This window comes from Burkholderia sp. 4M9327F10 (genome assembly GCF_005503145.1).
In the GTDB taxonomy this organism is placed as follows: Bacteria; Pseudomonadota; Gammaproteobacteria; order Burkholderiales; family Burkholderiaceae; genus Paraburkholderia.
In genome coordinates, this window is the sequence record NZ_SCNV01000016.1 from 1 (window position 1) to 55,038 (window position 55,038).

Sequence of the window (55,038 nt, forward strand, 5' to 3'; positions counted from 1 at the left end):
AAGGAAATGGTGATGCCGGGCGACAACGTGTCGATCACGGTGAAGCTGATCAACCCGATCGCGATGGAAGAAGGTCTGCGCTTCGCTATCCGTGAAGGTGGCCGTACCGTCGGTGCTGGTGTCGTCGCAAAGATTCTCGAGTAAAATCGAGGGTTCGCGGTTGCAGTAATTTGCAGTAAAGGTGCCCGGGGTCGGGCGCCCACCCTCAGTGGGTGTCCGGCCCTACGTTCTTTTTATATTTGGCGATGCAATATCGCCTCGCTCTTTCCAAGGAATTGTCATGCAGAACCAGAAAATCCGCATTCGCCTGAAGGCTTTCGACTATCGCCTGATCGATCAATCGGCAGCTGAAATCGTCGACACGGCAAAGCGGACTGGCGCAATCGTTCGTGGTCCGGTGCCCCTGCCGACCCGTATTCAACGTTTCGACATCCTGCGTTCGCCGCACGTCAACAAGACGTCGCGCGACCAGCTCGAAATCCGCACCCACCAACGCCTGATGGACATCGTTGATCCGACGGACAAGACCGTCGACGCACTGATGAAGCTCGATCTGCCGGCTGGTGTGGACGTGGAAATCAAGCTGCAATAAGGCTCTCAGGCGGTGTCTGGTCTACCGGGCATCGCTAAGTCATTGATTGCTTGCGGAAAACGAAAAGCCTCGCTATAATAGTGGGCTTTTCGCGCATTTGCGCAAAAAAGTCGGTGTGTTTCGGCCTGGTTTCATGCCTGAAGCTACTTGAAGCGGCGCCGGCATTTTGTAAATTAGCCCCGACCAATCGCAGTCGGGAATGGAGAAAACGATGAGCCTTGGACTCGTAGGTCGCAAGGTTGGCATGACCCGTATCTTTACGGCTGAAGGGGATTCGATTCCCGTCACCGTTCTGGACGTGTCCGACAACCGTGTGACGCAGATCAAGACTGTGGAAACCGATGGCTACACGGCCGTTCAGGTTGCATTCGGTACGCGCCGTGCATCGCGCGTGACGAAGCCGCTGGCAGGTCATCTCGCCAAAGCCGGTGTTGAAGCCGGTGAAATCCTCAAAGAATTCAAGATCGATGCCGCTAAGGCTGCCGAGCTGTCGAACGGCACCGTGGTTGGTCCCGACCTCTTCGAAGTAGGCCAGAAGGTCGACGTGCAAGGCGTGTCGATCGGTAAGGGCTACGCCGGTACCATCAAGCGTTACAACTTCGCATCCGGCCGTGCATCGCACGGTAACTCGCGCTCGCACAACGTGCCGGGTTCGATCGGTATGGCGCAGGATCCGGGTCGTGTTTTCCCGGGTAAGCGCATGACCGGTCACATGGGTGACGATACGGTAACCGTGCAAAACCTCGAAATCGCTCGTATCGACGCCGACCGCAAGCTGTTGCTGGTCAAGGGTGCCGTTCCGGGTGCTAAGGGCGGCAAGGTTTTCGTGACGCCGGCCGTGAAGACGCGCGCCGTGAAAGGAGCGAAATAATGGAACTTAAGCTCCTGAATGCCAATGGTCAGGAAGGCGCAGCTGTTAGCGCGTCGGACGTCGTGTTCGGCCGTGACTACAACGAAGCCCTGATTCACCAGGTTGTGGTGGCCTACCAGGCTAACGCACGCAGCGGTAATCGCGCGCAGAAGGACCGTGAGCAAGTCAAGCACACGACCAAGAAGCCGTGGCGTCAAAAGGGTACGGGTCGCGCCCGTGCCGGTATGTCGTCGAGCCCGTTGTGGCGCGGCGGTGGCCGTATCTTCCCGAATTCGCCGGAAGAAAACTTTTCGCACAAGGTTAACAAGAAGATGCATCGCGCAGGTCTCTGCTCGATCTTCTCGCAGCTGGCTCGCGAAGGCCGCATCTCGGTGGTTGACGAGCTGACGCTCGAAGCGCCGAAGACGAAGCTGCTGGCCGAAAAATTCAAGGCGATGGGTCTCGAATCCGTGCTGGTGATTACCGACACGGTTGATGAAAACCTGTACCTCGCGTCGCGCAACCTCGCCCATGTGGCAGTTGTCGAGCCGCGTTACGCCGACCCGCTGTCGCTGATCTACTTCAAGAAGATCCTGATCACGAAGGCTGCGGTCGCCCAGATCGAGGAGTTGCTGTCATGAGCGAGATTCGCAAGAACGATCATCGTTTGATGCAGGTCCTGCTCGCGCCGGTGATCTCCGAAAAGGCGACGCTGGTGGCCGACAAGAACGAACAGGTTGTGTTCGAAGTCGCGCCCGATGCTACGAAGCAGGAAGTGAAGGCCGCTGTTGAACTGATGTTCAAGGTGGAAGTCGATTCCGTCAACGTGCTGGTCCAGAAGGGTAAAGCCAAGCGCTTTGGCCGTTTCATGGGCAAGCGCAAGGACGTGAAGAAGGCATACGTCTGCCTGAAGCCCGGTCAGGAAATCAACTTTGAAGCGGAGGCCAAGTAATCATGGCAATCGTTAAAGTTAAGCCGACTTCGCCGGGTCGCCGCGCGATGGTCAAGGTGGTCAACAAGGAACTGCACAAGGGCAAGCCGTTCGCAGCGCTGCTCGACACGCAATCCTCGACCGCCGGCCGTAACAACAACGGCCACATCACCACGCGCCATAAGGGCGGTGGTCACAAGCATCACTATCGTGTCGTCGATTTCCGTCGCACGAAGGATGGCATTCCGGCCAAGGTCGAACGTCTTGAGTACGATCCGAACCGTAGCGCGAACATCGCGCTGGTTCTGTACGCAGACGGCGAACGCCGTTACATCATTGCACCGAAGGGCATTACCGTCGGCCAGCAACTGATGTCCGGTTCGGAAGCGCCGATCCGCGCAGGCAACACGCTGCCGATCCGCAACATTCCGGTCGGTACGACGATTCACTGCATCGAAATGCTGCCGGGCAAGGGCGCGCAAATGGCGCGTTCGGCTGGTACGTCGGCGATGCTGCTGGCTCGTGAAGGTACCTACGCACAGGTCCGCCTGCGCTCGGGTGAAATCCGCCGCGTTCACGTTGAATGCCGCGCGACGATTGGTGAAGTTGGCAACGAAGAGCATAGCCTCCGTCAAATCGGTAAGGCTGGTGCGAACCGCTGGCGCGGCATCCGCCCGACGGTGCGTGGCGTTGCAATGAACCCGGTCGATCACCCGCACGGCGGTGGTGAAGGCAAGACGGCTGCAGGTCGCGACCCGGTGAGCCCGTGGGGCACGCCGACGAAGGGTTACCGTACCCGCAGCAACAAGCGCACGACGAGCATGATCGTCCAGCGCCGTCACAAGCGTTAAGGAGTAGGCAATGGCACGTTCTGTAAAAAAAGGTCCGTTCTGCGACGCCCATTTGCTGAAGAAAGTTGAGGCGGCTGCAGCTTCGCGTGACAAGAAGCCGATCAAAACCTGGTCGCGTCGTTCGACGATTCTGCCGGATTTCATCGGTCTGACGATTGCCGTGCACAACGGCCGTCAACACGTTCCGGTGTACATCTCGGAAAACATGGTCGGCCACAAGCTTGGCGAGTTTGCATTGACCCGTACGTTCAAGGGTCACGCAGCCGACAAGAAGGCCAAGAAATAAGGGGCTCATGATGGAAGTGAAAGCAATTCATCGCGGTGCCCGCATCTCGGCGCAGAAAACGCGCCTTGTGGCTGACCAGATCCGCGGTTTGCCGGTCGACAAGGCGCTGAACGTTCTGACGTTCTCGCCGAAGAAGGCTGCGGGAATCGTGAAAAAGGTCGTGCTGTCGGCGATCGCGAATGCGGAGCACAACGAAGGCGCCGATATCGACGAGCTCAAGATCACGAGCATCTACGTCGACAAGGCTGCCTCTCTCAAGCGTTTTACTGCGCGCGCCAAGGGCCGCGGTAACCGCATCGAGAAGCAATCCTGTCACATCACTGTGACGGTCGGTAACTAAGGGGTCATACGATGGGACAGAAAATTCATCCGACTGGCTTCCGTTTGGCCGTCAGCCGCAACTGGGCTTCGCGTTGGTACGCGAACAACAGCAATTTTGCGGCGATGTTGCAGGAAGACATCGGTGTACGTGAGTACCTGAAGAAGAAGCTGAAGAACGCGTCCGTCGGCCGCGTTGTGATCGAGCGTCCTGCAAAGAACGCACGCATCACGATTTTCAGCTCGCGCCCGGGTGTTGTTATCGGTAAGAAGGGTGAAGACATTGAACTGCTGAAGTCCGAGCTGCAAAAGCGCATGGGCGTTCCGGTTCACGTCAACATCGAAGAAATCCGCAAGCCGGAAACCGATGCGCAGCTGATCGCCGATTCGATCACGCAACAGCTCGAGCGCCGGATCATGTTCCGCCGCGCGATGAAGCGTGCAATGCAAAACGCCATGCGTCTGGGTGCTCAAGGCATCAAGATCATGAGCGCAGGCCGTCTGAACGGCATCGAAATCGCCCGTACGGAATGGTATCGCGAAGGTCGCGTGCCCCTTCATACGCTGCGTGCTGACATCGACTACGCAACTTCGGAAGCGAAGACGACGTACGGCATCATCGGCGTGAAGGTGTGGGTCTACAAGGGCGATACGCTCGGCCGCAATGACGCACCGGTGGTTGAAGAAGTCGCCGAAGAAAAGCGTCCGCGCCGTAACGCACGTCCGGGTGGCGATCGCCGTCCGCGTCGCGATGGCGAAGGTGCTGCTCCGGCAGGTGCACGCCGTGGCGCCCCGCGTCGTACGGGTGGTGCTGGCGGCGCCGGCGGTGACGGCAAGACTGGAGAATAACGATGCTGCAACCGAAACGCAGAAAGTATCGCAAAGAGCAGAAAGGTCGTAACACCGGTATCGCTACCCGCGGCAACGCGGTGTCGTTCGGTGAATACGGTCTGAAGGCTATCGGTCGTGGTCGTCTGACCGCGCGCCAGATTGAAGCGGCGCGTCGTGCAATGACCCGTCACATCAAGCGTGGTGGCCGTATCTGGATCCGCATCTTCCCGGACAAGCCGATCTCGCACAAGCCGGCTGAAGTACGTATGGGTAACGGTAAAGGTAACCCTGAGTACTACGTCGCAGAGATTCAACCGGGCAAGATGCTGTACGAAATGGACGGCGTAACCGAAGAGTTGGCACGCGAAGCGTTCCGTCTGGCTGCAGCGAAGCTGCCGCTGAAGACGACCGTTATCGTTCGTCAGCTCGGCGCCTAAGGAGCAAATGATGAAGGCTTCCGAACTTCACCAGAAAGATCAGGCCGCGCTCAACAAGGAGCTGTCGGACCTGCTGAAGGCGCAATTCGGCCTGCGCATGCAACTCGCGACCCAGCAGCTCACGAACACGAGCCAGCTGAAGAAGGTCCGTCGCGACATCGCACGTGTGCGGACCGTCCTGACTGAGAAGGCGAACCAGAAATGAACGATAGCGTAAAAACCTCGCTCAAGCGGACGCTGGTCGGCAAGGTCGTCAGCAACAAGATGGACAAGACGGTCACCGTGCTGGTCGAGCACCGCGTGAAGCACCCGATCTACGGCAAGTACGTTGTGCGTTCGAAGAAGTACCACGCGCACGACGACGCGAACACGTACAACGAGGGCGACCTCGTTGAAATCCAGGAAACGCGTCCGATTTCTAAGACGAAAGCTTGGGTTGTGGCTCGCCTGGTTGAGGCTGCTCGCGTCATCTGACGCTACAAGTTGTAGAAGTAGTTGAAATCGCAGTAAGTTTCGCTTGCAAGACCGGGATTATTTGTTATAATCTCGGTCTTCCCTCTTTGTGGGAGCCCCGTCGCGGGCGAAGTTGGTGGGGGAAGCGGTTCAGGCGCCAGTCTGTTCCGAAGGATTCACCGGATTGCGATGGCGGGTTTCGTTTGCCGTCGCTGCTGTTCATACCCAAGCAGCCGATTGGCTGACGGGACCAAGACTGACCGGGTACGCCATGGTGGTGTGACCGGATTAAGTTGGGAAAGATAAACCATGATCCAGACCGAAACTCGGCTTGAAGTGGCCGACAACACGGGTGCGCGTGAAGTCATGTGCATCAAGGTGCTCGGCGGCTCGAAGCGTCGTTATGCCAGCATTGGCGACATCATCAAGGTGACCGTCAAAGAAGCAACGCCGCGCGGGCGCGTGAAGAAAGGCGAAATTTATAACGCCGTGGTGGTTCGCACCGCCAAGGGTGTTCGTCGTCAGGACGGCTCGCTGATCAAGTTCGATGGCAACGCCGCTGTGTTGTTGAATGCCAAGCTCGAACCTATTGGCACCCGTATTTTCGGGCCTGTCACGCGCGAGTTGCGTAGCGAACGATTCATGAAGATCGTTTCGCTGGCACCGGAAGTGCTGTAAGGAGTCGCGATGAACAAGATTCGCAAAGGTGACGAAGTTATCGTCATCACCGGCAAGGACAAGGGCAAGCGCGGCATCGTGCTGTCCGTTGGCGAAAACCATGTGACGGTCGAGGGTATCAACCTCGTCAAGAAGCATGTCAAGCCGAACCCGATGAAGGGTACGACGGGCGGCGTGGAAGCCAAGACGATGCCGCTGCAAATTTCGAACGTCGCATTGGTCGACGCGAATGGCAAGGCATCGCGTGTAGGCATCAAGGTCGAGGGAGACAAGAAAGTCCGTTTCCTCAAGACGACCGGTGCCGAGCTGAGCGCCTGACGCTGCGGAGTAAAAAAATGGCTCGTTTGCAAGAGTTTTACAAAGAAAAGGTTGTACCCGGCCTCATCGAGAAGTTCGGTTACAAGTCCGTGATGGAAGTGCCGCGCATCACCAAGATCACCCTGAACATGGGCCTTGGCGAAGCCGTTGCTGACAAGAAGATCATCGAAAACGCCGTTGGCGACCTGACGAAGATCGCAGGCCAGAAGCCGGTGATCACGAAGGCGCGCAAGGCAATCGCTGGCTTCAAGATCCGTCAGGGCTACCCGATCGGTGCCATGGTCACGTTGCGTGGTCAAGCAATGTACGAATTTCTGGACCGTTTCGTGACGGTTGCGCTCCCCCGCGTGCGCGACTTCCGTGGCGTGTCGGGTCGTGCGTTCGATGGTCGCGGCAACTACAACATCGGTGTGAAAGAGCAGATCATTTTCCCCGAAATCGACTACGACAAGATCGACGCACTGCGTGGGCTGAACATCAGCATCACGACGACTGCGAAGACCGACGACGAAGCAAAGGCTCTGCTCGCCAGCTTCAAGTTCCCGTTCAGAAACTGAGGTTACCGTGGCTAAACTGGCACTGATCGAACGTGAAAAGAAGCGTGCTCGCCTCGCTGCTAAGTACGCTCCCAAGCGTGCAGAGTTGAAGGCGATCATTAGCGATATGAGCAAGTCGGACGAAGAGCATTACGCAGCCCGTCTCGAACTGCAACAACTGCCTCGCAACTCTAACCCGACCCGTAAGCGCAATCGTTGCGCTATCACCGGTCGTCCGCGTGGCACGTTCCGTAAATTCGGGCTGGCGCGTAACAAGATTCGCGAAATCGCGTTCCGCGGCGAGATCCCTGGCCTGACCAAGGCGAGCTGGTAATAGGAGAAACATAAATGAGCATGAGTGATCCTATCGCCGATATGCTGACTCGCATCCGCAACGCGCAGATGGTCGAGAAAGTTTCGGTGCAGATGCCCTCGTCGAAAGTGAAGGTTGCGATTGCGCAAGTCCTCAAGGACGAAGGCTATATCGACGATTTCGCAGTGAAGTCTGAAGGTGCGAAGTCGGAATTGAACATCGTGTTGAAGTACTACGCTGGCCGTCCGGTCATCGAACGCATTGAGCGCGTTTCGAAGCCTGGTCTGCGTGTGTACCGCGGCCGTAACGACATCCCCGTGGTCATGAATGGCCTCGGCGTGGCAATCGTGTCGACGCCGAAGGGCGTGATGACGGACCGCAAGGCGCGCGCTACGGGCGTTGGCGGCGAAGTCATCTGCTACGTCGCTTAAGGCCGAAAGGAGAGAAACATGTCTCGAGTAGGTAAAAGCCCGATCGCGCTGCAAGGCGCAGAAGTGGCCCTGAGCGACGATCGCATTACCGTCAAGGGTCCGCTGGGTACGATTACGCAGGCTGCAAACCGCCTCGTGAAAGTGGTGAACGACAACGGCACGCTGAAGTTCGAGCCGGTGGACGAAAGCCGCGAAGCGAATGCGATGTCGGGCACGATGCGCGCACTGGTTGCGAACATGGTGAACGGCGTGACGAAGGGTTTCGAGCGCAAGCTGACGCTGGTTGGCGTCGGTTACCGCGCACAGGCGCAAGGCGACAAGCTGAACCTGTCGCTGGGTTTCTCGCACCCCGTGGTGCACCAGATGCCGGAAGGCGTCAAGGCTGAAACCCCGACGCAAACCGAAATCGTGATCAAGGGGATCAATAAGCAACAAGTTGGCCAGGTCGCTGCAGAAGTGCGCGGCTATCGCCCGCCGGAGCCCTACAAGGGCAAGGGTGTGCGTTACGCCAATGAGGTTGTGATCCTCAAAGAAACGAAGAAGAAGTAAGGGTGCGCAATCATGGATAAGACTCAATCTCGCCTGCGCCGCGCTCGTCAGACGCGTATCAAGATCGCTGAGCTGCAGGTCGCGCGTCTCGCCGTGCATCGCACGAACACGCACATCTATGCGCAAGTGTTCTCGCCGTGCGGCACCAAGGTGCTCGCCAGCGCGTCGACGCTCGAAGCCGAAGTGCGTGCGCAACTGGCTGATCAGACCGGCAAGGGTGGCAACGTCGCTGCTGCTACGCTGATCGGCAAGCGCATTGCAGAAAAGGCTAAGGCTGCCGGCATCGAATCCGTCGCCTTCGACCGTTCGGGTTTCCGTTACCACGGCCGCGTGAAAGCGCTGGCTGATGCGGCGCGCGAAGCCGGACTCAAGTTCTAAGGGAAGAATTCGTCATGGCAAAGATGCAAGCGAAAGTTCAGGCTGACGAACGCGACGACGGCCTGCGCGAAAAGATGATTTCGGTCAACCGCGTGACCAAGGTTGTGAAGGGCGGCCGGATTCTCGGTTTTGCCGCACTGACCGTGGTTGGCGACGGTGATGGCCGCGTCGGTATGGGCAAGGGCAAGGCGAAGGAAGTGCCGGTCGCTGTTCAGAAGGCGATGGAGCAAGCCCGCCGCAACATGTTCAAGGTGCCGCTGAAGAACGGTACCCTGCAACACGAAGTGCACGGCAAGCACGGCGCATCGATGGTCCTCCTCGCTCCGGCGAAGGACGGTACCGGTGTGATCGCCGGCGGTCCGATGCGCGCAGTGTTCGACGTGATGGGCGTGCAGAATGTGGTGGCCAAGAGCCACGGTTCGACGAACCCGTACAACCTCGTTCGTGCAACGCTCGACGGCCTGCGCAAGCAGTCCACGCCGAGCGATATCGCGGCGAAGCGTGGCAAGTCCGTCGAAGAAATTCTGGGCTAAAGGTGGACACCATGTCTGATAAAACTGTCAAGGTTCAGCTCGTCAAGAGCCTGATCGGGACCCGCGAAACGCACCGCGCTACGGTGCGTGGCTTGGGCCTGCGTCGACTCAACTCGGTTAGCGAGTTGCAAGACACGCCGGCTGTGCGCGGCATGATCAACAAGGTTTCGTACCTCGTTAAGGTCATCAGCTAAGCGGCTGACCCGGACTCAAGGAGTTGATAATGGAATTGAATAACCTGAAGCCGGCCGAAGGCTCGAAGCACGCAAAGCGTCGCGTGGGTCGTGGTATCGGTTCGGGCCTCGGCAAGACGGCTGGCCGTGGTCACAAGGGTCAGAAGTCGCGTTCGGGCGGCTTCCACAAGGTTGGCTTCGAAGGCGGTCAAATGCCGCTGCAACGTCGCCTGCCGAAGCGGGGCTTCACCTCGCTGACGAAGGAATTCGTTGGTGAAGTGCGTCTGTCGGATCTGGAAAAGCTGCCGGTCGACGAAATCGATCTGCTGGCTCTGAAGCAAGCCGGCCTGGTCGGTGAGCTGATCAAGAGCGCCAAGATCATCGCGACGGGCGAGCTGAAGCGCAAGATCGTTGTGAAGGGTCTGGGTGCGACGAAGGGTGCGCGTGCTGCGATTGAAGCAGCGGGCGGCTCCTTTGCCGAGTAACGTGCAAGTCGTTTGCCGTCACTAGCATTTGCATCGGAGAAGCTACTTGGCTAACAGCCCGAGTCTCGCAAAACCCGGTCGAAGCGCGGCGAAGTTTGGCGATCTGCGCAAGCGTGCAGTATTCCTGCTGCTGGCGCTGATCGTCTACCGTATCGGCGCGCATATTCCGGTTCCGGGTATTGATCCGGACCAACTGGCAAAGCTGTTCCAAAGCCAGTCGGGTGGCATCCTTGGCATGTTCAACATGTTCTCGGGTGGCGCACTTTCGCGGTTCACGATTTTCGCGCTTGGGATCATGCCGTACATTTCGGCGTCGATCATCATGCAGTTGCTGGCGATCGTCTCGCCGCAAATGGAAGCGTTGAAGAAAGAGGGGCAGGCGGGTCAACGGAAGATTACGCAGTACACGCGTGTCTTTACGGTCCTGCTGGCGACGTTCCAGGCGTTCGGCATTGCCGTCGCGCTTGAGAATCAGCAAGGCCTTGTGATCGATCCGGGTATGGTGTTCCGGCTGACAACGGTCGTCACGCTGGTGACCGGCACGATGTTCCTGATGTGGCTGGGTGAGCAGATCACGGAACGCGGGCTTGGCAACGGTATCTCGATCATTATTTTCGGCGGGATTGCAGCGGGTTTCCCCAATGCGATCGGCGGTCTGTTCGAACTGGTGCGAACCGGCTCGATGGGCCCGGTCTCGGCGATCATCGTGGTTGCACTGATTGCTGCTGTGACGTATCTGGTGGTGTTCATCGAACGCGGCCAGCGCAAGATCCTCGTGAACTATGCGAAGCGGCAGGTCGGTAACAAGATTTACGGCGGGCAGTCGTCACATCTGCCGCTGAAGCTGAACATGTCGGGCGTGATTCCGCCGATCTTCGCATCGTCGATCATTCTCTTCCCGGCAACTATCCTGAACTGGTTCAGTTCGGGGTCGCGTAACAGCTGGTTCGCAGACACGCTGCACAATGTGGCTGAGGCGCTTAAGCCTGGTCAACCGGTGTATGTGTTGTTGTACGCGTTGGCGATCGTTTTCTTCTGCTTCTTCTACACCGCTTTGGTGTTCAACAGCAGGGAGACGGCCGACAACCTGAAGAAGAGCGGCGCTTTCGTTCCGGGTATCCGCCCGGGCGACCAGACGGCTCGATATATCGACCGCATCCTCACGCGTCTGACGCTGGCCGGTGCGATCTACATCGTGTTCGTGTGTCTGCTGCCCGAATTTCTGGTGCTGCGCTGGAACGTGCCGTTTTATTTTGGTGGAACGTCGCTGCTGATCATTGTCGTCGTCACAATGGATTTCATGGCGCAGGTGCAGTCGTACGTTATGTCGCAACAGTATGAATCGCTGCTGAAGAAAGCCAATTTCAAAGGCGGCGGCGTCCCGATGCGTTGAAAGGACTTATGGCCAAAGACGATGTGATCCAGATGCAGGGCGAAGTTATCGAAAACCTGCCTAATGCTACCTTCAGGGTGAAGCTGGAAAACGGCCATGTCGTATTGGGACACATATCCGGCAAGATGCGGATGCATTACATCCGAATCCTGCCGGGCGACAAGGTGACGGTTGAATTGACGCCTTACGATCTGTCGCGTGCGCGGATCGTGTTCCGGGCGAAGTGATTTGAAAAAAGGGTAATATCATGAAAGTGATGGCATCGGTTAAGCGCATTTGCCGCAATTGCAAGATCATCAAGCGCAAAGGCGTTGTGCGCGTGATTTGCAGCTCTGATCCGCGCCACAAACAGCGTCAAGGCTGAACGCCGCGCTTTTGCTTGCGCTTTTTGTTTGAGGAAAAACAATGGCTCGTATCGCAGGGGTTAACATCCCGAATCACCAGCATACCGAAATCGGCCTGACGGCGATTTACGGTATTGGCCGCACGCGCTCGCGCGACATTTGCGTCGCTGCTGGTGTGGCATTTTCGAAGAAGGTCAAGGACCTGAACGACGCAGACCTCGAAAAGCTGCGTGAAGAAGTCGGCAAGTTCATCGTTGAAGGCGATCTTCGCCGTGAAACGACGATGAACATCAAGCGCCTGATGGATCTCGGCTGCTATCGTGGCGTGCGTCACCGTAAGGGCTTGCCCCTGCGTGGCCAACGCACGCGTACGAATGCCCGTACGCGCAAGGGTCCGCGTCGTGCAGCGCAATCGCTGAAGAAGTAAGCGGGACTGACAGTTACAGGAAAACGTAATGGCTAAGGCTCAGAACAACTCCGCGGCGCAACGCGTTCGCAAGAAGGTCAAGAAGAACGTCGCCGAGGGCGTGGTTCACGTTCACGCGTCGTTCAATAACACCATCATCACGATCACCGATCGTCAGGGTAATGCACTTGCCTGGGCAACGTCGGGTGGTCAGGGCTTCAAGGGTTCGCGTAAATCGACTCCGTTTGCAGCTCAGGTGGCAGCCGAATCGGCTGGCCGCGTGGCGATGGAATACGGCGTGAAGAACCTCGAAGTGCGGATCAAGGGCCCCGGCCCTGGCCGTGAGTCCGCGGTGCGCGCGTTGCATGGTCTTGGCATCAAGATCACCGCGATCTCCGACGTGACGCCGGTACCGCACAACGGCTGCCGTCCGCCGAAGCGTCGTCGTATCTAAGACGCTGGTTTCGCGAGCGCCTGTTGCCGCCGGGTTGAGTGCCGGCGACGACGGGCTGCTTGCGTTATTGAATTGACTAAGCCCACCGTTCGACCCAAAGGGTTCGAACTAGCGCGAGCGCGAGTTCGCGTGATTAATCATAGAAGGAATCAACGTGGCACGTTATATCGGCCCTAAGGCCAAGCTGTCCCGCCGTGAAGGCACTGACCTCTTCCTGAAGAGCGCCCGTCGTTCGCTGGCTGACAAGTGCAAGCTTGACAGCAAGCCTGGCCAACATGGCCGCACCTCGGGTGCCCGTACGTCCGACTACGGCACGCAGCTGCGCGAAAAGCAAAAAGTGAAGCGCATCTACGGTGTGCTCGAGCGCCAGTTCCGCCGTTACTTCGCTGAAGCCGACCGCCTCAAGGGCAACACGGGTGAAAACCTGCTGCAATTGCTCGAGTCGCGCCTCGACAACGTCGTGTATCGCATGGGCTTCGGCTCGACGCGCGCTGAAGCGCGTCAGCTCGTCGGCCACAAGGCGATCACGGTGAACGGCGTCGTCACCAACATCCCGTCGCTGCAAGTCAAGGCAGGTGACGTGGTTGCGGTGCGTGAACAGGCGAAGAAGCAAGCGCGTATTCTCGAAGCGCTGTCGCTGGCTGAGCAAGGCGGTCTGCCGAGCTGGGTCGCTGTCGATTCGAAGAAGTTCGAAGGCACGTTCAAGAGCAAGCCGGAACGCAGCGATATCGCTGGCGATATCAACGAAAGCCTGATCGTCGAATTGTATTCGCGGTAATCGGATTGACGGCCGGGGCACCCTGATTGCGATGCGCAAGGGGGCGCCTCGGCTGTTTATTTTCAGGTTGTTACCGGTCAGCCTTATCGGTGTAACGAGCCGAGGGTATTGAAAAGGAAAACCTATGCAAACCAGTTTGTTGAAGCCCAAGATCATCGCGGTTGAATCGCTTGGTGAGAGCCATGCGAAAGTGGTCATGGAACCGTTTGAACGCGGTTACGGCCACACCTTGGGTAACGCGCTTCGGCGTGTGCTGCTGTCGTCGATGATCGGCTACGCGCCGACCGAAGTGACGATCGCAGGCGTGGTTCACGAGTATTCGACGCTCGACGGTGTGCAAGAGGACGTAGTCAACCTGTTGCTGAACCTGAAGGGCGTGGTGTTCAAGCTGCATAACCGTGACGAAGTGACGGTTACGCTGCGCAAGGAAGGCGAAGGCGTTGTCACCGCTGGCGACATCGAACTCGCGCACGATTGCGAAGTGATCAATCCGGATCACGTGATTGCGCACCTGTCGAAGGGCGGCAAGCTCGACGTGCAGATCAAGGTCGAAAAGGGCCGCGGTTACGTGCCGGGTAACGTCCGTCGTTACGGCGAAGAGTCGGCCAAGATCATCGGCCGTATCGTGCTGGACGCGTCGTTCTCGCCGGTTCGCCGTGTGAGCTACGCCGTGGAAAGCGCGCGTGTCGAACAGCGTACCGACCTCGACAAGCTCGTGATGAACATCGAAACCAACGGTGTGATTTCGCCGGAAGAAGCGATCCGTCAATCGGCGCGCATTCTGGTCGATCAACTGTCGGTGTTCGCTGCTCTGGAAGGCACGGAAGCTACGGCTGAAGCACCGTCGCGTGCGCCGCAGATCGATCCGATCCTGCTGCGTCCGGTGGATGATCTCGAACTCACGGTTCGTTCCGCGAACTGCCTGAAGGCCGAGAACATTTACTACATCGGCGACCTGATCCAGCGCACGGAAAACGAGTTGCTGAAGACGCCGAATCTGGGCCGCAAGTCGCTGAACGAAATCAAGGAAGTACTGGCGTCGCGTGGTTTGACGCTCGGCATGAAGCTCGAAAACTGGCCGCCGGCTGGGCTGGACAAGTAAGCGCGAGCTTATAGAGCACTCATCCGGGACGAAAGTCACCGCTGCACTACTGGCATGGACGCGGATTTTCCTTTAAAATCCGCGTCTTGCCTTTTTTCACTACCGGCCCGTGCACTCGCAGCCCCATGGGTTTGCCGAGCGCGATAGAAGAGCTGGACCAAAACTTTGAATCAAAGGAATTAACATGCGTCACCGTCATGGTCTGCGGAAACTGAACCGCACGAGCAGCCACCGTCTGGCAATGCTCCGTAACATGTCCAACTCGTTGATCGAGCACGAAGTCATCAAGACGACGCTGCCGAAGGCGAAGGAACTCCGTAAAGTCGTCGAGCCGCTGATCACGCTCGGCAAGAAGCCGTCGCTGGCAAATCGTCGTCTGGCGTTCAACCGCCTGCGCGATCGTGACTCCGTCACGAAGCTGTTCGACGTGCTGGGCCCGCGTTTCGCAAACCGTCCGGGTGGCTACCTGCGCATCCTGAAGTTCGGTTTCCGCGTCGGCGACAACGCACCGATGGCTCTGGTCGAATTGATGGACCGTCCGGAAGTCGAAGAAGTTGAAGTGCAAGAAGCTGAGTAAGCTTCCTGCATAGGCGAAAAGGCCAGGCGAATGCCTGGCCTTTTTGTTTGTGGCGGCGCAAACACCGGGACGCTGCCAACCGCGCAGACCCTCAGGCGGGCTTCCGGCAGCCGTCTGCGGTTGATCGAGTCCGGTGATAGGATAGCGTCACGCCTGTTAGACCCTGCCGGAGCTGTCTGTGAGTTCGAATGTGACGTTGATCCTGACGACCGTACCTGACGCGGATACGGCGCAGAAACTGGCAGCGCAGGTGCTACACGCGCGGCTCGCTGCATGCGTCAGCCAGCAGGGAACTGTCCATTCGACTTACCACTGGCAAGGCAAAATCGAGTCTGCCGAAGAGATTCAATTGCTCTTCAAGACGAGCGCGGCGCGAGCTCTCGAGCTCGAACTGTTCATCCAGAAACACCACCCGTACGACACACCCGAAATCCTCTGCTGGCAAGCCACAGCTTCCGTCGCCTATGGCCAGTGGGTCATTGCTGAAACTCAACGCCCTGTTCATGTTTAACGCTCTCCACCAACGGGGGCGCGAGTCGCTGCGCGCGGCCGTCCTGTTTATCTCCTGCTTGCTGGTTGTCTTGATGTCCGCCGGTGCGGCGCGTGCGGCGGATGATTTCCTCGATCCGTCGGACGCTTTCAAGTTCAGCGCGACGGAGCAACCCGGCGAAGTGCTCGTTCACTACAAGATCGCCGACGGTTATTACATGTATCGGGAGCGTTTCTCGTTCGCCACCCGCAACGGCACCGTGACGATCGGCGATCCTCAGTTGCCGGCTGGCCACGTGAAGTACGACGAGACCTTCGCGAAGAACGTCGAGACGTATCGCAATGAGTTGACGATTCGCATCCCGGTGAAACAGGCCGCAGGACCGTTCGATCTGGCCGTGACATCGCAAGGGTGCGCGGACGCCGGCATCTGTTATCCGCCCATGGAGCGCGTGTACCACGTCGACGGCGCCGCCCTGCAGGCCGCCACCTCCAGCACGCCGCCCGCAGCTGGCGTCGCACAGGCAACGCCGGCCAACCGTGCGCCGGCAGGGGACGCTTCTTCCTGGTACGAACGCACAACCAGCGCCGACTACGCTCAGTCACTCCTGCAAGGCGGCAGCTTCTTTGCGATCGTCGGCCTGTTCTTTGTGGCCGGCGCCGTGCTCAGCCTGCTGCCGTGTTCATACCCGATGATCCCGATCCTGTCGGCGATCATCATCGGTGAAGGGGCGCGCGTCACCCGCGGGCGCGGCTTTGCGCTTTCGCTTGCCTATGTGATCGGCATGGCGCTGGTGTATACGGTGCTTGGCATTGCCGCGGCGCTGGTTGGCCAGAGCCTCGGCGCGTGGCTGCAGAATCCTTGGGTGCTGGGTGCATTCGGCGTGCTGCTGACAGTGTTCGCCGTGACGCTGATAGCGGGCTATGACATCGCCCTGCCGCAACGTTGGCAGGATGGCGCCTCGCGTGCGTCGCAGGGGCGCTCGGGCGGCAAATTCGCGGCGGTGGCGGCGATGGGCGCACTGTCGGCGCTGGTGGTCGGCGCCTGCATGACCGCGCCGTTGTTCGCGATCCTGGCGTTTGTCGCGCATACCGGCAACGCGGTGCTCGGCGGGGCCGCGCTGTTCTCGATGGGCATCGGCCTCGGCGTTCCGCTCCTGATCATCGGTCTTGGCGCCGGTACGTTCCTGCCGCGCGCGGGAGCATGGATGGACGGCGTGAAGGTGTTTTTCGGCGTGGTCCTGCTCGCGGCCGCGTTATGGATCGTGTGGCCGGTGTTGGGCGCCGCTGCTCAAATGCTATTGAGCGCAGCGTGGCTGCTGGTGGCGGCGGCTGCATTGGGATTGTTTTCCCCGGTGGCCGGCGGCAGTTCGGTATGGCGCCGACTCGGCCGCGGCCTGGGTGTCGCGCTGACCATCTGGGCTGCCGTACTGCTGGTGGGACTGGCAGCCGGCTCGTCGGATCCGCTCAAGCCGCTCGCGGTACTGGCCGCGCGCGGCGGCGTGGGTGATGTGGGTGGGGGCGCAGGCGCACCCTCGGGCGCGCTGAACGCGGCACCCGCCGACAGCCTCACTTTTGCCCCGGTCCGTTCAACGACTCAACTCGACGAGGCCGTCAAGACCGCTGCGCAGCCGGCGATGCTCGATTTCTATGCCGACTGGTGCGTGAGCTGCAAGGAGATGGAGAAATTCACCTTTAGCGATCCGCGGGTGCATGCCCGTCTGCAGCAACTCAACCTGCTGCGCGCGGATGTGACCGCAAACACGCCCGATGACCAGGCCTTGCTGAAGCGCTTCAAGCTGTTTGGGCCGCCGGGCATCATCTTCTTCGATCAAAGCGGCGCCGAGGTGCTGCGCGTGGTCGGCTACGAGTCGGCTGATACCTTCCTGCATAGCCTCGACCGGCTTGCCACGCCGCCTCAGTCGTAACGCCGGTATCAGGCGCGGCTCATGCCGCGCGCTGTCCAGCGCCCCCGCTCGCACTCATCCATCGCGAGGCGCAGCGCCCCCGCTTGTACGCATGTAGCACGAGGCGCAGAGACCCGCACCTCGGAACCTCGTTACTTCTGCTCACGCAAGATGCGCGCTGCATCGAGCGCAAAGTACGTCAGCACGCCATCCGCACCGGCTCGCTTGAACGCCAGCAGCGACTCCATCATCGCCTTGTCGTGATCGAGCCAGCCGTTCTGCGCGGCCGCCTTGAGCATTGCGTACTCGCCGCTCACCTGATAGACATAAGTCGGGAAGCGGAACTCGTCCTTTACCCGGCGCACGATATCGAGGTACGGCATGCCGGGCTTCACCATCACCATGTCCGCGCCTTCTTCGATGTCCGCGCGCACTTCGCGTAGCGCTTCGTCTGAATTCGACGGGTCCATCTGATAGGTCATCTTGTTGCTCTTGCCGAGGTTCGTCGCGGAACCCACAGCATCGCGGAACGGGCCGTAGAAGGCCGACGCGAACTTGGCCGAATAAGCCATGATCCGCGTATGGATGTGATCCTCGCTCTCAAGCATTTCGCGGATCGCCCCAATGCGCCCGTCCATCATGTCCGACGGCGCGACGATATCGACACCGGCCTCAGCTTGCGCGCGCGCCTGCTCGACGAGAATATCGACGGTCTCGTCGTTGATCACATAACCGGCCTCATCGATCACGCCGTCCTGACCGTGGCTCGTGTAAGGATCGAGCGCGACGTCGGTCAGAACGCCCAGTTCCGGGAAACGCTTCTTCAGTTCGCGGACGGCGCGCGGAATCAGACCGGCTTCGTTGGTGGCTTCGCGGCCATCCGGGGTCTTCAGCGACGGCTCGATCGCCGGAAACAGCGACAACACGGGCACGCCGAGTTCGACGCATTGTTCGGCCACGCGCATCAGCAGATCGACCGACACGCGCTCGACGCCCGGCATCGACGGCACGGCTTGCCGCACGTTGGTGCCTTCGACGACGAACACGGGGTAGATCAGGTCGTTGGTGGTGAGGATGTTTTCGCGCATGAGGCGGCGCGAGAAGTCGTCACGGCGCATGCGGCGCGGACGATGATGCGGATAGAAGCTCATATCGAATGTCGTGGGTATCGTGGAGAGAGCAAAAACACTTGCCTCCGCCTGCTGGAAACTCTTTTCGAGACAATGGTATATCATACCGATCGAGCAAGGCGCGATGCGCTGACCTCCCCGCTTCTCCTCCCTGAGCGGGTGCCTGTCGTTTTTCGATTAGGCTGTTTGGCCCGCCGTCAGTAGCGGCGGGTTTTTTTATGGGCGAACGAAATAGGGCCCTGATAGAGCCCCCGCCTTCTCCATGTGGATCTCACGCGTTTATTCTGCAGCCGCTGTATTTACTCGGCAGCGTCCGTGCCGCCCTTCTCTTCAGGGATCAGCCAGCCTTCGATCAGCTCGTGAGCCTCGTCCAGACCGACCCGTTTGAGAGCCGAGAACAACTGGGCGGTCAATTCGCCCTGATAGCCCGCCGCGCGATACTCGGCCAGCCCCTTCTGGGTGGCCCGCAGGGCGTTGACACTCTCTTGCCGCGTCAATTTGTCGCACTTCGTCAGCAAGGTGTGGATCGGCTTGCCGGTCGGGGCGAACCACTCGATCATCCGGCGGTCCAGATCCGTCAGCGGGCGCCGCGAATCCATCATCAGGATCATGCCGCACAGTTGCGAGCGCGACTGCAGGTAGGTGGACAGCAGCGCCTCCCAGTGGGCCTTGGCGGCTCCCGGTACTTCCGCATAGCCGTAACCGGGCAGATCCACCAGATGCGCCACCGGCTCGGCAGCCGGCCCGACCGAGAAATAGTTGATGTGCTGGGTACGGCCCGGCGTCTTACTGGCGAACGCGAGGCGTTTCTGGTTGCACAACAGGTTGATTGCCGTCGACTTGCCCGCATTCGAGCGCCCGGCAAACGCTATTTCGGGCTGCGGGGTAGGCGGCAGATCACGCAGGTGATTGACGGTCGTAAAGAAGCGGGATTGGTGGAGCAGGAAGGACATGGGGGAACCAGGATATGAGACGCCGGGGAACCCGGAGTGGGGACGGGTCAAGCCCGACTGGCGTCTAAGCGATTAGCGAGTTATTGTACAATACGATGGTTTACTGAAAACCTGAGGGGTCAGCGCGCGTGCCTCTGCGGTAAATCAGTCACCGTCGTTTTGCAGAACCTCTAATTCCCACAAGACGAAACAGGGTGTGCGAATGAATCGACTGTGCAAAGCTCTGATGGTGTTTCAAGTAGCGGCAAGTCTTTCAGGTTTAGCAGTTCAGGCGCGAGCAGCAGATCCGGCAAAGCCGGACATCAACCGGGGGCAGGCAATTGCGGCGCAGGTTTGCGCGTCGTGTCACGGCGCCGACGGCAATAGCACCGGCGGGGCCTATCCCAAGCTGGCCGGCCAGCATCCCGAATATCTCGTCAAGCAGTTGATGGATTTCAAAACCCAGCCCGGCGCCAAGCAGCCTGCGCGTAATAATGCGATTATGGCCGGCATGGCCGCAGCGCTGTCCAACCAGGATATGGTTAACGTCGCGGCGTATTTTGCGGCGCAGACGCCGAAGCCCGGTTACGCACACGACAAGAACACGGTAGCGCTGGGGCAGAAGATTTATCGCGCGGGTATCGCCGAACGGGCTGTGCCGGCGTGCGCAAGCTGCCATGGACCTACCGGTCAGGGTATTCCGGTGCAGTATCCGCGTCTGTCGGGGCAGTGGGCCGAGTACACAGTGGCACAGTTGAACGCGTTCACGCAGGGTGCGGGCGCGCGCAACAACAGCGACCCGATGCATACCATTGCGTCGCGGTTGTCGGATAGCGATATCAAGGCTGTGGCCGATTACATCGCGGGCTTGCATTAGGAAGCCCGCAGCAAATGCAGCCGGCCCATCGAGGCCGGTGAAAAACAAGAAAAGGGTGATGGCGTCGTGCGCTTTGTGCGCGAGCGGCGGCCGTTCACCCTTTTTTGCTGTTCTGTCGGAGTGTGAATGAGCGTCACCACGTCGGGTGTTGAATTGAAGTCGGGCCAGCGGCCTATGCGTCGCGTCGTCGAGTTGTTGAGTTCGATGCGATTTGCCATCGCGCTGCTGGTGATCCTCTCGATTGCCAGCATCATCGGCACCGTCCTTACCCAGGACGATCCGTATCCCAATTACGTCAATCAGTTCGGCCCGTTCTGGGCGGATATCTTCCGTTCGCTGAGCCTGTACACCGTGTACAGCGCATGGTGGTTCATGCTGATCCTCGGCTTCCTGATGGTCTCGGTGTCGCTGTGCGTGATCCGCAACGCACCGAAGATGATCGCCGACATGAAGAGCTGGAAGGACAAGGTCCGCGAATCAAGCCTGCGGGCGTTTCACCACAAGGGTGAGTTCGCGGTGAGTGGCACGCGCGAAGAGACCACGGCCACGCTGGCGAAACTGTCGGGTCGGCTTGGCTACAGGTTCGTTAGGCGCGAATCGAATGGCTCGACGCTGATTGCCGCCAAGCGCGGTGCGCTCACCAAGCTCGGTTACATTTCCGCCCACCTTGCGATCGTGATCATCTGCCTGGGCGGTCTGCTCGACAGCAACCTGCCCATCAAGCTGCAGATGTGGATGTTCAACAAGACGCCCATCAACAGTAACTCGGTGATCAGCGATATTCCGCCCGAGCACCGCCTGTCGGAGTCCAATCCGACTTTCCGCGGTTACGCGTGGGTGCCGGAAGGTGAGCATGTCTCGACGGCGATCCTGAACCAGCCGAATGGATCGCTGATCCAGGATCTGCCGTTCTCGATCCAGTTGAACAAGTTCATCGTCGATTACTACTCAACCGGCATGCCGAAGCTGTTCGCGAGCGACATCGTCGTGATCGATCACAAGACCGGCGCGAAGATCCCGGCGCGGGTCGAAGTGAACAAGCCGTTCGAGTACGACGGCGTGTCGATCTATCAGTCGAGCTTCCAGGACGGCGGCTCGCAGATGCAGATGACCGCGTATCCGATGACCGGTGACAGTGCGAAAACCGCCCCCTTCGGCGGCACGATCGGCAACTCGGCGCCCTTGGGCAATGCCGTGCCGGGCGCGGACGGCCAGACTATCGAATTTGCCGATTTCCGCGCCATCAACGTCGAAAACGTCTCGAACGGCAGCGGCGCCAATGATGCTCGCGGCGTCGCGCATCAGTCGTTGAAGGAGGCCTTCGACGAGCGCCTCGGCTCGGGTGCGAAGACCTCGAAGCCGCTGGATCTGCACAATGTCGGCCCGTCGGTGCAGTACAAGGTGCGTGGCAAGGACGGCCAGGCGCGCGAATACAACAACTACATGCTGCCGGTCGACGTAAGCGGCGAGAAGATGTTCCTGGCCGGCATGCGCATCAATCCGGACGATCCGTTCCGCTATCTGCGCATTCCCGCCGACCAGGGCGGCACGGTCAAGGAATGGATGAACCTGCGCGCGACGCTGGAGAATCCGGCCATGCGCGCTGCCGCCGCACACCGTTTCGCACAGCGCTCGGTGCCGGCATCGAACGCGGATCTGCAGAAGCACCTCGAAGAAAGCGCGCTACGCGTACTGACCCTCTTTGCAGGCGGCGACAGCAGCATCGGCATGATGCAGGGCGGCCAGAATATCGGCGGCTTCCAGGCGATCGCGGCGTTCATTGACCGGTCGGTGCCGAAGGGCGAGCAGGAAAAGGCTGCTTCGCTGCTGCTGCGCATGCTCGAGGGCTCGACCTGGGACTTGTGGCAACTGGCCCGTGAGCAGGCCGGCGAGCCCGACGTCGCACCGTCGGCAGACAGCAGCCTGTTCATTCAGAGCTCGATTAACGCAATATCTGACAGCTTTTTGTATGGTTCGCCGGTCTATTTACAACTCGACTCATTCAGGCAGGTGCAAGCTTCGGTATTTCAGTTGACGCGCGCGCCGGGCAAAAAAGTCGTGTATCTTGGCAGCCTGCTCCTCGTATTGGGCATCTTCTCGATGTTCTACGTCCGCGAACGGCGCCTCTGGTTCTGGATTAAAGATACCGATCACGGCACGAACGTCGTAATGGCGATGTCGAGCGCGCGCAAGACGCTCGACTTCGACAAGGAGTTTGCTCAAACGCGCGACACCGTCGGCGCCGTGCTGGGTGCCAAACCCAATGACGCAGCCGACACGGCCGGCACCCCCGGTGCATCGTCCGCAGGCTCACACGATTCGACCCGGTAAGATCATGGACTTGACTCAGGTTTCCTCCTCCCCCTCGCGCGGCAGCGCATCGGCCAAGAATGCGGCGTCCCGGCCCGAGCAGCATCAGGCGCTGCTCGACGAGCGGCCCTTTCTGAAGCGCCTCGGCGTTTTCGACTGGCTGTTCGCGCTGGCGCTGGTCGGGGGCGCGGGTTTTGCCCTGTCGCGCTATCACGCGTTCATGAACTACTACGACAAGCTGGTACTGGTGTGCGCAGTGCCGGTTTTCGTCACGCTCGGCTGGCGCTGGAAGCCCGCGCGGCTCCTGATCGCCGGTATCGCCTTGCTGTCGCTGTTTGCAATCCAGGTCTACCAGGGCGACCTGTCACGGGCCGATAGCGCGTTCTTCCTCAAATACTTCCTGTCGAGCCAGTCGGCCATCCTGTGGATGAGCGCGCTGTTCGTGCTCGCCACGCTGTTCTACTGGATCGGCCTGATCTCGCGTTCGCCCACCGGCGCCGCGATCGGCTCGAAGATGACGTGGGCGGCGGTGCTGATGGGCTTTGTCGGCCTGATGGTGCGCTGGTACGAGTCGTACCTGATCGGCTCGGACGTGGGCCATATCCCGATCTCGAACCTGTACGAAGTGTTCGTGCTGTTCAGCCTGATCACCGCGCTGTTCTATCTGTACTACGAGCAGCACTACAATACCCGGGCGCTCGGCGCTTTCGTGCTGCTGGTGATCAGCGCCGCGGTCGGCTTCCTGATGTGGTACTCGATTTCCCGCGATGCGCAGCAGATCCAGCCACTCGTGCCGGCGCTGCAAAGCTGGTGGATGAAGATTCACGTGCCAGCTAACTTTATCGGCTACGGCAGCTTCGCGCTGTCGGCGATGGTCGGCGTCGCGTATCTGGTGAAGGAAAAAGGTGTACTGGCGGACCGCCTGCCGCCGCTCGAAGTGCTCGACGACCTGATGTACAAGTCGATTGCGGTCGGTTTCGCCTTCTTCACGATTGCCACGATTCTCGGCGCGCTGTGGGCTGCGCAGGCCTGGGGGGGGTACTGGAGCTGGGACCCGAAGGAAACCTGGGCGCTGATCGTGTGGCTGAATTACGCCGCCTGGCTGCACATGCGCCTCATGAAGGGCCTGCGCGGCGCGGTTGCTGCCTGGTGGGCGCTGACGGGCCTGCTCGTGACCACCTTCGCATTCCTCGGCGTGAATATGTTCCTCTCCGGGCTGCATAGCTACGGCAAGCTGTAATATCCGCCGCGCTCAACCGACTAAGAACCGCTGTGTGCCTTGCACCGGCGGTTTTTTCGTTTTCGCGGGAATATTCGCGCATCCGGAGTGTTGGTCTGAACAGTAGCGATGGATGCGTAGTCGAACGATCATCAACGTGGCCCGCCGGGCCAGCAGGAGTTGCACCATGTGGATCAAGCGAAGCGACAGGATTGCACTGCGGGGCGACGATATTGCCCGCAGCGAAATCACGCCGAGGCGCGTGTATGAGAACCGGCGGCGCGTGCTGCGGGCAGCCGGCGCGGCAGCGATGGGGAGTCTGATCGGCGCGAGCGGTGAGGCGTTCGCCGAATATTCGTCTCCCGACGCGAAGGGACAGAAGTTGTCGGCGAAGACGAATGCCAGGTTCGTAGCAACGGATAAAGTCACGTCTTACAAAGACATTACCACCTACAACAACTTCTACGAGTTCGGGACCGACAAGAGCGACCCGGCACAGAACGCCGGCACATTGCGGCCGCATCCCTGGCGCGTGAGCGTCGAGGGCGAGGTGAAGAACGCCAAGGTATACGACATCGACGATCTGCTGAAGATGGCGCCGCTCGAGGAGCGCGTGTACCGGCACCGCTGCGTCGAGGGCTGGTCGATGGTGATGCCGTGGATCGGCTTTCCTTTGTCGGAGCTGATCAAGCGGGCCCAGCCTAACGGCAATGCCAGGTACGTACAGTTCATCACGCTGGCCGATCCGTCGCAGATGCCGGGCCTGGCCACGCCGATTCTGGACTGGCCGTACTCCGAGGGACTGCGGATGGATGAAGCAATGAATCCGCTGACCTTGCTGACGGTGGGCCTCTACGGTGACGTGCTACCCAACCAGAACGGTGCGCCGCTGCGGATCATCGTTCCCTGGAAATACGGCTTCAAGAGCGGCAAGTCGCTGGTGAAGATCCGCTTCGTCGACAAGCAGCCGGCCACGAGCTGGAACACCTACGCACCGAACGAATACGGCTTCTACTCGAACGTGAATCCGAATGTCGACCATCCGCGCTGGAGCCAGGCCACCGAGCGGCGCATCGGCGAAGACGGTTTCTTCACGCCCAAGAGAAAGACGCTGATGTTCAATGGCTATGGCGATCTGGTCGCGTCGCTGTATCAGGGCATGGACCTGAAGAAGAACTTCTGAGCTGGGCGGGAATCACCATGACCTCCGAAACACCGTCCGTGTCCGAACCCGCCTCGCGGCGTCAGCCGTCTGCTGCAAAACGTCCCGCCGCCGCGGGCGCTCGCTGGGTGGGGCCGGCGAAGATCGCCGTCTTCGTCGCGGCGTGGTATCCGCTCGCGCGCATCGTCCTGTTCGGCCTCACCGACCGGCTCGGCGCCAATCCGATCGAATTCATCACGCGCTCAACCGGTCTGTGGACGCTGGTGTTCCTGTGCATCACGCTTGCTGTGACGCCGTTGCGCCGCCTGACGGGCGTGAACGCACTGGCGCGGTTTCGCCGCATGCTCGGGCTATACGCGTTCTTCTACGCGACGCTGCATTTCACAACCTACCTGTGGTTCGATAAATGGTTTGATGTGGCGGCGATCCTGAAGGATATCGGCAAGCGTCCGTTCATCATGGTGGGTTTCGCCGCCTTCTTGCTGCTGATCGCGCTGGCTGTGACCTCGCCGCGCGCGATGGTGCGCAAGCTCGGGCGCCGCTGGCAGACGCTGCACCGCGCGATTTACGCGATCGGCGTGCTGGCGATCCTGCATTTCTGGTGGATGAAATCCGGCAAGCACGACCTGCTGCTGCCGAAGATCTACGGCGCGATCATGCTAGGCTTGCTGGGCTGGCGGTTGCTTGTGTGGCTGCGCGAGAGGATGGCTGTGCCGGCGGCGAAGAGGTGATGGTGCGCGGCTGGCCGTTTTAAGTATCGGGCAAAGAAAAAGGCGATGCCACCATGGCATCGCCTTTTTCATTTGCTGCGTGTCGAACTGTTCGCTTGCGCTTGCTCGGCCGCTCAATCGGGCAGGATGGCTTCGCCGGCGAACAACTGCTTGACGTCTTCACGCGCACGAACCAGGTGCACCTTGTCACCGTCCACCATAACCTCGGCAGCACGCGCACGCGTGTTGTAGTTCGAGCTCATCACGAAACCGTAGGCGCCGGCCGAGCGCAGGGCGATCAGGTCGCCCGGTTCGATCGCCAGCAGCCGTTCGCGGCCGAGCCAGTCGCCGCTTTCGCAGACCGGGCCGACCACGTCGTACACATGCGCCGGGGAATCGCGCTTCACGACCGGTTCGATGGCGTGGTACGCCTCGTACATGGCCGGGCGCGCCAGATCGTTCATCGCCGCGTCGACGATGGCGAAGTTCTTTTCCGCGCCGGGCTTGAGAAACTCCACACGCGTGAGCAACACGCCGGCATTGCCCACCAGCGAACGACCCGGCTCGAAATACACCTCGCGATGGCCGTGACCGCGCGCTTCGATACGATCGAGCACTGTGCGCACGAACTCGCCGATCTCCGGCGGCGTTTCGTCGTCATAGGTGATGCCGAGGCCGCCACCCACGTCGATGTGGCGGATCGACAGGCCGTCCGCTTCGATCTGTTCGACCAGTTCCAGCAGTTTGTCCACCGCGTCCAGATAGGGCGCGACTTCGGTGATCTGCGAGCCGATATGGCAGTCGATTCCGACCACCTCGAGGTGCGTCATGGCCGCAGCGGCGCGATAGGTGGCGCGCGCTTCGTCGAACGCCACGCCGAACTTGTTCGACTTCAGGCCGGTGGAAATGTACGGGTGCGTTTTCGCGTCGACGTCGGGATTCACGCGCAGCGAAACAGGCGCTTTCCTGCCCATTGAGGCGGCCACGGCATTCAGCCGGTCGAGCTCGGGAATCGATTCGACGTTGAAGCCTTTGACGCCCGCTTCCAGCGCCTCGCGCATTTCAGCGGCGCTCTTGCCGACCCCTGAAAACACGACGTTTTCCGCTTTGCCACCGGCAGCCAGCACGCGCGCCAGTTCCCCACCGGAGACGATGTCGAAGCCTGCGCCGAGCCTTGCGAATACGTTTAGCACAGCGAGATTGCTGTTTGCCTTGACGGCCACATGCACGGTGGCGCGGCGGCCCGCGCATGCGCCCGCATAGGCTTGCCATGCAGCGCTCAGCGCTGCACGCGAATACACGTACAGCGGCGTGCCGAACTGTTCGGCGAGAGAAACGGCGGACACGCCTTCGGCGTGCAGGACGCCGTCGACATAGTCAAATGCGGATCGAGTCATGCGAAAGTCTTATTGAACAGGGGTGCTATCCGAGGCCGGCGGTTGCGGTGCGGAGGCAGCCGAATCGGGAACGGTACGGAGTTCGGTTTCCGGCGAAAGCGTGAGCGGCGTGCCCGATGTATCGGGGATCGTGCCGGAGGCCGCTTGCGAATCCGGTTTTACTGCTTCAGTGGACGGCGTTTGGGTTGGGTCGACGGGTTTCGCCGGCAAGGGCGGCACGGTCGGCATGTAGAGCGGTCCGCGCTGCCCGCAGCCGCTAAGCGCGCAACCTGCGACAATGACCGATGCGGCTACAATCGCGCGGGGCGCCACTGTGCGCATCCGAGAAACGACTCGCATGACTGTCCCTGAAAAAATGATCGTTGGAGTTTAGCATGTCCGATAGCGAATACCTGACCCGCGCCGAGGCCGCGCTTGCGGCCATCGAACGCACGCTCGACGATACGGAAGTCGATATCGAGTTCGAGCGCAGCGGCAATGTTCTGACGCTCGAATTCGAGAATGGCACGAAGATCATCGTGAATCTGCAGCCGCCGATGCAGGAAATCTGGATCGCGGCAAAGGCCGGCGGTTTCCATTTCCGCTTTACCGACGGCGCGTGGCACGACACCCGCAGCGGCACCGAGTTTTTCGCTGCGCTCTCTGACTATGCGACGCAGCAGGCCGGCGAGCCGGTTCGTTTCCAGCCGTAAGCGCGCCCCAACCAGCGCGCGCCGGCAAACCGGCTAATGGCCGCGGAACAGGTTCATGATGTCCTGCTTTTCCTGATCCCCGACCTGTTCCGGTGCGGGCGCCGGCGCTGCACCGGGCGCCGCATCGCTCGAGTCCGCATCCAGATCGGCCTGACTCACCCCAACGGTTGAAACGAAACCGTTCCCTGGTGTGAAGTTGTCGAAATACAGTTCGTCGCCGAGCGTGACAACCCCTTGCGGCATCGGCATCTTGTATTCGGGAACGCCCTTCAGTGCCTTGCTCATGTAATCGATCCACACCGGCAAGGCCAGACCGCCGCCGGTTTCCTTGTCACCGAGGCTGCGCGGATTGTCGTAGCCGATCCACGCGATGGCGGTGAGCGTGTGCTGGTAGCCCGCGAACCACGCATCGCGTGAATCGTTGGTCGTGCCGGTTTTGCCGGCGAGATCGGTGCGCTTCAGAACATTGCTCTTTGCCCCGGTGCCGCGCTGTGCGACGCTTTGCAGCAGGCTGTTCATCACGTAGGCGTTGCGCACGTCGATCGCGTACGGCGCACTCTGTCCTGCGACGAGCGGCTTGGCTTGCGCCACGACACTGCCGCGCTGGTCGGTCACTTCCGCAATCAGATACGGGTTGATGCGATACCCGCCGTTGGCGAACACCGAAAAGCCGCCAGCCATCTGCAACGGTGTGACGAGACCCGCGCCGAGTGCCATCGGCAGATAGGCCGGGTGGCGGTCCGCATCGAAGCCGAAACGCGTGATGTACTGCTGCGCGTATTTCGGGCCGATCTGGTTGAGGATGCGGATCGACACGAGGTTTTTCGACTTCTGCAGCGCGGTGCGCATCGTCATGGGACCGTCGAAGCCGCCGCCGTAGTTCTTCGGCTCCCACGCCTGGCCACCGGTTTCCGCGGCGCTGAAGAAGAGGGGTGCGTCGTTGATGACGGTGGCCGGCCCGAGCCCCTTTTCCAGCGAAGCAGAATAGATAAACGGCTTGAAACTCGAGCCCGGCTGCCGCCACGCCTGGGTGACGTGGTTGAACTTGTTCTTGTTGAAGTCGAAACCGCCAACTAGCGCGCGGATCGCACCGTCTTGCGGCACGACCGAGATAAAGGCGCCCTCGACCTGTGGCAACTGTGTGATCGACCAGCTACCGTCGTCACCCTTGACGACCCGGATGATCGCGCCAGGACGGATGCGCTGATTCGGCTGCGCGCGCGGGCCGAGCGCGAACGCGGCGAAGCGCAGACCGTCGCCCTGCAACGTGGCGACATTGCCATCGGCGAGAGTCGCCTCGACCTGCTTCGGATTGGCCGTGGTGACCACCGCCGCGATGATTTCGCCGTTGTCGGGATGTTCGAGCAACGCGTCGTCGATGGCCTGTTCGCGCTCGTCTGCGTCGGTGGGCAGATCGATAAATGCTTCCGGCCCGCGATAGCCGTGGCGCCGCTCATAGTCCATCAGGCCTTTACGCAACGCGCGGTACGCCACGTCCTGGTCCGCCGAGTCGATGGTTGTCACGACGTTCAGCCCACGCGTATAGGCCTCTTCGTGATACTGCGCATACATCATCTGACGGACCATTTCCGCGACGTATTCCGCGTGCACGCTGAACTCTTTGCCCGCGCCCTTGACGGCGAGCGGCTGCCTGCTTGCTTCGTCGTACTGCTCTTGCGTGATGTAGTGCAACTCGAGCATGCGCTGCAGGATGTACTCCTGACGAACCTTGGCGCGCTTCGGGTTGACGACCGGGTTATAGGCAGAAGGGGCCTTGGGAAGGCCGGCGAGCATCGCAGACTCGGCGAGCGTCAGGTCCTTCATGTCCTTGCCGAAATAGACTCGCGCCGCGCTGGCAAAGCCGTACGCGCGCTGGCCCAGATAGATCTGATTCATGTACACCTCGAGAATCTGATCTTTCGACAGCTTCGACTCAATTTTGTACGCGAGCAACATCTCGTAGATCTTACGCGTGTAGGTTTTTTCGCTCGAGAGAAAGAAGTTGCGCGCCACCTGCATGGTGATCGTGCTGGCGCCTTGCGTAGCGTGTCCGTTGGTCAGCGCCACAAAACCGGCACGCGCAATACCCGTCAGGTCGACCCCGCCGTGATCGTAGAAACGTGCGTCTTCAATGGCGAGCACAGCCTTCTTGAGGCTGTCCGGCACGTCCTGAATATGCACGACGTCGCGCCGCTCTTCGCCGAATTCGCCGATCAGCACATGGTCCGCCGTGTAAATGCGCAGCGGCACTTTCGGGCGGTAATCGGTGAGTGCGTCAAGCGAAGGCAGGTTCGGGGTGGCCACGACCAGCGCGTAGCCGAGCACGAGTCCCGCACACGCGATGCCGGCGAACATGAGACCTACCAGCCCCAGAACGAGCTTCAACCACAGTGGACGTTTGCGCTTCTGCCCGGCGGGTGGCGAGGGCGGCGGGGACGTAGGGGACGAGGATTGCATATGAACACCAAAAAACAGTCCCGCGATTATAGCCGCCAGGCTCATCAGCTTTCGGCATGCTTACGGATGGGCGCCATGCCGCGCGGGGGATGACCTTACTGTAGACGCTTTGAGGTCGCCCCGGGGGTGTAGGCGTTCACGTTAGCCATCCGGCTGAATATCGCGCAACGCAGCGACTGCGCACAATTCTCCTACCAAGAAACAGCAGGGCATTCCCGCGTTTTCCGGTCTCGCCGGAGGCATGACGCACAGCGTCTGGAGCGGGGTGCCCAGTACTCGCGAGCGAATGGTTTGCCGCGCGTATCGCCTGTTTGGCATCTGTGTGAAGGGAGGCAGGATGGCGTTCGGAAGTTCGTTGCTGGTAAAGGTGCGGCGTTTTGCTGCGGGAATCGATGTGAGTCCGCAGGCGGTGAGGCTGGTGGTGTTGAGTCAGCGTGTGCCTGTAGGTGGTCCCGTGCGGATTGAATACCTCGCGGCTGTGCCGCTGGCTGCGGGGGCGATGGCAGGCGTCGAGATCGTGGATCGCGTGGCGGTGATCCGCGCATTGCGCGATGTGTTCGCGGAACTGCCGCGATCCTGCGCATCCAGCTCGTTGCGCTGCGCCATGGCGCTGCCCGCCTCGGCGACGCTGATGTCGAGCTTGCCGCTGGCTCGACTGGGCGGCGTAAGTGACGTAAGCGACGTAAGCGGCGTAACGCCAGCGAGCGGCGCCTCGCTTGCGGCGCTGGAGTCGGCCGTGTTGAGTGAAGCGGAGCGGATCGCGGGGATCGAGCGTCATGCGCTCGCAGTAGACTGGTTCATCGACCGCTCGCCGCGCCGCGCGGATTGCGTGACGATCGCGGCAGCCACGCGCCAGCATCTGGAGGCGCGCATCGAGTGTGCGGCAGCGGCCGGCGTGACGTTGACGGCAATCGACGGCGAGCCGCACGCTGCGCTGCGCGCGCTGGTGCACACAGCCGCGCTGGAGCTGGAGCCGCACGAACCCTATGCGGCAATCTGGGTTGGCGCAGACGGCGTGTATGGCTGGCGCATTGCCGGGGAAGCGGTCGCCGGTGAGATGCACTATCCCGCCCCCGAGCACGAAGATCTGGCTGACGCGTTGCGCGACCTTGTAGACGGCGGCGCACTTGGCTGCGCATTGCTCGGAGGTGAACTGGATCTGCTCGATGGAGTCGGTTTTTCTGTCGCCGATTTCGGTGACGTGCTGGGCTGCACGGTGCTGCCGTTCGAATGCGTGGCAATGGGCGACTGCGCACGCCCATTGTCCGCGGAGTTACTGCGCGAGCCTAACTGCGTGGTGGCGTTCGGTCTTGCGTTGCGTGGGGTGATGGAATGATGTGGATGAACTCGCGCATGGGGGCGGCCGGCCAGGCGATCTGGATCGGCGGCTTCAATCTTCTGCCGTACCGCCAACGCGACGCCCGGCGCGCCCGGCGACGGCGCCTGCTCGAATGGCTCGGCGCCGCATTGCTGGGCTGCACGGCGGTGCTGGCGGTGGCCGGCTGGCAGACCTTCGAACGTGTGCGACTGGACGCGCAGCGTGCGGCGACCGAGCACGAACTGGTGGGGCTGGCGGCGCCGCTTGCGGAGCACGCGCGGCTGCATCGCGAGGTTGATCAGCGCAACCAGCGTTCCGCGCGTGCAGTCACGCTATCAGGACCGCTTGTACGGCTGCTCGATCTGCTCGATACCTTGAGCCGCATGCCCGCAGATGACGTCACCCTGCAACAGCTACGACAGCGCGGGCACGAGACCGAGCTGCTCGCGACTTCGAGAGATCCTTTGGCATCCACCTTGTGGCTCAAGCAATTGAGCGCGGTGCGTGGTGTGAAAAGCGCCGAGGTTGCTGATCTGCGTCCCTTGGTGCGTGCCGGACGCGAGACTGCAACGAGCGGACGCGGTTCGATCGAGCTTGCCGCACGCTTGCAGTGGGACGATGCCGCCAAAGACGGGCCGCAGGGCGTTTTCGCTGGCGGGCAATCGCGTGGGCCGGGTCGCCCAGGAGGTGCGCGATGAGTACCCTGTTTGCCCCGCATGCCACAGGAGCGGATGGGGCGGCGCGACCCTCGACCTGGTTGAACCGCCTGCGCGTACCGCTCGCGCAGTGGAGCGGGCGGCGCAGATTTGTGGTGGGTGGGCTGATCGGCATCGCCGTGTTTTGCGCCGGCGCAAACGCGTGGATCTCCACCGATCTGGCCGGTGTGCACGCGGGCCGTGCAGCGCTTGTCGAAGCTCGACATCGGCTCGTCAAGGCGCAGCACTCGCTCGGCCAGTTACCTGAATTGCGTCGGAGCGTCGCAGCGCTGCCGATCGGACCGGTGCCGCAGCCGTGGACGCCAGCTGACGACGTGCGCCTGATCTCACTGCTCGCCGCCCGCACTGGCGTTACCTTGCTCACTCTGGCGCCGGGGGCCGGAAACGGTGCAGGACTTGATGCGATGAGCTCGATGCACCTGACTGCGCAGGCCGACTTCCTGCACCTGCTGGTATTCCTGCGCGGCCTGTCGGACTTGCCGCTGCTGGTTGTGCCCGAAGACGTGACCGTCAGGCGTAGCGCGGGTGTCCTGCTCATCAGCGCGAACCTGCACCTGTTCCATGCGCTGACCCCTGCACCGGGCCGCCCCGAGCTTTTCGCCGACGAAGACCTGGAGGCCGACGACGAGGAAGTGGAATTCGACGACCCGTTTTCACTGCAACGGCAAGCGGATGGGGCCGAAGTGCAAATCAGCCTTTTACGGCTGGTCGGTCTGCTGCGCGACAGCGCGCGTGGCCTCGCGCTGCTCGAAACCGCCGATGGCGCCACCGCGGTCGAGCGAGGCCAGCGGGTAGGCGACGACCGGGTCACGGGCATGGACGCGCTCAGTATCACCCTGACGAATCGTGCCGGTACCCGCACGCTAGCCTTGACGGAGGCCTCATGAAAGCGTGGGCCGAGTACATCCGGCTGGCCGCCGGCGGGCTTTGCCTTTTGACGGGCGTGGCGCACGCGGCGCTGCCGCCGCTTCCCTCCATGATGCCGTCTGACGATACGGTTGAACCGTACGACACGCCGCCGCTACCTCCCAATTTCAAGGTCGACGTGCCGAATCCGTTTCCCGGGCCGGACTCCGCGGAGGATGCGTCGGCTTCCATGAGTCAGGAAAGCGCGGCAAGTCCAGAAAGCGCCGGGAGCGGTGGCGTTGCCGCCCCGCAACCGGAAGGTGCTCAAGTCGACGATGTCTCCACCGACGGCAGCCCACCCGAGGGCACGCCGCTTTCGGCGCCGCGTGTTGCAGTGAACCGGGAGCCGGCGCCGACCCATGCCCTCGAAGGGCCGCCGATGCCGCTTCGTCCAGCGCAGCGCCTGGGCGACGCCGTGAGCCACACCGACGACGGTCTCGCCCCCGATAAGCCGATTTCGCTGAACTTCCAGCGCGCGGAACTCGGCGCGGTGCTCAATGCGTTCGCCCAGTTCACGGGCCTGAACATTGTCGCCAGCGAGCGCGTACGCGGCACGGTCTCGCTGCGGCTCGACAAGGTGTCGTGGCGCACCGCCTTCGATACCCTGCTCGACGTCAACGGCCTGGTAATGGAGCGCCACGGCAATGTGATCTGGGTGGCGCCGCTCGCCGATATGGCGGCGCGCGAGCGGCAGCGCTTCGAGGCGCACGCGCGGGTTGCGGATCTGGAGCCACTCGCAAGCCGCACGTTCGAGTTGCACTACGCGCATGCCGACGATGTGCAGCGCCTGCTGACCGGTTCCGGAAGCCAGCGGGTGCTGTCAAAGCGCGGCGCCGCGATGGCGGATACGCGCACCAATCTGCTGTTCGTCACGGATCTGGAGGCGCGCCTCGCACAGATTGCCGCATTGCTGGCATCGGTCGACCGGCCATCGCGTCAGGTGTTGATCGAAGCGCGGATTGTCGAAGGCGAGCAGGGCTTTTCACGCAACCTGGGGGTGCGTCTGTCGCTTGCCACGGCGAACGCGGACGGCGGTACCGCAACCGGACTCGCCGGCGGCAAGGACGGCACCGTCTACGATCTGTCCGCACGGCCGCTGGCCGGGTTTGACGCCGCCACGGTGGGCCTCACGCTGTTCGCGGCTCAGGCCACGCGGCTGCTCAACGTCGAATTGAGCGCACTCGAGGCCGAAGGGCATGGTGAAACGGTTTCGAGCCCGCGGGTCGTGACTGCCGACCGCATGAAAGCGATCGTGGAGCAGGGCACCGAGCTGCCGTATCAGGCTAAAGTCGGCCAGGGCGTCTCCGGCGTGCAGTTTCGCCGCGCGAGCCTGAAACTGGAGGTCGAACCGCAAATCACGCCGGATGGCCGGGTGGTGCTGGACCTCGACATCGCCAAGGATAGCGTAGGTGAGGAGACCGCCGCAGGCCCGGCCATCAACACCAAACACGTGCGCACGCGCGTCGAGGTGGAGAACGGCGGGACGGTGTCGATTGGCGGGATCTACGCCACAGATGACCGGGATGATGTGACGCGAGTGCCACTCCTGGGCAAAATACCCCTTTTGGGCGCACTTTTTCGTCATCGGGCACACCGTGACCAGCGCAGCGAGCTGGTTGTTTTCATCACGCCGCGTGTTGTGCAGACGAATTGAGCGCCTGCCGCAGCCGCGGCCCGCAGGCTCGACAAGGCAGTCGCTTTGCCAGTAAGCTGCGGCACGAACCATACCGGATTAGCCAGAGGACACCGTTGCAAGCGCGGGACGCACACGCCAATGTATTTTTTGTAGGGCTCATGGGGGCAGGCAAGACCACCGTGGGCCGCGCGGTGGCGCGCCGGCTCGACCGTCCGTTTTTCGATTCCGACCACGAAATCGAGGCGCGCACGGGCGCGCGCATCCCCGTCATCTTCGAACTCGAGGGCGAAGGGGGCTTCCGTGACCGGGAGTCGCAGGTCATCAGCGACCTGACCGGCCAGCAGGACATCGTGCTGGCAACCGGTGGCGGAGCCGTGCTGCGGCCGGAAAATCGCCTGGCGCTACGCAATAACGGCCTTGTCGTCTATTTGCGCGCCAATCCGCACGACCTGTGGTTGCGCACGCGGCGCGACAAGAATCGTCCGCTGCTGCAAACCGAAGACCCCAAAGGGCGTCTGGAAGAGCTCTATGAGGTGCGCGACCCGCTGTACCGCGAGTGCGCGCATTTCGTCATCGAAACCGGCCGGCCATCGGTCAATGGCCTCGTCAACATGGTCCTCATGCAGCTCGAGATGGCCGGCGTCGCCAAACATCCTGCGTCATAATGCCAGCATGATTACCGTCAATGTCGAACTGGGCGACCGCGCCTACCCCATTCATATCGGCGCCGAGCTGATCGGCCAGACCGCGCTATTCGCACCGCATATAGCGGGTTCGTCTGTCACCATCGTCACCAACACCACGGTCGAGCCGCTTTACGGCGACGCCTTGCGCCAGGCGCTGGCGCCGCTCGGCAAGCAGGTTTCCACGGTGGTGCTGCCGGATGGCGAGGCCCACAAGAACTGGGAAACGCTCAATCTGATCTTTGACGCGCTGCTTGGCGCGCGGGCCGATCGCAAGACCACGCTCATCGCGCTGGGTGGGGGCGTGATCGGCGACATGACGGGTTTTGCCGCCGCCTGCTATATGCGTGGCGTGCCGTTTATCCAGGTGCCGACCACCTTGCTGTCGCAGGTGGATTCGTCGGTGGGGGGCAAGACCGGGATCAACCATCCGCTCGGCAAGAACATGATCGGCGCGTTCTATCAGCCGCAAGCCGTGATTGCCGACATTGGCGCGCTGCGGACGCTGCCGGCGCGTGAGCTGGCGGCGGGAGTTGCTGAAATCATCAAAACCGGCGCGATTGCCGATGCGGCATTCTTCGACTGGATCGAGGCGAATGTCGATGCCTTGAACCGCTGCGAGCCGCAGGCGCTCGCGGAGGCGGTCAAGCGCTCGTGCGAGATCAAGGCGTCGGTGGTGGCGGCGGATGAGCGCGAAGGCGGTCTGCGCGCGATTCTCAATTTTGGCCACACCTTCGGTCATGCGATCGAAGCCGGACTCGGCTATGGCGAGTGGCTGCATGGTGAGGCCGTCGGCTGCGGGATGGTGATGGCGGCGGATCTGTCGGTGCGTCTCGGCCACCTTGACGAAGTGTCGCGCAAGCGTCTCGTCGAAGTGATCACAGCCGCGCATCTGCCCACCCGCGCCCCGGCGCTCGGCGAAGCACGCTATGTCGACCTGATGCGGGTCGACAAGAAAGCCGAAGCCGGCGAGATCAAATTCATCCTGCTGAAGCGTTTCGGTGAGACGCTAATCGGCCCGGCTCCCGAGCCCGCCGTGCATGCCACGCTGGCGGCCGCTGTCTGAGCCACCTGTTCCCGGCGGGCCTTTGATTCGGAGAAGCTGGTGAGCGACACGCATAGCGAGACTTTGTATGAATCAACCGGCGCAACGTCCGCACGTGGAGCGCCGGCCTTCCCCGTGACGCCCACCGTGGCGATGCTCGAGGCGCATCTCGCGCCCTATGCGGCTCACGCGTCGCAATCCCGCGGCCGCCGCTACGCTGAGGCGCCGCCCAGCGCGCGCACCGAGTTCCAGCGCGACCGCGACCGGATCGTCCATTCCACCGCGTTCCGGCGTCTCGAATACAAGACCCAGGTGTTCGTGAACCACGAGGGCGACCTGTTTCGCACTCGTCTCACCCACAGTCTTGAAGTGGCGCAGATCGCGCGTTCGGTGGCGCGCAACCTGCGCGTCAACGAGGATCTGGTCGAAGCCATTTCGCTTGCCCACGATCTTGGCCATACGCCGTTCGGCCATGCCGGGCAGGACGCGCTCAACGAGCGTATGCGCGAGCATGGCGGCTTCGAGCACAATCTGCAGAGTCTCGCCGTAGTCGACGATCTCGAAGAGCACTATGGGGCGTTCAACGGCCTCAACCTGTGTTTCGAAACACGCGAAGGCATCCTGAAGCACTGCTCACGGGACAACGCACGACGCCTGGGACCGCTAGGCGAGCGCTTCCTGCAAGGATGGCAGCCGTCCATCGAGGCGCAGATCGCCAACGTTGCCGATGAAATTGCGTACAACAATCACGACGTCGATGACGGACTGCGCTCGGGGCTCATCACCGTCGAGCAGCTGGCCGAAGTCGAACTCTGGCAGACGCACTTCGAAGCCGCGCGCCGCGACTATCCGCACATCGAAGGGCGCAGGCTGATTCACGAGACGGTGCGGCGCATCATCAATACGCTGATTGTCGATCTGATCGAAACCACCACCGGTAATCTGATCGAGCATGCCCCGGCCTCGCTGGACGCCGTGCGCGCCGCGCCACCGCTGGTTGCGCACAGCGAGGCGGTGGCCGCGCAAGCGGCGGTGCTCAAGCGCTTCCTGTTCAAGAACCTGTACCGGCACTATCGCGTGATGCGCATGGCGAACAAGGCGCGCCGAGTGGTTTTTGGCCTGTTCGACGCGTTTACCGACGATCCGCGGCTACTGCCGCCCTCATACCAGTCGCCCGACGCGACGCTCCAGCCGCGCCTGATTGCCCACTACATTGCGGGCATGACCGACCGTTACGCGCTCAAGGAATACCAGCGCCTGTTCGTGATCGCGGACAACTAGGGCTGGTAACCAGTCCGGCAACCAGCCCCACAGCGGGCTAGCGGCTTCGTGCCAGCAACGCGCCGGCAATCAGCGCAACGCCGCCCACGATAGCAAGGGTTTGCCACGGATTTTCATGCACGAAGTCGTCGGCGCCCTCGAGTGCGACTTCGGCGCGTTGACGCACGGCGTCACGCGTTTCGTTCAGGCGCTCGCGGGCAACTTCCAGGCGTTTCTTCAACTGCGCGCGTAGGGCCACCGCGTCGGCCTGGGTGCCGTCCGCCAGGGTGTCTTCGAGCTCCGACATCAGTGAGCGCAGTTCGGTGGCGATGTCTTCAGCCGCATGGCGGCTGTGGCGGGCAATACGGCGCGCACGGCGGCTCGTCGTCGTCCAGGATTCCCCAAGGGCGTCTCGCGTGTTCGGTAGTGCAGTCATGGTCGCTCCGTCATTGGTGGGTCAAAGTGATCCTGCTTTGAATCGGCCAGGAAACCCGATGTTACGCAACTTCGGTGCCCAACCCCGGCGATGCTTCTGCCGACGCGCCATGCCTTCTGCCGCGGCACAATTTGCACGAAACACGCGCCACCGCCAGTCAAATTTACAAAGGAGTGGGCCGTGCCACGGTGTGCACTCGCGCTTTGTGGGTCAGACAAAAGAAAATGCCGCCATGATCGCATGACGGCATTGTTCAAGCCCCCAAAACTCGTCTACCCTTAGTCTAAGTGTCAGAAGCGATAACCGATGCTGACGAAGCTCACGATCGGGTTCAGCTTGATCTTCGTCTGCGACTGGACGTTGAGCACGCCGACCGGGGTCGTGGCCGCGGTGTTCAGCTTCGCGGTAGTGCTGAGCGGTATGTACGAGAGCGAGAAACCGGCGAACCAGTGCTGGTCGATGGCGAAGGTGAAGCCCCCATTAAACACCGGTTCCCACGAACTATCCGTGGATACGGTGGTCGGACCATGCAGTACTTGTTGCTCGAACACGCTGTTGGTGATTTCCGCGTCGGTGAACTTGACATAGGTCACGCCCACGCCCAGGTAAGGACGGAAACGCGATTGCGGACCCATGAAGTAGTACTTGAACAGGAGCGTCGGGCTCCACTGCTTGGCGTCACCGAGCTTGCCGTATTGCCCGAAGGCACCCGAGCCGTCCAGATTGAACTTTGGCGGGATGCCAACCACGAATTCTGTTGCGATGTGATCGGTGACGAAGTAACCCGCAGTGATACCGAGGGTGTCGGCGCTATCGAGGCTGGCTCCGGTATTCGGCAGAGTGACATTGACGGGTGAGCCGCCAACGCTTGTCTCCTTCAACGGATCGCTACTGGATTGAGGTGCAAGATGCAACCAGCCGCTCGAGACGTAAAAGCTTCCGGCCGATTGAGCGTGGGCTGCCGTCATACAGGCGAGCGCCGCGATCCCCGTCATGGCCTGTTTTAATTTCATATATGTGCTCCTCCATAAAAGGCCCGCTCATTATGACCACAACGTTTGAAACAAACCATACGCGGCGGTTAGAGCTTTCTCCCTAAGCTCCGCGAGGTTTCTGGCTAAGCCGCTTCGCAGCGAATCGTACGGGCGTTCGGCTTTTTTGGACCTTCGGGTATATACCAACGCGACTATTGGATAATCCAGCATGGCACGGCTCGCACGTCTTTATGTTCCCGACCAGCCGCAACACGTCATCCTGCGCGGGCTCGATCAGCAGCCCGCATTCGTAGACGACCAGGATTACGAGCTCTTCATTGATTGCCTGAAGGCGGCTTCCCGCGACCACCACCTGTCGATTCACGCGTATGCGTTGATGCCAGGCGCGGTGCAACTGCTCGTCACGCCGACGGAGGAGTCCAGCTTGCCCAAGGCAATGCAGGCAGTCGGCCGCCGCTACGTGGCGCACTTCAACCGGCGCTACGCGCGGCGCGGCACCTTATGGGAGGGGCGCTACCGGGCAACCGTGATCGAGGGCGAGCGCTATTTCCTGCTGGCAAGCCGGGTGGTCGAGATGTGTCCGGTGCGCGGGCAACTGGTGAGCGCGCCGGAAGACTACCGCTGGTCGAGCTACCGGCACCATATTGGGCTTACGCTCGACAGCCTGATTACCGACCACCCCCTGTACTGGTCGCTCGGCAATACGCCGTTCGAGCGGCAGCGCGCCTACCGCGAACTGTGCGAGCAGCCGCTGGACGAGCGCGAAGCCAGCCAGCTGCAGCAGGCCACGCTCAAGGGCTGGGTGCTGGGCAGCGACACCTACCGCGAGTGGGCGGCGCGGGCGGCCAACCGCCGGGTTTCGCCGCTGCCGCGCGGGCGGCCCCGCAAGGTCCGGGAAACGCCGCAGACTCAATAAGTTGTTTTGCTTCAACGGTCTGCAAACGGTCTGCAAACGGGCCTGTGAAAAACGGCACCTCCGGGTGCCGTTTTATTTTTGCACCTTTTTTGATATGGCACCAATAAAATGAGAGTGCAATGCACCAACCTGATAATAGGGGTCGTATCACAACGTTTTATTTGCTATTCCTTTGATTCGTCGCGTATATTCCGAATTCCGGCTGTTTCGATGCAGATTGCGTCGAAGCCGGCTGCGCGGTTGCAGTGTGACTGCGGGCAATAACAAAACGGTTCAACGGCCTTCCCCGGCCCCCTTTCAGACGGTGTCCCCATGAACGATCACCAGCAACCGGTCTCCTCGGTTCCCGCCGCGCAAGGTCTCTACGACCCGCAAAACGAGCACGACGCCTGCGGCGTCGGCTTCGTTGCTCACATCAAGGGCAAGAAAAGCCACGAGATCATCCAGCAGGGTCTGAAGATTCTCGAGAACCTCGACCACCGGGGCGCTGTCGGCGCCGATCCGCTGATGGGCGACGGCGCGGGCATCCTGATCCAGATTCCGGATGGCTTCTATCGCGAGGAAATGGCCAAGCAGGGCGTGACGCTGCCGCCTTCCGGCGAATACGGCGTCGGCATGATCTTCCTGCCGAAGGAGCACGCGTCGCGTCTCGCCTGTGAACAGGAGCTCGAACGCACGGTGAAGGCCGAGGGCCAGGTGGTGCTGGGCTGGCGCGACGTGCCGGTCGACCACTCCATGCCGATTTCTCCCACCGTCAAGGCGAGCGAGCCGCTGATCCGCCAGATCTTCATCGGCCGCGGCAAGGACATCATGGTGACCGACGCGCTCGAGCGGAAGCTGTACGTGATCCGCAAGACCGCGAGCCACCGCATTCAGGCGCTCAAGCTCAAGCACGGCAAGGAATACTTCGTGCCGTCCATGTCGGCGCGCACGGTGGTCTACAAGGGGCTGCTGCTGGCGGGCCAGGTCGGCGTGTACTACCGCGACCTGCAGGACGAGCGCGTGGTCTCGGCGCTGGCGCTGGTGCACCAGCGCTTCTCGACCAACACGTTCCCGGCGTGGGAACTGGCTCACCCGTACCGGATGATTGCCCACAACGGCGAAATCAACACGGTGAAGGGCAACGTCAACTGGCTGAACGCCCGCACCGGCGCGATTGCGAGCCATGTACTCGGCGACGACCTGCCCAAGCTGTGGCCGCTGATCTACCCGGGCCAGTCGGACACCGCCTCGTTCGACAACTGTCTCGAACTGCTGGTGATGGCCGGCTACCCGCTCGTCCACGCGGTGATGATGATGATCCCGGAAGCGTGGGAGCAGCACACGCTGATGGACGACAACCGCCGCGCGTTCTACGAATACCACGCCGCCATGATGGAGCCGTGGGACGGCCCGGCTGCGATCGCTTTCACCGACGGCCGTCAGATCGGCGCGACGCTCGACCGTAACGGCCTGCGCCCGGCGCGCTACATCATTACCGACGACGACCTGGTCATCATGGCGTCGGAAGCCGGCGTGCTGCCGATTCCCGAATCGAAGATCGTCAAGAAGTGGCGCCTGCAGCCGGGCAAGATGTTCCTGATCGACATGGAGCACGGCCGCATCATCGACGACAAGGAACTCAAGGACAACCTCGCCAACGCCAAGCCGTACAAGAGCTGGATCGACGCGGTGCGGATCAAGCTCGACGAGATCGAGCCGAGCGCCGAAGACGTCGTGACGGAGCGCCGCGAAGCCGCCGCCCTGCTGGATCGCCAGCAGGCCTTCGGCTACACGCAGGAAGATCTCAAGTTCCTGATGGCGCCCATGGCGCAAGCCGGCGAAGAGGCGGTGGGCTCGATGGGCAACGACTCGCCGCTGGCGGTCATGTCCAACAAGAACAAGACGCTCTACCACTACTTCAAGCAGTTGTTCGCCCAGGTGACGAACCCGCCGATCGACCCGATCCGTGAAAACATGGTGATGTCGCTGGTGTCGTTCGTCGGTCCGAAGCCGAACCTGCTGGATACCAACAACATCAACCCGCCGATGCGGCTCGAAGTGTCGCAGCCGGTGCTCGATTTCCGCGACATCGCCAAGATTCGCGCGATCGATCAATACACGGGCGGCAAGTTCAGCTCCTATGAACTGAACATCTGCTATCCGGTGGCCTGGGGCAAGGAAGGCATTGAAGCGCGCCTCGCGTCGCTGTGCGCGGAAGCCGTCGATGCCGTGAAGTCCGGTTACAACATGCTGATCGTGTCCGACCGCCGCACCGACCGCGACAACGTCGCGATCCCGGCGCTGCTGGCCACGGCCGCTATCCACACGCATCTCGTGCAGCACGGCTTGCGCACGAGCGCGGGTCTGGTGGTCGAAACCGGTTCGGCACGCGAGACGCACCATTTCGCGCTGCTCGCGGGTTATGGCGCGGAAGCTGTGCACCCGTACCTCGCAATGGAAACGCTCGCGCAGATGGCTGCCGGCCTGAAGGGGGACCTGTCGGCGGAGAAGGCGGTCTACAACTTCACCAAGGCAGTCGGCAAGGGCCTGCAGAAGGTCATGTCGAAGATGGGCATTTCGACCTACATGTCGTACACCGGCGCGCAGATCTTCGAAGCGGTCGGCCTCGCGGAAGACCTCGTTTCGAAGTACTTCAAGGGCACCTCGTCGAAGGTGGGCGGGATTGGCCTGTTCGAAGTCGCGGAAGAAGCGATCCGCCTCCATCGTGAAGCCTTCGGCGACAACCCGGTGCTGGCCACGATGCTCGACGCCGGCGGCGAATACGCTTATCGCGTACGCGGCGAAGAACACATGTGGACGCCGGATGCGATCGCCAAGCTGCAACACTCGGCACGCAGCAATTCGTACCAGACGTACAAGGAATACGCGCACCTGATCAACGATCAGACAAAGCGTCACATGACGTTCCGCGGCCTGTTCGAGTTCAAGTTCGACCCGACCAGGGCGATTCCGCTCGACGAAGTCGAATCGGCGAAGGAAATCGTCAAGCGTTTCGCGACGGGCGCGATGTCGCTCGGCTCGATCTCGACCGAAGCGCACGCCACGCTGGCGGTGGCGATGAACCGCATTGGCGGCAAGTCGAACACCGGTGAGGGCGGCGAAGACGCCAACCGCTATCGCAACGAATTGCGGGGCATTCCGATCAAGAACGGCGACACCATGAAGTCGGTGATCGGCGACGAAGTTATCGTCGACATTCCGCTGAAGGAAGGCGATTCGCTGCGCTCGAAGATCAAGCAGGTGGCGTCGGGCCGCTTCGGCGTGACGGCGGAATATCTGTCGTCGGCCGACCAGATCCAGATCAAGATGGCGCAGGGCGCGAAGCCGGGCGAAGGCGGCCAGTTGCCGGGCCACAAGGTGTCCGATTACATCGGCAAGCTGCGTTACTCGGTGCCGGGTGTCGGCCTGATCTCGCCGCCGCCGCACCATGACATCTACTCGATCGAAGATCTGGCACAACTGATCCACGACCTGAAGAACGTGAATTCGTCCTCCAGCATCTCGGTCAAGCTCGTGTCGGAATCGGGCGTCGGCACGGTGGCGGCGGGTGTGGCCAAGGCGAAGGCCGATCACGTCGTGATCGCCGGTCACGACGGCGGCACGGGCGCTTCGCCGCTGTCGTCGCTCAAGCATGCCGGCACGCCGTGGGAACTCGGTCTGGCTGAAACGCAGCAAACCCTGGTGCTGAACCAGTTGCGCGGCCGTATTCGCGTGCAGGCAGACGGTCAGATGAAGACCGGCCGCGACGTGGTGATCGGCGCGCTGCTCGGCGCGGATGAGTTCGGCTTTGCGACGGCGCCGCTCGTTGTCGAAGGCTGCATCATGATGCGCAAGTGCCACCTGAACACCTGCCCGGTCGGCGTTGCGACGCAAGATCCGGTGCTGCGGGCAAAGTTCCAGGGCCAGCCGGAGCACGTCGTCAACTTCTTCTTCTTCGTTGCGGAAGAGGTGCGCGAAATCATGGCGCAACTGGGCGTGCGCAAGTTCGACGACCTGGTCGGCCATGCGGAACTGCTCGACACGAAGAAAGGCATCGAGCATTGGAAGGCGAAGGGTCTCGACTTCTCGCGCGTGTTTTACCAGCCGCCCGTGTCGGCCGAAGTGGCGCGCAAGCACGTCGGCGTGCAGGACCACGGTCTCGACAAGGCGCTCGACCATACGCTGATCGAGAAGGCGAAGGCTGCCATCGAGAAGGGCGAGCACGTCTCGTTCATCCAGCCGGTGCGCAACGTCAACCGTACGGTCGGCGCCATGCTGTCCGGCCTGGTCGCGAAGACGCACGGTCACGACGGCCTGCCCGACGACACGGTGCATATCCAGTTGAAGGGCACGGCTGGGCAGAGCTTCGGCGCTTTCCTCGCGCGTGGCGTGACGCTGGATCTGGTCGGCGACGGTAACGACTACGTCGGCAAGGGGCTGTCGGGCGGGCGCATCATCATTCGTCCGACCAACGATTTCCGCGGCAAGTCGGAAGAGAACATCATCTGCGGCAACACGGTGATGTACGGTGCGATCGAAGGCGAATCGTTCTTCCGCGGCGTCGCAGGCGAGCGTTTCTGCGTGCGTAACTCGGGTGCGACGGCAGTCGTCGAAGGCACGGGTGACCACGGCTGCGAGTACATGACGGGCGGCACGGTGGTGGTGCTCGGCGAGACCGGCCGTAACTTCGCGGCCGGCATGTCGGGCGGTATCGCGTATGTGTACGACCCGGACAACACGTTTGCCGGCAAGTGCAACAAGTCGATGGTCGCACTCGACCCGGTGTTGCAGCAGGCCGAACAGGAGCGCACGGTCGACAAGGGCTTGTGGCACGCGAACGAGACGGACGAAGTGCTGCTCAAGGGGCTCATCGAACGTCACTTCCAGTTCACCGGCTCGCCGCGTGCAAAGGCGCTGCTCGAAAACTGGGATGCGTCGCGCCGTCAGTTCGTGAAGGTATTCCCGACGGAATACAAGCGCGCGCTGGGCGAAATGGCTGCCAAGAAGGCGAACAAGGTCGTGCTCGCCGCATAACGCGCAGCCGCAGACGGCAGATACCCACTAGCTGTGCCCGCCGCGCTTGCGTGCGGCGGGCGCCGATTACCCCACCTGATACAGATAGATAGAGAAGAGAACCATATGGGCAAGGCAACCGGTTTTCTCGAGTTCGAGCGCCGCCACGAGGCGTACGAAGCTCCGCTCACGCGTGTGAAGCACTACAAGGAATTCGTCGCGGCACTGTCCGACGAAGACGCGAAGGTTCAAGGCGCGCGTTGCATGGACTGCGGCATCCCGTTCTGCAACAACGGCTGCCCGGTGAACAACATCATCCCGGACTTCAACGACCTGGTGTTCCATCAGGACTGGAAGAACGCGATCGAAGTGCTGCACTCCACCAACAACTTCCCGGAGTTCACCGGCCGCATCTGCCCGGCTCCGTGCGAAGCGGCGTGCACGCTCGGCATCAACGACGACCCGGTCGGCATCAAGTCGATCGAGCACGCAATCATCGACAAGGCATGGGCCGAAGGCTGGGTCGCGCCGCTGCCGTCGAAGCACAAGACCGGCAAGAAGGTCGCGGTGGTCGGATCGGGCCCCGCGGGCCTGGCCGTCGCGCAGCAGCTTGCGCGCGCGGGGCACGATGTGACGGTGTTCGAAAAGAACGACCGCATCGGCGGCCTGCTGCGTTACGGCATCCCTGATTTCAAGCTGGAAAAGTGGCTGATCGATCGCCGCATGCGCCAGATGGAGGCCGAAGGCGTGACGTTCCGCGCCAACGTGTTCATCGGCAAGGACCCGCTGCCGGCGCACATCGGCAACACGGCCAAGGAAACCATCACGCCGGCCGAACTGAAAGAGCAGTTCGACGCCGTGGTGCTGTCGGGCGGTTCGGAAACGCCGCGCGACTTGCCGGTGCCGGGCCGTGAGCTGGAAGGCATCTACTACGCGATGGAGTTCCTGCCGCAGCAGAACAAGGTCAACGCGGGCGACAAGCTGGCGAGCCAACTGGTGGCCAAGGGCAAGCACGTGGTCGTGATCGGCGGTGGCGATACGGGTTCCGACTGCGTGGGCACCTCGAACCGGCACGGCGCGAAGGACGTGACGCAGTTCGAACTGCTGCCGCAACCGCCGGAAGAAGAGAACAAGCCGCTCGTATGGCCGTACTGGCCGGTCAAGCTGCGCACGTCCTCCTCGCACGAGGAGGGCTGTGAGCGCGACTGGGCGGTGGCGACGAAGCGTTTTGAAGGCAAGAACGGCAAGGTCGAGAAGCTGATTGCGGTGCGCGTCGAATGGAAGGACGGCAAGATGCAGGAAGTGCCGGGCTCCGAATTCGAAATGAAGGCTGACCTGGTGCTGCTGGCGATGGGCTTCACGCAACCGGTTTCACCGGTCCTGGAAGCATTCGGCGTGGACAAGGACGCCCGTGGCAACGTGCGTTCCTCGACGGAAGGCGACAAGGCGTACTACACGTCGGTAGACAAGGTCTTCACGGCAGGCGACATGCGCCGCGGACAGTCGCTGGTCGTGTGGGCGATCCGCGAGGGCCGCCAGTGCGCGCGCTCGGTGGACGCCTACCTGATGGGCCATTCGGAACTGCCGCGCTAAGTCTCCGACCGGTCCTCGTCACAGAACGAAGGACCGGTAGCGATTTGCAGGACGAGGTGGAGACGACAAGGCGGTAACCAAAGCCGGGCACCCGCGAGGGTGACCCGGCTTTTCAATTGGCGGATGAGGGTGCGAAGAGCCGAGGATAATGTCCCATTGATGGACATATGTGGCAACACGCGGCCGGACGCATGGTGCGGCACCGGCAGTATTCTCAAGCGAGCGGAGTTTCAGCCAGAGGACGGTGACGAACGATGCGGGCAAAGGATACAGAGGCGATAGACGGATGGCAGCGCTGCTTTATTGCGTTGTCGCCGGACCCCGAGACGCGTGATGTCTTGAGCGCGATTCCTGTTTCGACACGCGCACGCCGCGTCCCGTACGAACAATTACATCTCACGGTAACGTTCATAGGCGCCTTGACCGGGGAGCAGGGTGGCGCGCTAGCGGCGGCACTGGCGGAACACAGTGTGCCGCTGAGACCCACACCGGTGACGCACGTAGAACATTGGCCAAACGCGGCGCGCCCACGCCTGACGGTGGCGACGCTGGCGATGACGGACGAGTTCACAAAACTTGACTGGCAAGTACGATCGCTGATGATCGAGCATGGCTTACAGGTCGACGCGCGAGCATTCCGGCCACATATAACGCTGGCGCGCTTTGGCCGGGACGCTGGGCCAGTGGAGCACGTGGCTCATACGCCACTGAACCTGCTGGCGTACTTCGAGTCACTGATTCTTTACTCGAGTACGCTGGCGAGACACGGCGCGCGCTATCGGGCACTGGCGACTACTTCGTTGCGGTGAGGTAAGGGATGCCGCCCACACGGCGGCAAAGTGCTCGCATCTGCCGAATATGCCCAACCGCCGCGCATGAAGTGCGGGGGCGGGATGAATGAGCGCTGTGCCACTACCGGTGGTGGTGCGAGAGACGATCTTGTCTCGGACCACTTCGACGTGACCGAAGAGGGCGACATCTACGGGCTAGCGGTGTGAGCCCGCTTTCTTTGCCTACTTTCTTTGCGGCGGCAAAGAAAGTAGGTGCCGCCCCGCACAGGGGCAACGCAAGCAAACCAATAGCAATATAAGGAAAGGCCAACACCTTAGGAGAGCTGAACAAAAACGGCCGAGCAGGCAAAAAACAACACCTACTTCCGATACCTCTCCAACGTCAGCCCCTCCAAAGAAATCTCCGGCACACGCCTCACAACAAGATCCGCGACAACCTTCCCCGACCCCATAGCCATAGCCCACCCGGTAGACCCATGCCCGACATTGATCCAGAGTCCATCAATCACGGAGGGACCAAGTAGCGGCGCGCCATCCGGCGTCATAGGCCTACGCCCAACCCAAAAATGCGCTGAACTAGGCTTGGCAGCGTGTGGAAACCAGTCATCAAGAACCTTGAGCAGCGTCTGCAAAGCCTGCTCACGCAAAGTAGAGCGCTTATCCCCTAGCTCGGCAGTCCCCGCCACCCGCAAATTCCGCCCAAACCGGGTAATAGCGGTTTTCAGAGACTCATCCATCAACGCGGCACGCGGCGCCTTCTCATCATCGATCACAGGCAGCGTAGCCGAATACCCTTTGACGGGATAAAGCGGCACCTTCACCCTAAGCGGTGCGAGCAAAGCAGCACTATCCACCCCAAGTGCCACAACAACGGCATCCGCAGAAAGCAACTCGCCACCGCGCTCACTCGCAATCCGCACGCCGCGTGCCGTACCGCCCTGAACATCAAGCCCGGTGACCTGGGTATCGAAGCGAAACACGACGCCATTGGTCTCGCAGATCGAACGCAATTCGCGAGTGAACCGCGCGCAATCTCCAGCCTCATCATCAGGGAGATAAAGCCCAGACACCGGCGTCTCGCGCGCCCATCTCAACCCTGGCTCGATATCCACACACTGAGCGGCACTCACTTCCCGAAACGCGATCCCTGCATCACGCAGCACCGCGAGCGAAGGCTGCGCCAACTCCACATCGTACGCGCTACGAAACAGCTGCAAATAACCCTGACTCTGGCCATAGTCAAACGGATATCGCGAGCGAAATTCATGCAGACAGCTACGGCTGTAATACGCAATTCGCTGCATGCGCTGCTTGTTTACGCGGAAGCGCTCAAGATCGCACTCACGCAGCCAGCGTGCGATCCAGCGCCACTGCGCCGGGTCGAAGGTGGGCCGGAAGATCAGCGGTGAGGCCGGTTTGAACAGGTACTTGAAGATCTTCGCCGGCATCCCCGGTGCGGCCCACGGTGTGACATAGCCCGGCGCGATCACGCCGGCATTGCCGAAACTGGTGGCGAGCGCCACATCCGTCTCGCGTTCGATTACGGTGACCTCGCACCCATGCGCGGCCAGATAGAAGGCGGTCGCGACGCCGATCACGCCGCCGCCAAGAACAATCGTTTTCATGTCTGAGGAATGCGGGTCAGGATGCCGGGCTCGCGGCCGCGAGCGCCTTGCCCCGGGTTTCGGGCAGGCACAGCGCGGCGGCGATCACCAGCAGATAGCCTGAGCCGGCAACAAGACCCATGGCATTCACGAGCGTCATCGATTGCGCAAGCGTACCGACGAGAATCGGAAAGAACGAGCCGAGGCCGCGTCCCAGGTTGTAGCAGAAGCCTTGGCCCGAACCACGGATCTCATTCGGATACAGCTCGGAGAGATAGGCGCCCACCCCGGCAAAAATCCCCTGCACGACGACACCCAGCGGAAAGCCGAGCAGCAGCATCGTGCCATTGGTGACGGGCAGCATGGTGTAGACCATGCCTAGCACGAACGAGCCGATAGCAAACAGGATGAACGAAGCCCGCCGGCCGATCTTGTCGCACAGGATCGCCCCAACGATATAACCGGTGAACGAACCGACGATCAGCACGATCAGATAGCCGCTGGTATTGAACACCGACAGATGGCGCACGGTCTTCAGATAGGTTGGCAGCCAGGTGGTGATCGCGTAGTAGCCGCCGAGCATGCCGGTGCACAAGGCGCTGCCGAGCAGCGTGGTTTTCAGATGGGGGAAGGCGAAGATCTGCAGGAAGTGGGCGGTGTCGAAGCCGCTCTCGCGCGCGCGACGGGTGGCAAGAAAGATTTCCGGGTCGCTCACGTTGCGGCGCACATAGACGATCCACAAGGCCGGCAGGATGCCGACCCAGAAGCAGGCGCGCCACGCCACCTGCTCGGGCAAGAGTGCAAACGAGGCCCAGTAGATGATGGCCGCGGCCGCCCAGCCGAATGACCAGCTGCTCTGCACGGTGCCCACCGCTTTCGCGCGATGCTGCGGCGAGCGGATTGTCTCGGCCATCATGACCGTCACCACCGACCATTCCCCGCCGAAGCCAATGCCCTGCAGCGTGCGGGTGGTCAGCAATTGCCAGAACGAATGAGTGAAGCCAGACAGGCAGGTGAAGACCGCAAAGGTGGCGATGGTCCACTGCAGCACCCGAACCCGGCCGTAGCGATCGGCGAGAATGCCGGCGAGCCAGCCGCCGATGGCCGAGGAAATCAGCGAACTGGTCGCAATCAGCCCGGCTTCGCTCTTGGACATCCCCCAGGTGGCGATCAGGGTGGGAATCAGGAACGAGTAGATCATGAAGTCGAACGCATCGACCGCATAACCGCCGAAGCCCGCATAGAGCGTGCGGCGCTCGCGCGTCGTCAACTCCGTGAACCACTGAAATGACGCCATCCCGTCTCCTGAGCCCTGATTCTTTACATGTGGTTCGTGCGCTCGCACCTCGGTGCGCCCCTATTTTACGGTGCGGAAACATAAGCGGGCCAGTCTGGTCAAAAAACCGCTACGGAGTGCGCAAGTATTTGGGACAGGATCGTTTCATCGGTACGGGTACGAATTTCAGAACCTTACCGGCTCCTACTTTGTAACCCAGGTGGTATTTTTACCCGGTACACTCCGGCGCGGCGCTACAAGTTTTAATCCGTCCATCCGTCCTGCCGCGCAAGCGCCCCTTACCAATAAGTTCAATGGATTTCACTGCGAAAGTTCGCTTACCTGCGACCCGCTCCGGTACGCTTCGGCCGCCAGGCTTTGTACCGAATGGTGAATTTGCGGCGCGCCGTACGTTCCTGAAAGGTTCGGCGAGCGTGTTGCTGATGTCGGGATTCGGCAGCGTGCTGCTGTCGGCGTGCGGCGGCGGCGGGTTGTCGTCCGATCTGCCGGACACGCCGCGGCTCGCGTCGGTCGACAATTTTCGCGATATCGGCGGCGCAGGCGGCGGCTATCAGACCGTGGATGGCCGTCAGGTGCGGCGCGGCATGTTCTATCGGTCGAATGCGCTGACCTTGAGTGCGGCTGACAAGGCGGTGATCGATACGCTCAACATTGGCACCGTCTACGACCTGCGCACGCCGGGCGAAGTCGCCCGGACCGGGGACGTGATGCCTGCTGGCGCGGTCTATGTGAACATCAACGTGACGGGTGAGAGCGACAACCTCGTGCCGCCGGCCGAGATGCCAAGCGGTGCGATCGAGTGGATGGAGGGCGCGGAGCGCGCCTACGTCACCGGCGCTGCGCAGCGCGCGGGTTACGGCGCCGTGCTGAACCAGCTCGCGAATACGCCGGGCGTGCAACTGGTGCATTCCAGCGCAGGCAAGGACCGCACCGGCTGGGTCGCGGCGCTGCTGCTCAGCATTGCCAACGTGCCGCTCGACGTGATCGTGCAGGATTATCTTCTGACAAATACCTACTCGGCCGGGTCGATCAACGCGCAAGTCGCGGCGGTCCAGACCCAGAGCGGGGCGGCAGCGGCTACGCTGGACGCACCGCTCTACAGCGTGCAGGAGAGCTTTCTTCAGGCGGGTTTCGATCAGGTGCAGTCGAGCTACGGCACCATGTCGAGCTATCTGACAGTCGGGCTGGGCCTGTCGCAGGCGACCATCGACGCCTTGCACGACCGGCTGGTCATCTGAGAAAAAGCGGCCCGCCCGGGCAACAGCAGGGCGGACCGAACAGGGGGCTATCGAGGAAGCCCGCGCACACTATATGTGCGTAAGGCCCGGTCGAGGCCGCCCGGTAAGATCGTGTAAGCGCAGCCGCAGCAGCGCTTCAGACCCCCAGCCACAGGTCTCCAGACTCAGGCGCTCAACTGTCCGATCGGCAGCGCAATGCGCACGCAGAGCCCACCGTTCGCATGGTTGAACACATCGCAGCGTCCGCCGCCGTTGTGCGCAAGGCGCGCCACAATCGCGAGCCCCAGCCCACAATGGCCCTCGCCGCCGCGAGCGGCGTCGAGCCGCACGAACGGCTTCATCGCGGCCGCGATCCGGTCGTCGGGAATCCCCGGTCCGTGGTCGCGAACGGTCACCATCCAGTTCCGGTCGTCGCGCGTTGTGCTGATTTCGACGGGCGGTGCGCCGTGCTCGAGCGCGTTGTCGACCAGATTCGTCACCAGCCGGTCGAGCAGCGTACGCGGCAGCTTGAACTGTGGGCCGGCCCGCAGGTCGAGGCTGAAAAGCGGGCTTTCCGCGGGGCCCACGTCGAGCGGATCGGTGCAATCCGCGATTTCGACGGTTTCGACAATATCGGTGCTGGAAAACTGTTCGCGCAGGAATGCCTCGACTTCGACGGGCGGCCCGGCGTCGGCGGCCTGGCCGGCGAACTCCAGAAACTGCTGGACGATATTGGTAAGCGAATCGACATCGCGAATCAGCCCGGCACGCTCGTTTTCCGCCACCAGCACGCTGGCGCGCAGCTTGAGCCGGGTGAGCGGCGCCTTCAGGTCGTGCGCGACGCCGGCCAGCATCACGGCCTGATCGTCGCCCGCCTCGTTCAGACGCCGCATCATGTCGTTAAACGAGCCGATCAGGTCGCGCAATTCACGCGGCCCCTGCACATTGACCGGCTCGGGCCGGCCACCGGCGCCGAACGCGCGCGCCGCCAGCGCGACCCGCGAGAGCGGCCGCTGCATTTGCCACACCGCCAGCAGCGACAGGATCAGCGCCGCCACCAGCATCGACACGGTTTCGACGATAAAGCGCGGGCGCGGTGGAATGTCGACCGGCACGACCACCCACATCGATTTGCCCGGATAGCGAATCCACAGGCGCGGGGGCCGCGAATCGTCCACTTCGATCTGGGTGCCGACCGGCAAGCGGGGGCGCAAATGCTGGCTGAGCTCGATGAGCTGCCGTTCGGTCGGTGGCCGCAAATGGATCGTGGAGGGCATGTTCCAGGTGGGCACGAGGTGCACACGCATCGCCGGCGCGAGGTCCGCGCCTTGCACCGGCTCGCCGTTCGCCGCCTGCAGCATCAACAGGATGCCGCGCGCGAAGCCGTCCACCTCGTGGCGCGGCGGCTGCATTACAACCAGTACGAACCACCCGGCCTGAATTGCCAACAATACCGCCGTCGAGAGCAACGCCATTCTGCCGAATAGCGTGTTCAACGGGTTTCTCATGAGTCCGCCGCGGCCTCGATCGAGAAGGGCGCTGCATCGGCATCGGGCACGAAGACATAACCTTTGCCGCGCACGGTCTGGACGTAGCACGGGCTCGACGGGTCGTCCTCGATCACGCGGCGCAGACGCCAGATCGGCACGTCGAGGCTGCGGTCGCGAAAGGCGAGGTTGTCGCGGTGCACCAGATCGTGGATCAGCACGCGCGAGAGCACTTTGTACGGGTTGTTGACGAAGATCTTCAACAGCGCGAACTCACTGTCGCGTAGCGCGAGCCGGGTGCTGTCGCGCGACAGCGTGCGCGTTGCGAAGTCGAGTTCGAACGGCCCGAAGTGATACGGCTTGCGGGCTTCCGGCGCGCTGGTGGTCGACGGCCCGCGCCGGCGCAGCACCGTCTGGATGCGGGCCAGCAGTTCGCGCGGGTCGAACGGTTTCGTCAGATAGTCGTCGGCGCCAAGCGACAGGCCGACGATGCGGTCTGCCACGGTGCCACGCGCCGTCACGAAGATCACCGGAATGTCGTCACCGGCGGCGCGCAACGCGGTAAGCGCACGCAGACCGTCGGTGTTCGGCATCATGATGTCGAGCACAACGACCGATGGCCGCTCTCTTTCGAGGCGGCGTTGCAAATGCGTGCCGTCGTGGAGCACGGAGGCGTCGAACCCGTTCGATTGCAGAAAGCGGCAAAGCAGATCGCGTACGACCGGGTCGTCGTCGACTATAAGGACCTGTGGATTCATCTTGAAATTTTAGACTGGCGCGCGCGGCAAACGGCCGACTGTTTTCTTACCAACACTTACCTGCCTCCGTCCGGCCGGGCGGAAGTCCCTCTGGCCCCCTCTGGAAGCCTTGTTACGTAAGGATAGACGATCAAATCCCGCCGCTAAAGATGGCAATATAAATTGCGGATTGAGGGACGTATCAGGCCGGTTTTGCTTACCGGATTCCCTCCGTGGAAAGAATTTGCGCCTACTCGAAACGGGTCGTAAGAACCGTGGAAAAGCGTGCGTTCCTTCATGCATCGTGTCTCGCCTCGCAGCGTGATGATTCGGCCTGTAGTCCATCGCCGCCGCGCTTCGTTCGCCTGAAGGTCAGTTGTCCATCAGCGCCTGCGCAAGTGCGGCAACCGAATCCGCACTTCAGTGATACGCGAGGCAGACCATGACCGTTACCAATAATCTCCGCCCCACCACCTTTCCGCCTGTGCAGCGCGAGCGGCCGGCGCCGACGCCGGACAGCACGGCCAAACCGGAAACGCTGCCCAGCGACCCCCCTGCGCCGTCCTTGCCGGGTGGCCTGATCGGCAACCATGTCAACACGACAGCCTGACCTTACGAGGTTGCCTGTGTCGACTCTGACTGTTTTCAAGCGGTGCGTGCGAGCCGCTGGCTGGCTGGCGCTGGGGACGATGCTGCTGCCGCTCGACGGCTGTGGCGTCGCTGCACTGCCGTGCCGCCTGACGGCCGCGACGCTCGACATCCTGCCCGTGGTCGGCCACGCCGCGGCCACGCCGTTTAACGCATGTGCATCGGCGATTGACTGAGCCATGATCTCCCGACTGTCTGCCCGTAGGCTTCTCGCAGCGTGGCTGCCGCTGTCGGTTGCGCTGCTGGCCGGCGTGGCGGCGAATGCCGTGCATGCCGATCCAGCAGCGCGCTCTGTGCCCTCGTCAGCTTCCTCGGCGAAGCGTAGCACTGCTGATGATCACAGGCGCGTACCCGACGCACCGTTCGCGTTTCGCGGCATTCCGCTTGGCATCACGCTCGACGAATTCCGCGCGGGTTCGACCGTGCGGGCGACGCCGGTCGGCAGCGTGCCGGTTTGCGAGACGGACATGCTGGCCGGC

General features: G+C 61.7%; 63 protein-coding genes and 1 pseudogene (1 of these 64 only partly in view). 53 read left to right on the plus strand and 11 right to left on the minus strand.

Annotated elements, in window-relative coordinates:
* The 32 genes and pseudogenes from tuf to dsbD form a co-directional block, all read left to right on the plus strand.
* Nucleotides 1-144 (plus strand): annotated as a pseudogene (gene tuf, locus FFS45_RS16575) (elongation factor Tu); the annotation flags it as partial.
* 136 nt (nt 145-280) lie between these two features.
* Nucleotides 281-592 carry a 30S ribosomal protein S10 gene (gene rpsJ / locus FFS45_RS16580; protein ID WP_006998489.1) on the plus strand — a complete coding sequence of 104 codons (312 nt, stop codon included), beginning with the start codon at nt 281-283 and terminating at the stop codon, nt 590-592.
* 211 nt (nt 593-803) lie between these two features.
* Complete coding sequence (rplC, locus tag FFS45_RS16585; RefSeq protein WP_090695779.1) at nt 804-1,463, plus strand: 50S ribosomal protein L3; 660 nt, start codon at nt 804-806, stop codon at nt 1,461-1,463.
* Nucleotides 1,463-2,083 (plus strand): 50S ribosomal protein L4, encoded by a 621-nt coding sequence (gene rplD / locus FFS45_RS16590; RefSeq protein ID WP_074262706.1) that lies wholly within the window; start codon nt 1,463-1,465, stop codon nt 2,081-2,083. The genes rplC and rplD overlap by 1 nt, the downstream gene beginning before the upstream one ends.
* Nucleotides 2,080-2,394 (plus strand): 50S ribosomal protein L23, encoded by a 315-nt coding sequence (gene rplW, locus FFS45_RS16595; RefSeq protein WP_090695781.1) that lies wholly within the window; start codon nt 2,080-2,082, stop codon nt 2,392-2,394. The genes rplD and rplW overlap by 4 nt, the downstream gene beginning before the upstream one ends.
* A gap of 2 nt (nt 2,395-2,396) precedes the next feature.
* On the plus strand, nt 2,397-3,224 hold the full coding sequence (gene rplB, locus FFS45_RS16600; protein WP_137955739.1) for a 50S ribosomal protein L2: 828 nt from the start codon (nt 2,397-2,399) through the stop codon (nt 3,222-3,224).
* A gap of 10 nt (nt 3,225-3,234) precedes the next feature.
* Complete coding sequence (rpsS, locus tag FFS45_RS16605) at nt 3,235-3,510, plus strand: 30S ribosomal protein S19 (RefSeq protein ID WP_004199273.1); 276 nt, start codon at nt 3,235-3,237, stop codon at nt 3,508-3,510.
* A 7-nt stretch (nt 3,511-3,517) separates the two neighbouring features.
* Nucleotides 3,518-3,850, plus strand: a complete 333-nt coding sequence (rplV, locus tag FFS45_RS16610; protein ID WP_208449389.1) for a 50S ribosomal protein L22 — start codon at nt 3,518-3,520, stop codon at nt 3,848-3,850.
* Between the two features lie 11 nt (nt 3,851-3,861).
* Nucleotides 3,862-4,677 (plus strand): 30S ribosomal protein S3, encoded by an 816-nt coding sequence (gene rpsC / locus FFS45_RS16615; RefSeq protein ID WP_137955740.1) that lies wholly within the window; start codon nt 3,862-3,864, stop codon nt 4,675-4,677.
* Nucleotides 4,678-4,679: 2 nt separating this feature from the next.
* Entirely contained in the window at nt 4,680-5,096 is a 417-nt protein-coding gene (gene rplP / locus FFS45_RS16620) for a 50S ribosomal protein L16 (RefSeq protein WP_074262702.1), read from the plus strand.
* A gap of 10 nt (nt 5,097-5,106) precedes the next feature.
* Nucleotides 5,107-5,301 carry a 50S ribosomal protein L29 gene (gene rpmC / locus FFS45_RS16625; RefSeq protein ID WP_007180130.1) on the plus strand — a complete coding sequence of 65 codons (195 nt, stop codon included), beginning with the start codon at nt 5,107-5,109 and terminating at the stop codon, nt 5,299-5,301.
* Nucleotides 5,298-5,570: a 30S ribosomal protein S17 gene (rpsQ, locus tag FFS45_RS16630; protein WP_007180129.1), complete on the plus strand. Its 273-nt coding sequence runs from the start codon at nt 5,298-5,300 to the stop codon at nt 5,568-5,570. Before rpmC ends, rpsQ begins: the two co-directional genes overlap by 4 nt.
* 288 nt (nt 5,571-5,858) lie before the next feature.
* Nucleotides 5,859-6,227 carry a 50S ribosomal protein L14 gene (rplN, locus tag FFS45_RS16635; protein ID WP_006052212.1) on the plus strand — a complete coding sequence of 123 codons (369 nt, stop codon included), beginning with the start codon at nt 5,859-5,861 and terminating at the stop codon, nt 6,225-6,227.
* Between the two features lie 9 nt (nt 6,228-6,236).
* A complete protein-coding gene (gene rplX, locus FFS45_RS16640; RefSeq protein WP_074262701.1) occupies nt 6,237-6,545 on the plus strand; it encodes a 50S ribosomal protein L24 in 309 nt (102 codons plus the stop codon).
* Between the two features lie 17 nt (nt 6,546-6,562).
* Nucleotides 6,563-7,102: a 50S ribosomal protein L5 gene (gene rplE / locus FFS45_RS16645; RefSeq protein ID WP_006052214.1), complete on the plus strand. Its 540-nt coding sequence runs from the start codon at nt 6,563-6,565 to the stop codon at nt 7,100-7,102.
* Between the two features lie 7 nt (nt 7,103-7,109).
* A complete protein-coding gene (gene rpsN / locus FFS45_RS16650) occupies nt 7,110-7,415 on the plus strand; it encodes a 30S ribosomal protein S14 (RefSeq protein ID WP_013340737.1) in 306 nt (101 codons plus the stop codon).
* A 14-nt stretch (nt 7,416-7,429) separates the two neighbouring features.
* Nucleotides 7,430-7,825 (plus strand): 30S ribosomal protein S8, encoded by a 396-nt coding sequence (gene rpsH / locus FFS45_RS16655; RefSeq protein WP_074262699.1) that lies wholly within the window; start codon nt 7,430-7,432, stop codon nt 7,823-7,825.
* A gap of 18 nt (nt 7,826-7,843) precedes the next feature.
* Nucleotides 7,844-8,374, plus strand: coding sequence for a 50S ribosomal protein L6 (gene rplF / locus FFS45_RS16660; protein WP_137955741.1), 531 nt, complete (start codon nt 7,844-7,846; stop codon nt 8,372-8,374).
* A 12-nt stretch (nt 8,375-8,386) separates the two neighbouring features.
* Nucleotides 8,387-8,752 carry a 50S ribosomal protein L18 gene (gene rplR / locus FFS45_RS16665; RefSeq protein ID WP_006052218.1) on the plus strand — a complete coding sequence of 122 codons (366 nt, stop codon included), beginning with the start codon at nt 8,387-8,389 and terminating at the stop codon, nt 8,750-8,752.
* Nucleotides 8,753-8,766: 14 nt separating this feature from the next.
* Nucleotides 8,767-9,285: a 30S ribosomal protein S5 gene (gene rpsE / locus FFS45_RS16670; RefSeq protein ID WP_090695792.1), complete on the plus strand. Its 519-nt coding sequence runs from the start codon at nt 8,767-8,769 to the stop codon at nt 9,283-9,285.
* Between the two features lie 11 nt (nt 9,286-9,296).
* Nucleotides 9,297-9,479 (plus strand): 50S ribosomal protein L30, encoded by a 183-nt coding sequence (gene rpmD, locus FFS45_RS16675; protein ID WP_007180126.1) that lies wholly within the window; start codon nt 9,297-9,299, stop codon nt 9,477-9,479.
* A gap of 29 nt (nt 9,480-9,508) precedes the next feature.
* Nucleotides 9,509-9,943 carry a 50S ribosomal protein L15 gene (gene rplO, locus FFS45_RS16680; RefSeq protein ID WP_074301421.1) on the plus strand — a complete coding sequence of 145 codons (435 nt, stop codon included), beginning with the start codon at nt 9,509-9,511 and terminating at the stop codon, nt 9,941-9,943.
* Nucleotides 9,944-9,989: 46 nt separating this feature from the next.
* Entirely contained in the window at nt 9,990-11,336 is a 1,347-nt protein-coding gene (secY, locus tag FFS45_RS16685) for a preprotein translocase subunit SecY (RefSeq protein ID WP_137955742.1), read from the plus strand.
* Nucleotides 11,337-11,344: 8 nt separating this feature from the next.
* Complete coding sequence (infA, locus tag FFS45_RS16690) at nt 11,345-11,563, plus strand: translation initiation factor IF-1 (RefSeq protein ID WP_004521905.1); 219 nt, start codon at nt 11,345-11,347, stop codon at nt 11,561-11,563.
* A gap of 20 nt (nt 11,564-11,583) precedes the next feature.
* The gene (rpmJ, locus tag FFS45_RS16695; RefSeq protein WP_004199844.1) at nt 11,584-11,700 is read left to right on the plus strand and encodes a 50S ribosomal protein L36; all 117 of its coding nucleotides are present in this window, start codon (nt 11,584-11,586) and stop codon (nt 11,698-11,700) included.
* Between the two features lie 41 nt (nt 11,701-11,741).
* On the plus strand, nt 11,742-12,107 hold the full coding sequence (gene rpsM, locus FFS45_RS16700; protein ID WP_006052223.1) for a 30S ribosomal protein S13: 366 nt from the start codon (nt 11,742-11,744) through the stop codon (nt 12,105-12,107).
* Between the two features lie 28 nt (nt 12,108-12,135).
* Nucleotides 12,136-12,540 (plus strand): 30S ribosomal protein S11, encoded by a 405-nt coding sequence (gene rpsK, locus FFS45_RS16705; RefSeq protein ID WP_137955743.1) that lies wholly within the window; start codon nt 12,136-12,138, stop codon nt 12,538-12,540.
* A 154-nt stretch (nt 12,541-12,694) separates the two neighbouring features.
* Entirely contained in the window at nt 12,695-13,318 is a 624-nt protein-coding gene (rpsD, locus tag FFS45_RS16710; protein WP_074262694.1) for a 30S ribosomal protein S4, read from the plus strand.
* A gap of 124 nt (nt 13,319-13,442) precedes the next feature.
* Complete coding sequence (rpoA, locus tag FFS45_RS16715) at nt 13,443-14,420, plus strand: DNA-directed RNA polymerase subunit alpha (RefSeq protein WP_006052226.1); 978 nt, start codon at nt 13,443-13,445, stop codon at nt 14,418-14,420.
* A gap of 184 nt (nt 14,421-14,604) precedes the next feature.
* A complete protein-coding gene (rplQ, locus tag FFS45_RS16720) occupies nt 14,605-14,997 on the plus strand; it encodes a 50S ribosomal protein L17 (protein WP_137955744.1) in 393 nt (130 codons plus the stop codon).
* A gap of 178 nt (nt 14,998-15,175) precedes the next feature.
* Complete coding sequence (cutA, locus tag FFS45_RS16725; protein ID WP_137955745.1) at nt 15,176-15,508, plus strand: divalent-cation tolerance protein CutA; 333 nt, start codon at nt 15,176-15,178, stop codon at nt 15,506-15,508.
* Nucleotides 15,501-17,414 (plus strand): protein-disulfide reductase DsbD, encoded by a 1,914-nt coding sequence (dsbD, locus tag FFS45_RS16730; protein WP_137955746.1) that lies wholly within the window; start codon nt 15,501-15,503, stop codon nt 17,412-17,414. Before cutA ends, dsbD begins: the two co-directional genes overlap by 8 nt.
* 131 nt (nt 17,415-17,545) lie before the next feature.
* Here dsbD and hemB read toward each other — a convergent pair whose 3' ends face one another.
* Both hemB and yihA read right to left on the minus strand, forming a co-directional pair.
* Nucleotides 17,546-18,544 carry a porphobilinogen synthase gene (hemB, locus tag FFS45_RS16735; RefSeq protein ID WP_137955747.1) on the minus strand — a complete coding sequence of 333 codons (999 nt, stop codon included), beginning with the start codon at nt 18,542-18,544 and terminating at the stop codon, nt 17,546-17,548.
* 278 nt (nt 18,545-18,822) lie between these two features.
* Nucleotides 18,823-19,476 (minus strand): ribosome biogenesis GTP-binding protein YihA/YsxC, encoded by a 654-nt coding sequence (gene yihA, locus FFS45_RS16740; RefSeq protein ID WP_137955748.1) that lies wholly within the window; start codon nt 19,474-19,476, stop codon nt 18,823-18,825.
* Nucleotides 19,477-19,678: 202 nt separating this feature from the next.
* Between yihA and FFS45_RS16745 the strand changes: the two genes are divergently transcribed.
* From FFS45_RS16745 to msrQ, 5 genes are all read left to right on the plus strand, one after another.
* Nucleotides 19,679-20,332, plus strand: coding sequence for a c-type cytochrome (locus FFS45_RS16745; RefSeq protein ID WP_137955749.1), 654 nt, complete (start codon nt 19,679-19,681; stop codon nt 20,330-20,332).
* A 126-nt stretch (nt 20,333-20,458) separates the two neighbouring features.
* Nucleotides 20,459-22,663: a cytochrome c biogenesis protein ResB gene (locus FFS45_RS16750; RefSeq protein WP_137955750.1), complete on the plus strand. Its 2,205-nt coding sequence runs from the start codon at nt 20,459-20,461 to the stop codon at nt 22,661-22,663.
* Between the two features lie 4 nt (nt 22,664-22,667).
* Complete coding sequence (ccsB, locus tag FFS45_RS16755) at nt 22,668-23,882, plus strand: c-type cytochrome biogenesis protein CcsB (RefSeq protein ID WP_137955751.1); 1,215 nt, start codon at nt 22,668-22,670, stop codon at nt 23,880-23,882.
* 166 nt (nt 23,883-24,048) lie between these two features.
* Nucleotides 24,049-25,044 carry a protein-methionine-sulfoxide reductase catalytic subunit MsrP gene (msrP, locus tag FFS45_RS16760; RefSeq protein ID WP_137955752.1) on the plus strand — a complete coding sequence of 332 codons (996 nt, stop codon included), beginning with the start codon at nt 24,049-24,051 and terminating at the stop codon, nt 25,042-25,044.
* Between the two features lie 17 nt (nt 25,045-25,061).
* Nucleotides 25,062-25,754: a protein-methionine-sulfoxide reductase heme-binding subunit MsrQ gene (gene msrQ, locus FFS45_RS16765; protein WP_137955753.1), complete on the plus strand. Its 693-nt coding sequence runs from the start codon at nt 25,062-25,064 to the stop codon at nt 25,752-25,754.
* A gap of 113 nt (nt 25,755-25,867) precedes the next feature.
* On the opposite strand, the gene lysA is transcribed toward msrQ, so the two are convergent.
* Nucleotides 25,868-27,130, minus strand: coding sequence for a diaminopimelate decarboxylase (gene lysA / locus FFS45_RS16770; RefSeq protein ID WP_137955754.1), 1,263 nt, complete (start codon nt 27,128-27,130; stop codon nt 25,868-25,870).
* Between the two features lie 9 nt (nt 27,131-27,139).
* A complete protein-coding gene (locus FFS45_RS16775) occupies nt 27,140-27,469 on the minus strand; it encodes a lipoprotein (RefSeq protein ID WP_137955755.1) in 330 nt (109 codons plus the stop codon).
* 35 nt (nt 27,470-27,504) lie between these two features.
* Between FFS45_RS16775 and cyaY the strand changes: the two genes are divergently transcribed.
* Nucleotides 27,505-27,822, plus strand: a complete 318-nt coding sequence (gene cyaY, locus FFS45_RS16780) for an iron donor protein CyaY (RefSeq protein ID WP_137955756.1) — start codon at nt 27,505-27,507, stop codon at nt 27,820-27,822.
* 33 nt (nt 27,823-27,855) lie between these two features.
* On the opposite strand, the gene FFS45_RS16785 is transcribed toward cyaY, so the two are convergent.
* A complete protein-coding gene (locus tag FFS45_RS16785) occupies nt 27,856-30,279 on the minus strand; it encodes a penicillin-binding protein 1A (RefSeq protein ID WP_137955757.1) in 2,424 nt (807 codons plus the stop codon).
* A gap of 337 nt (nt 30,280-30,616) precedes the next feature.
* Here FFS45_RS16785 and FFS45_RS16790 point away from each other — a divergent pair, with 337 nt between their 5' ends.
* The 7 genes from FFS45_RS16790 to FFS45_RS16820 all read left to right on the plus strand — a co-directional run bounded on the left by FFS45_RS16790 (nt 30,617) and on the right by FFS45_RS16820 (nt 37,864).
* Nucleotides 30,617-31,615, plus strand: coding sequence for a pilus assembly protein PilM (locus FFS45_RS16790; RefSeq protein WP_137955758.1), 999 nt, complete (start codon nt 30,617-30,619; stop codon nt 31,613-31,615).
* A gap of 5 nt (nt 31,616-31,620) precedes the next feature.
* Entirely contained in the window at nt 31,621-32,295 is a 675-nt protein-coding gene (locus FFS45_RS41740; protein WP_212745740.1) for a fimbrial assembly protein, read from the plus strand.
* Nucleotides 32,292-33,200 (plus strand): hypothetical protein, encoded by a 909-nt coding sequence (locus tag FFS45_RS16800; RefSeq protein ID WP_137955759.1) that lies wholly within the window; start codon nt 32,292-32,294, stop codon nt 33,198-33,200. Before FFS45_RS41740 ends, FFS45_RS16800 begins: the two co-directional genes overlap by 4 nt.
* Nucleotides 33,197-34,873, plus strand: a complete 1,677-nt coding sequence (gene pilQ, locus FFS45_RS16805; protein WP_137955760.1) for a type IV pilus secretin PilQ — start codon at nt 33,197-33,199, stop codon at nt 34,871-34,873. Before FFS45_RS16800 ends, pilQ begins: the two co-directional genes overlap by 4 nt.
* Before the next feature lie 95 nt (nt 34,874-34,968).
* Nucleotides 34,969-35,520 (plus strand): shikimate kinase, encoded by a 552-nt coding sequence (locus FFS45_RS16810; protein WP_137955848.1) that lies wholly within the window; start codon nt 34,969-34,971, stop codon nt 35,518-35,520.
* A 7-nt stretch (nt 35,521-35,527) separates the two neighbouring features.
* Nucleotides 35,528-36,604 (plus strand): 3-dehydroquinate synthase, encoded by a 1,077-nt coding sequence (gene aroB / locus FFS45_RS16815; RefSeq protein ID WP_137955761.1) that lies wholly within the window; start codon nt 35,528-35,530, stop codon nt 36,602-36,604.
* A gap of 114 nt (nt 36,605-36,718) precedes the next feature.
* Nucleotides 36,719-37,864: a deoxyguanosinetriphosphate triphosphohydrolase gene (locus tag FFS45_RS16820; protein ID WP_249362820.1), complete on the plus strand. Its 1,146-nt coding sequence runs from the start codon at nt 36,719-36,721 to the stop codon at nt 37,862-37,864.
* A 37-nt stretch (nt 37,865-37,901) separates the two neighbouring features.
* Here FFS45_RS16820 and FFS45_RS16825 read toward each other — a convergent pair whose 3' ends face one another.
* On the minus strand, nt 37,902-38,279 hold the full coding sequence (locus FFS45_RS16825) for a DUF883 family protein (RefSeq protein ID WP_137955763.1): 378 nt from the start codon (nt 38,277-38,279) through the stop codon (nt 37,902-37,904).
* A 290-nt stretch (nt 38,280-38,569) separates the two neighbouring features.
* Nucleotides 38,570-39,292, minus strand: coding sequence for an OmpW family outer membrane protein (locus FFS45_RS16830; RefSeq protein ID WP_137955764.1), 723 nt, complete (start codon nt 39,290-39,292; stop codon nt 38,570-38,572).
* A gap of 190 nt (nt 39,293-39,482) precedes the next feature.
* On the opposite strand from FFS45_RS16830, the gene FFS45_RS16835 reads away from it, so the two are divergent.
* The 4 genes from FFS45_RS16835 (at nt 39,483) to thpR (ending at nt 47,587) form a co-directional block, all read left to right on the plus strand.
* The gene (locus FFS45_RS16835) at nt 39,483-40,190 is read left to right on the plus strand and encodes a transposase (RefSeq protein ID WP_090695838.1); all 708 of its coding nucleotides are present in this window, start codon (nt 39,483-39,485) and stop codon (nt 40,188-40,190) included.
* A 312-nt stretch (nt 40,191-40,502) separates the two neighbouring features.
* The gene (locus FFS45_RS16840; protein ID WP_137955765.1) at nt 40,503-45,206 is read left to right on the plus strand and encodes a glutamate synthase-related protein; all 4,704 of its coding nucleotides are present in this window, start codon (nt 40,503-40,505) and stop codon (nt 45,204-45,206) included.
* Nucleotides 45,207-45,311: 105 nt separating this feature from the next.
* Nucleotides 45,312-46,778 (plus strand): glutamate synthase subunit beta, encoded by a 1,467-nt coding sequence (locus tag FFS45_RS16845; RefSeq protein ID WP_137955766.1) that lies wholly within the window; start codon nt 45,312-45,314, stop codon nt 46,776-46,778.
* A 254-nt stretch (nt 46,779-47,032) separates the two neighbouring features.
* Nucleotides 47,033-47,587, plus strand: a complete 555-nt coding sequence (gene thpR / locus FFS45_RS16850; protein WP_137955767.1) for an RNA 2',3'-cyclic phosphodiesterase — start codon at nt 47,033-47,035, stop codon at nt 47,585-47,587.
* Nucleotides 47,588-47,928: 341 nt separating this feature from the next.
* On the opposite strand, the gene FFS45_RS16855 is transcribed toward thpR, so the two are convergent.
* Nucleotides 47,929-49,194: a D-amino acid dehydrogenase gene (locus FFS45_RS16855; RefSeq protein ID WP_137955768.1), complete on the minus strand. Its 1,266-nt coding sequence runs from the start codon at nt 49,192-49,194 to the stop codon at nt 47,929-47,931.
* Between the two features lie 16 nt (nt 49,195-49,210).
* A complete protein-coding gene (locus FFS45_RS16860; protein ID WP_137955769.1) occupies nt 49,211-50,470 on the minus strand; it encodes an MFS transporter in 1,260 nt (419 codons plus the stop codon).
* A 293-nt stretch (nt 50,471-50,763) separates the two neighbouring features.
* Between FFS45_RS16860 and FFS45_RS16865 the strand changes: the two genes are divergently transcribed.
* On the plus strand, nt 50,764-51,708 hold the full coding sequence (locus FFS45_RS16865) for a tyrosine-protein phosphatase (protein WP_137955770.1): 945 nt from the start codon (nt 50,764-50,766) through the stop codon (nt 51,706-51,708).
* Between the two features lie 164 nt (nt 51,709-51,872).
* Here the strand turns inward: FFS45_RS16865 and FFS45_RS16870 are convergent, their stop codons facing one another.
* Both FFS45_RS16870 and FFS45_RS16875 read right to left on the minus strand, forming a co-directional pair.
* On the minus strand, nt 51,873-53,195 hold the full coding sequence (locus tag FFS45_RS16870; RefSeq protein ID WP_137955771.1) for an ATP-binding protein: 1,323 nt from the start codon (nt 53,193-53,195) through the stop codon (nt 51,873-51,875).
* Nucleotides 53,192-53,932, minus strand: coding sequence for a response regulator (locus FFS45_RS16875; RefSeq protein WP_137955772.1), 741 nt, complete (start codon nt 53,930-53,932; stop codon nt 53,192-53,194). Before FFS45_RS16875 ends, FFS45_RS16870 begins: the two co-directional genes overlap by 4 nt.
* Before the next feature lie 421 nt (nt 53,933-54,353).
* Between FFS45_RS16875 and FFS45_RS41745 the strand changes: the two genes are divergently transcribed.
* The 3 genes in view from FFS45_RS41745 to FFS45_RS16885 are tightly spaced (at most 10 nt apart) and all read left to right on the plus strand, a layout consistent with a single transcriptional unit that may run on beyond the window.
* A complete protein-coding gene (locus tag FFS45_RS41745) occupies nt 54,354-54,521 on the plus strand; it encodes a hypothetical protein (RefSeq protein ID WP_171029668.1) in 168 nt (55 codons plus the stop codon).
* A gap of 10 nt (nt 54,522-54,531) precedes the next feature.
* Nucleotides 54,532-54,735, plus strand: coding sequence for a DUF6726 family protein (locus FFS45_RS16880; RefSeq protein WP_349292320.1), 204 nt, complete (start codon nt 54,532-54,534; stop codon nt 54,733-54,735).
* Between the two features lie 3 nt (nt 54,736-54,738).
* On the plus strand, nt 54,739-55,038 hold the 5' end (the start) of the coding sequence (locus FFS45_RS16885; RefSeq protein WP_137955774.1) for a hypothetical protein. It continues 444 nt past the right edge of the window; 300 of the gene's 744 nt are visible here — the first part of the coding sequence; it begins with the start codon at nt 54,739-54,741; its stop codon lies off the right edge, out of view.

Coding starts and splice junctions, on each gene's coding strand:
- rpsJ (WP_006998489.1), top strand. CDS start 281: ATGCAGAACCAGAAAATCCGCATTCGCCTGAAGGCTTTCGACTATCGC.
- rplC (WP_090695779.1), top strand. CDS start 804: ATGAGCCTTGGACTCGTAGGTCGCAAGGTTGGCATGACCCGTATCTTT.
- rplD (WP_074262706.1), top strand. CDS start 1,463: ATGGAACTTAAGCTCCTGAATGCCAATGGTCAGGAAGGCGCAGCTGTT.
- rplW (WP_090695781.1), top strand. CDS start 2,080: ATGAGCGAGATTCGCAAGAACGATCATCGTTTGATGCAGGTCCTGCTC.
- rplB (WP_137955739.1), top strand. CDS start 2,397: ATGGCAATCGTTAAAGTTAAGCCGACTTCGCCGGGTCGCCGCGCGATG.
- rpsS (WP_004199273.1), top strand. CDS start 3,235: ATGGCACGTTCTGTAAAAAAAGGTCCGTTCTGCGACGCCCATTTGCTG.
- rplV (WP_208449389.1), top strand. CDS start 3,518: ATGATGGAAGTGAAAGCAATTCATCGCGGTGCCCGCATCTCGGCGCAG.
- rpsC (WP_137955740.1), top strand. CDS start 3,862: ATGGGACAGAAAATTCATCCGACTGGCTTCCGTTTGGCCGTCAGCCGC.
- rplP (WP_074262702.1), top strand. CDS start 4,680: ATGCTGCAACCGAAACGCAGAAAGTATCGCAAAGAGCAGAAAGGTCGT.
- rpmC (WP_007180130.1), top strand. CDS start 5,107: ATGAAGGCTTCCGAACTTCACCAGAAAGATCAGGCCGCGCTCAACAAG.
- rpsQ (WP_007180129.1), top strand. CDS start 5,298: ATGAACGATAGCGTAAAAACCTCGCTCAAGCGGACGCTGGTCGGCAAG.
- rplN (WP_006052212.1), top strand. CDS start 5,859: ATGATCCAGACCGAAACTCGGCTTGAAGTGGCCGACAACACGGGTGCG.
- rplX (WP_074262701.1), top strand. CDS start 6,237: ATGAACAAGATTCGCAAAGGTGACGAAGTTATCGTCATCACCGGCAAG.
- rplE (WP_006052214.1), top strand. CDS start 6,563: ATGGCTCGTTTGCAAGAGTTTTACAAAGAAAAGGTTGTACCCGGCCTC.
- rpsH (WP_074262699.1), top strand. CDS start 7,430: ATGAGCATGAGTGATCCTATCGCCGATATGCTGACTCGCATCCGCAAC.
- rplF (WP_137955741.1), top strand. CDS start 7,844: ATGTCTCGAGTAGGTAAAAGCCCGATCGCGCTGCAAGGCGCAGAAGTG.
- rplR (WP_006052218.1), top strand. CDS start 8,387: ATGGATAAGACTCAATCTCGCCTGCGCCGCGCTCGTCAGACGCGTATC.
- rpsE (WP_090695792.1), top strand. CDS start 8,767: ATGGCAAAGATGCAAGCGAAAGTTCAGGCTGACGAACGCGACGACGGC.
- rpmD (WP_007180126.1), top strand. CDS start 9,297: ATGTCTGATAAAACTGTCAAGGTTCAGCTCGTCAAGAGCCTGATCGGG.
- rplO (WP_074301421.1), top strand. CDS start 9,509: ATGGAATTGAATAACCTGAAGCCGGCCGAAGGCTCGAAGCACGCAAAG.
- infA (WP_004521905.1), top strand. CDS start 11,345: ATGGCCAAAGACGATGTGATCCAGATGCAGGGCGAAGTTATCGAAAAC.
- rpmJ (WP_004199844.1), top strand. CDS start 11,584: ATGAAAGTGATGGCATCGGTTAAGCGCATTTGCCGCAATTGCAAGATC.
- rpsM (WP_006052223.1), top strand. CDS start 11,742: ATGGCTCGTATCGCAGGGGTTAACATCCCGAATCACCAGCATACCGAA.
- rpsK (WP_137955743.1), top strand. CDS start 12,136: ATGGCTAAGGCTCAGAACAACTCCGCGGCGCAACGCGTTCGCAAGAAG.
- rpoA (WP_006052226.1), top strand. CDS start 13,443: ATGCAAACCAGTTTGTTGAAGCCCAAGATCATCGCGGTTGAATCGCTT.
- rplQ (WP_137955744.1), top strand. CDS start 14,605: ATGCGTCACCGTCATGGTCTGCGGAAACTGAACCGCACGAGCAGCCAC.
- dsbD (WP_137955746.1), top strand. CDS start 15,501: ATGTTTAACGCTCTCCACCAACGGGGGCGCGAGTCGCTGCGCGCGGCC.
- hemB (WP_137955747.1), bottom strand. CDS start 18,544: ATGAGCTTCTATCCGCATCATCGTCCGCGCCGCATGCGCCGTGACGAC.
- yihA (WP_137955748.1), bottom strand. CDS start 19,476: ATGTCCTTCCTGCTCCACCAATCCCGCTTCTTTACGACCGTCAATCAC.
- FFS45_RS16745 (WP_137955749.1), top strand. CDS start 19,679: ATGAATCGACTGTGCAAAGCTCTGATGGTGTTTCAAGTAGCGGCAAGT.
- FFS45_RS16750 (WP_137955750.1), top strand. CDS start 20,459: ATGAGCGTCACCACGTCGGGTGTTGAATTGAAGTCGGGCCAGCGGCCT.
- ccsB (WP_137955751.1), top strand. CDS start 22,668: ATGGACTTGACTCAGGTTTCCTCCTCCCCCTCGCGCGGCAGCGCATCG.
- msrP (WP_137955752.1), top strand. CDS start 24,049: ATGTGGATCAAGCGAAGCGACAGGATTGCACTGCGGGGCGACGATATT.
- msrQ (WP_137955753.1), top strand. CDS start 25,062: ATGACCTCCGAAACACCGTCCGTGTCCGAACCCGCCTCGCGGCGTCAG.
- lysA (WP_137955754.1), bottom strand. CDS start 27,130: ATGACTCGATCCGCATTTGACTATGTCGACGGCGTCCTGCACGCCGAA.
- FFS45_RS16775 (WP_137955755.1), bottom strand. CDS start 27,469: ATGCGAGTCGTTTCTCGGATGCGCACAGTGGCGCCCCGCGCGATTGTA.
- cyaY (WP_137955756.1), top strand. CDS start 27,505: ATGTCCGATAGCGAATACCTGACCCGCGCCGAGGCCGCGCTTGCGGCC.
- FFS45_RS16785 (WP_137955757.1), bottom strand. CDS start 30,279: ATGCAATCCTCGTCCCCTACGTCCCCGCCGCCCTCGCCACCCGCCGGG.
- FFS45_RS16790 (WP_137955758.1), top strand. CDS start 30,617: ATGGCGTTCGGAAGTTCGTTGCTGGTAAAGGTGCGGCGTTTTGCTGCG.
- FFS45_RS41740 (WP_212745740.1), top strand. CDS start 31,621: ATGAACTCGCGCATGGGGGCGGCCGGCCAGGCGATCTGGATCGGCGGC.
- FFS45_RS16800 (WP_137955759.1), top strand. CDS start 32,292: ATGAGTACCCTGTTTGCCCCGCATGCCACAGGAGCGGATGGGGCGGCG.
- pilQ (WP_137955760.1), top strand. CDS start 33,197: ATGAAAGCGTGGGCCGAGTACATCCGGCTGGCCGCCGGCGGGCTTTGC.
- aroB (WP_137955761.1), top strand. CDS start 35,528: ATGATTACCGTCAATGTCGAACTGGGCGACCGCGCCTACCCCATTCAT.
- FFS45_RS16825 (WP_137955763.1), bottom strand. CDS start 38,279: ATGACTGCACTACCGAACACGCGAGACGCCCTTGGGGAATCCTGGACG.
- FFS45_RS16830 (WP_137955764.1), bottom strand. CDS start 39,292: ATGAAATTAAAACAGGCCATGACGGGGATCGCGGCGCTCGCCTGTATG.
- FFS45_RS16835 (WP_090695838.1), top strand. CDS start 39,483: ATGGCACGGCTCGCACGTCTTTATGTTCCCGACCAGCCGCAACACGTC.
- FFS45_RS16840 (WP_137955765.1), top strand. CDS start 40,503: ATGAACGATCACCAGCAACCGGTCTCCTCGGTTCCCGCCGCGCAAGGT.
- FFS45_RS16845 (WP_137955766.1), top strand. CDS start 45,312: ATGGGCAAGGCAACCGGTTTTCTCGAGTTCGAGCGCCGCCACGAGGCG.
- thpR (WP_137955767.1), top strand. CDS start 47,033: ATGCGGGCAAAGGATACAGAGGCGATAGACGGATGGCAGCGCTGCTTT.
- FFS45_RS16855 (WP_137955768.1), bottom strand. CDS start 49,194: ATGAAAACGATTGTTCTTGGCGGCGGCGTGATCGGCGTCGCGACCGCC.
- FFS45_RS16860 (WP_137955769.1), bottom strand. CDS start 50,470: ATGGCGTCATTTCAGTGGTTCACGGAGTTGACGACGCGCGAGCGCCGC.
- FFS45_RS16865 (WP_137955770.1), top strand. CDS start 50,764: ATGGATTTCACTGCGAAAGTTCGCTTACCTGCGACCCGCTCCGGTACG.
- FFS45_RS16870 (WP_137955771.1), bottom strand. CDS start 53,195: ATGAGAAACCCGTTGAACACGCTATTCGGCAGAATGGCGTTGCTCTCG.
- FFS45_RS16875 (WP_137955772.1), bottom strand. CDS start 53,932: ATGAATCCACAGGTCCTTATAGTCGACGACGACCCGGTCGTACGCGAT.
- FFS45_RS41745 (WP_171029668.1), top strand. CDS start 54,354: ATGACCGTTACCAATAATCTCCGCCCCACCACCTTTCCGCCTGTGCAG.